The sequence below is a fragment of the Bartonella acomydis genome, assembly GCF_039543025.1.
Lineage (GTDB): Bacteria > Pseudomonadota > Alphaproteobacteria > Rhizobiales > Rhizobiaceae > Bartonella > Bartonella acomydis.
The window spans coordinates 1-57,671 of the sequence record NZ_BAABIY010000020.1 but is presented as its reverse complement, the minus strand read 5'-3'; the positions used below and the strand labels follow the sequence as shown (position 1 = coordinate 57,671).

Genomic DNA, 57,671 nt, shown 5'->3' with positions numbered 1-57,671 from the left:
ATTTGCAATGAAAGCACTACCATAAAACTCATTATGGATATTATAAAAGGAGAAAGATCTATGAATTTGAAATATATTATTACAGCTTTTGCTACTTTTTTTTCAATCTCTGTAGCACAGGGAGCAAGTTTTTTGAGTGCCCAAAAATTGGGACAGGGAATATCTTCCACTGTTTCTTCTGAGAGTTTTTTTTCTAAGAAACAGTTTAGCGATACTTTATCTGAAGTTTTGCAAACGGAATTTTCTTGTGTTGCTGATAGCCAACAAAAAGCAGCTGTTGAATTGGTACCTGTATCATATTTAGGTAAAAGAAGAGGTTATAGGCCTAAACACCCAAGACCACGGCCAAATCTATTTAATAGAGATCCGATGAGTTATAAATAAGTGAAGAGATAATATCTTAAGAGATATATTTGACTAGCTTTAGAAGGGGCTAGGTGAAGTAGTGTTAAAGCAGTTTTTATTATATTTGTCATGATAATGCTGATTTTTAACAGAACAAATCATTGTATGTAGCATCAAGGGAGCTTTTTTAAGAGGAGCGAATTTTTTGTTTTTTTATGAGTGTATCATTTTTACTACAGATATCTAAAATTGGGGCTCTATATGAAACCAAGTGTTCAAATATTCAGCTATGGAGAGAAATTATGAATATGAAATGGTTAATAACAGCTTCTGCTTTCGCTTTTGTTTCAGCTTCAGCAGCGCATGCAGCAGATGTTATTGTTCCCCCTAGTCCTTCACCTGTTGCACCGGTTGTTATTAATCCAACTTTTTCTTGGACTGGTTTTTACATTGGGGGACAGATTGGCGGTTTTTCGAGTAAAACAAAGATGGATATCCTCACGAACGGAAAAAATGTTCCGGTGAATAATGATTATTTACCTAAACTATCCGGTTTCATGGGGGGACTTTATGCAGGTTCTAATATTGATCTTGGCAATGGTCTTATTTTGGGTGTTGATACAGATATCATTTGGACGGATAAAAATGATACGAAAACAACTCCAGCAGACGAGATTGCTCAAAATCATGTGAATTATGTGAGTAAGATGCTAAAAGACGCTGGTATCGGTATTGGTGATAATGGACTTGAAGCTAATAAGTATACACGATCCCATAGTTTCACTTTTAAAGAGAAGTGGGCTGGCGCTACGCGTGTACGGATTGGTTTTGCTGCTGAACGCATCATGCCTTATGTTGCTGGTGGTATTGCCTATACACAGCTTCAAGATATAGCATCGATATCAATAACACAAAAAGATACGGGTAAAGTTATAGCTTCTGGTAACCTATCTGATGAAACAAAGACATTTGTTGGTTACACCCTTGGCGCTGGTGTTGATTTTGCAATGACCAATCATGTTATCGTTCGTGCGGAATATCGTTACTCGGATTTTGGTAAAAAGAAATTCTCAAACGATAAGTATGAAACTTCTTACAAAACCAATGATTTTCGTGTTGGAGTCGCTTACAAATTTTAACCTATTGATAAACTAAATCCTAAAGGATTCCATTTTTGATGATTCTTTAGTGATTTTACTGTGGTTATATTGTCACATTCCACATATTATTATGTATGTGGAATGGTCCTGTATAATAATTTTAGTAAAAAGAAATTCATAAACGACAGATGATAATTTAGTCATCATATCAATGTCTTACATCATATATAGCTGACAATATTTCCTATAAAATGGAGGTATTAAGGGGTTCTATCTCTCAACGGGACCTTTATTTTGTATAGCTGTGTTATTTTTACTACAGATTTTCTTTGTGTAAGTGTTTAGCATTGTCCTATAAATGAATTAGGAGCAAAATTTATGAATATAAAATCTTTAATAACAACTTCTGTTATCGCTTTGATTTCAGCTTCTGGGGTACAGGCTGCTGATATTGTCGTTCCTCATGAAGCTGCGCCTGTTATCAGTGCCTCTAACTTTTCTTGGACAGGTTTCTATGTTGGAGGTCAAATTGGTGGTTTTTCAAGTAAAATTGACCTAAAAGATAAAGATAAAGACACTTCAGTTTTTAAAAACTTATCACCGAAACTTTCAGGTTTGATTGGTGGTTTTTATGCAGGATCTAACTTTGATCTTGGCAATGGTATTATCTTAGGTGTTGAAACAGATATGATCTGGTCTGGCAAAAAGGATATACAAGTAGCTGCTGGAACTGAAACTAACAAACCTGGAACTGAAACTAAAGCTGATGGAAAGAAAGTAAGTGCTAGAAATTCAGATAACCAAGATGTTACTTCTGTAGCAGAAGCTGTTGGTTTTAAACAGAAATGGGCAGGTGCTACGCGAGTACGTGTTGGTTTTGCTGCTGCTGACCGTATTATGCCTTATGTTGCTGGGGGGGTTGCTTATACACAGCTAGAAGCCGCTTATGGACAAGCAAAGATAGGTGATAAATCTTTTAGTTCAACTTCATCTGATGAAACAGCAACGATGGTTGGTTTCACGATTGGTGGCGGTATTGATTTTGCGGTGACTGATAATGTTCTGTTGCGTGCAGAATACCGTTACTCTGATTATGGTAAAAAGAAGTTTTTTGCAAAAGAAAAAGAATATAATTTCAATACCAATGATTTCCGTGTTGGTGTAGCGTACAAATTCTAATTTTGTAAAAACGAAATTATTATTACAAGACTAATTATTAAAAAGCCCCGCCAAAAACGGGGCTTTTGCTGTTTTTCTATTGTTATATTGTCACATATCTGAATATTATTTTAATATTTCAAGATGTTGTGAAACATTCATTTTGGTAAAAATCATAAATAATAAGAGTAATTTAATCTTGATATCAATTTAATTTATCAGTTCTCATACTAGATAGAGTGATTAACAAGCTCTGTCTTTAACAATTTTTCTCTTTTTATCATTGTGTCATTTCTACTACAGATTTTCTTAGTGTAAGTGTTTAACATTATCCTATAAATGAATTAGGAGCAAAATATGAATATAAAATCTTTAATCATCACTTCTGTTATCGCCTTGATGTCAGCTTCTGTGGCACATGCTGCTGATGTGATCGTTCCTCACGAAGGAGCACCAGCTATTGCTGCTCCTACTTTTCTTGGACAGGTTTCTACATAGATGGTCAGATTGGTGTTTTTTCAAGTAAGGTTAAGGGAACAGATCCGGACACAAAAGAGAGGCTTTTCAAAAAAAAATGGAACACCTCAGCTTTCAGGTTTTGTAGGGGGCATTTATATTGGTTTCAATATAAATCTTAGTCATGGTTTTATTCTAGGGATTGAAACCAATGCCATTTGGGCTAATCGAGGAGATAAAAAAGCTTTGTTTCAAAGATTCTTGATGCTGCTGATGCTTTAGAATTTAATGAAGATCTTAAAGATTCCGGTATTCAATTAAAGGAAACGGAAGAATTTGTAGCAGGTGACACGGGAAAGTATGGTGCTACTTTAAAAGAAAAATGGTCCGGTGCTACGCGGGTGCGTATTGGTTTTGCGGTTATTGATCGCATTATGCCTTATATTACTGGTGGTGTTGCTTATGCACAGATGCAGGAGACCGATTGGTTTTCAGGAACAAAAAAACGATAAATAATAATCTAGGTAAAACAATATCTGGTAATACATTTGATAAAACAAAAATGTTTTTTGGTTTTATCCTTGGTGGCGGTATTGATTTTGCAGTGACTGATAATGTTCTGTTGCGTGCGGAATACCGTTACTCTGTTTATAGTAAAAAGAAGTTTAATAGAGATGGAAACGAAGTTAGCTATAAAACCAATGATCTTCGTGTTGGTATAGCTTACAAATTCTAATTGCTCTAAAGAAAAATCTCTCTAGATCAAAATTAAATTGTTAAAAGGCTTCTTCTTTGATGGAGTCTTTATTTTTTTGTGAATGTGATATTTTTACTACAGATCTTTACAAAGAGATACACTATAAACAACCCGTTTTGGATATTTGGAGATATTTTATGAATACAAAATGTTTAATAACGGTATCTATTTTTGCTTTGATTTCAGCTTCTACAGTGCAGGCAGCTGATGTGGTGATGTCTCATCAACCTCTTACATCATCTGCTCCGTCCAATTTTGTAGTACCTACTTTCACATGGACAGGTTTCTACATAGGTGGTCAAACAAGTGGTTTTTCAAGTAAAACCGATATGAGTATTGTTGGTGAACAGCAAAGCGTACCGCTGAGTAAAGATTTATCACCTAAGCTTTCAGGTTTTGAAGGTGGTTTGTATGCAGGCTCTAATATTGATCTTGGTGATAATTTTGTTTTAGGTATCGATACAGATTTTACTTGGTCTGGAAAAAAACACACAAAAAACATTATCATAGGTGCACCTGATGATACTACAGTGGACGCTTTAGTTGCAAGATCTCGCAGATCAGTGCGATCAGCATCGGGGAATGCGGCGACAAGTACTTTAAGCCTAACAGGTTCAGGGATAGAAACTTCGCCTACGACACCTACGACAGCAGCTCCAGCTCCAGCAAAACCAGTGCAATCAATGGGAGCAACGTCAGGAGGGGTTCCGGGAGTAGCCTCAAGGAGGTCAGGAGCAGCAGATCCAGCAGTATCAGCAAAAGCGCCAGCATCAACACCGGCGTCATCAGCAGCGAAGGCGCCATTAACACTGGCTAGATCATTGACACAAGAATCAGCAGTTGCATCGGGAGCGCATCCAACTAGTGGAGCAAGAGGTGCTAGTGGTAGTGGTGCATCCGGTAGCAGTGCACAGGGTAGTGCTGCACGTGGTGTTCATTCGCAGGGTGCTACATCTCGTGGAGTACAGCGCGGCTCTAGTGGGCATCCACATGGTACGGCTTCTTATCCGCATGCTATGGGTAATAGTCCACATGGCTCTCATTCTCATGGTGTTAACTCTCGTGATGCGCAGAGAGCGGTTGGGCATCGTACACGAGGTACACAAGAGGCAGCTGAGAACGGTTCTAATGTATATGGTATAGAAGAAATGGGAATGTTGGCTTCTGCACTTGGTCTTGAGAACGAGGGTGCAGTTGAAACTTTAAGTCATATTTTTAAACAAAATTGGGTGGGAGCCACACGGATACGTATTGGTTTTGCCGCTGATCGCTTTATGCCTTATGTTGCTGGCGGTATTGCTTATGGACAATTCCACGATACTGTGTCAATATCAGTTAAGAGAGAAGATGGGGGAGTTATTGTTTCTAAGAACTTATCCGATGAAACAAAGACGATGGTTGGTTATACTCTTGGTGGTGGCGTTGATTTTGCAATGCTTGACAATGTTATTTTGCGTGCAGAATATCGTTATTCCGATTTTGGTAAAAAGAAATTTGTAGAAGAAAGACTTGAGATTAAATATAAAACCAATGATTTCCGTGTTGGTGTAGCTTACAAATTTTAATTTGTTTTAAGAATAAATTTTATGAGGCTCCACCAAGAATGGGGCCTTTATTTTTTGAAAAGATCATTTTTGGCTTTTCTTTCTTGATAGTTTCATGATAAAGCCCATAGCATATGATGATACATCTTCTTGATCGCTGCTTTATACGAATGATAAGCTCGGCTTTCCCTATAGATAAAAAACCAGAGTTGCAGGGTTCAGGGAAGTTATGCAAAAATAAAATCGTAAAAGTGGACAGGGATATTTCACAATGACTGTGAAAAATGAAACAATAGATTATTCAAAAACGCTTCATCTACCACAAACAAATTTTCCTATGCGTGCGGGGCTGCCGCAAAAGGAGCTTGAATTAATGGGGCGGTGGGAAGATATGAGGCTTTACGCGCAATTGCGCCAACAAGCAAAAGACCGACCACTTTACATTCTCCATGATGGACCACCTTATGCAAATGGTCATATTCATATCGGTCATGCTTTGAATAAAGTATTAAAAGATGTGATTGTTCGTTCATTTCAAATGCGCGGTTTTAACGCAAATTATGTTCCTGGTTGGGATTGTCATGGGCTTCCGATTGAATGGAAAATTGAAGAAAAATATCGTGCACAAGGGAAAAATAAGGATGATGTACCCCTTAATGAATTTCGGCAAGAATGCCGTGAATTTGCACAGCATTGGATAGCTGTTCAAAGTGAAGAATTTAAACGCCTTGGCGTTATTGGAGATTTTAACACACCCTATACCACAATGGCTTTTCGTGCAGAAGCACGTATTGCTGGTGAACTGATGAAATTTGCTTTGTCAGATCAGATTTATCGTGGTTCAAAGCCTGTAATGTGGTCTGTTGTTGAACGTACAGCTTTAGCAGAAGCAGAGATTGAATATCATGATCATGAATCGGAGGTTATCTGGGTTAAGTTTCCTGTTTTTGAAACAGATTCTAGCGATTTATATGACGCTTATGTCGTGATTTGGACAACAACTCCGTGGACAATTCCAGGGAATCGTGCGGTGAGTTATTCTTCGCAGATTTCTTATGGTGTGTATGAAGTTGAAAGTGCAGAAAATGATTTTGGTCCTAAAGTGGGAGAAAAACTTATTTTTGCTGATGCGTTGGCCATAAATTGTGCAGAAAAAGCAAAACTTATTTTAAAGCGTTTGCGTGTTGTTTCTGCTGACGAGCTGAAAACGCTTGTTCTTTCTCATCCATTAAAAGGTTTTGCTGGAGGGTATAACTATAAGATTGCACTGCTTGATGGCTCGCATGTTACAGAGAGTGCTGGTACAGGCTTTGTTCACACAGCACCAAGCCATGGGCGTGAAGACTTTGAAATTTGGAATAATTATAAATCTTTCTTAGAGCAGATGGGTATTGATCCATCTATACCGTTTCCTGTTGATGATGCTGGTTTTTATACGAAGGATGTTCCTGGTTTTGGTCCAGATCGGGAAGGGGGACCAGCACGCGTGATTGATGATAATGGAAAAATGGGGGATGCCAATAAAGAGGTTATTAATGCTTTAATAAAAGGAGATAGGTTGTTTGCACGTGGTCGTTTAAAGCATTCTTATCCCCACAGTTGGCGTTCAAAAAAACCGGTTATTTTCCGTAATACACCACAATGGTTTATTGCAATGGATAAAGATTTGGGAGATGGTTCAACTTTACGCAGTCGTGCTTTGGAAGCTGTTTCGATGACGTGTTTTGTACCTTCTTCTGGTCAAAATCGTTTAGCTTCTATGATAGCAGAGCGTCCTGATTGGGTTCTTTCTCGTCAGCGTTCTTGGGGTGTTCCTATTTGTATTTTTGCTAATGAAGATGGTGTTGTCCTGAAAGATGAGGGCGTGAATGAGCGTATTTTACAGGCTTTTGAAGCAGAAGGGGCGGATGCATGGTTTGCTGAAGGAGCACGTGAGCGTTTTTTAGGTGATCGTGCGTATGAGCCTTGGGTTCAGGTTCATGATATTCTTGATGTTTGGTTTGATTCTGGAGCGAGCCATAGTTTTGTACTAGAAGATCGGGCTGATTTAAAATGGCCTGCTGATGTTTATTTTGAAGGGTCTGATCAACATCGTGGGTGGTTCCAATCTTCTCTTTTAGAAAGCTGTGGTACGCGCGCTTATCCTCCTTATAAGACGGTGATTACACACGGTTTTACTTTGGATGAAAATGGCAAGAAAATGTCTAAGTCTTTAGGCAATACAGTGGTCCCCCAAGAGATTATTAAGACATCTGGTGCTGATATTTTTCGTCTCTGGGTCATGACAACTGATTATTGGGAAGATCAGCGTTTAGGCAAAAAAATCCTTCAAACCAATGTGGATTCCTATCGTAAACTACGCAATGCAATTCGTTGGATGCTTGGAACTTTAGCGCATGATGATGGAGAAGAAATACCTTATTGTGCACTTCCAGATCTTGAGAAACTTATCTTACATCGACTTTTTGAACTTGATCGATTGGTTAATCGAGCCTATGATGCATTTGATTTTAAAAAGATTATGCGCGCATTATTAGATTTTTCAATCATTGAGTTATCAGCATTTTATTTTGATATACGCAAAGATTCTCTTTATTGTGATGCGCCTTCATCACAAAAACGTAAAGCTTCCTTGCAGGTTGTTCGGGAGATTTTTGAACGAATGGTAACATGGCTTGCTCCAATGTTACCTTTTACGATGGAAGAAGCGTGGTTAGAGCGTTACCCAGAAAGCCAGTCGGTGCATTTAGAACAATTTCATCCAGCACAAGAGGAATGGCAGAATGAAGCTTTGGCTGAACGTTGGAAAAAAATTCGGCAGGTTCGTAAAGTTGTGACAGGTGCTTTAGAGCTCGAACGAGCAGATAAACGTATTGGATCATCTTTAGAAGCCGCACCTGTTGTTTTTATTTCTAATCCCACTTTACTGGAGGCATTAGAAAATTTAGATATGGCGGAAATTTGTATTACCAGTGCCCTAACAATTAAACAGGATCCACCACCAGCAGATGCTTTTACTCTGAGTGATGTGGAAGGTGTAGGTGTGTATTCGGAAAAGGCATTAGGAAAAAAATGTGCGAGGTCATGGCGTTATACACAAGATGTTGGGAGTGATCCGGCTTATCCTGATGTATCTGCTCGTGATGCAGCTGTCTTGCGGGAATTACAAATGCTTGGAAAGCTTTGACATTTTACATTAAAAGGGAAAATATAGTTTTATAAGGAGCATTGTTGCGGTTTAAATTCTGTCATTGATGCTTATAATCTTTTATGATAGTGAGGAAGTTTGTTGTTTTCCGTGGGGGTGAGTTTGTGTGTGGAACAGATCTCCAATAAATACAGGAAGATCGATGAGCCATATACTGAGGAAAATGGGATGAGCAATGAAAAGGTGTGAAGTAAAAATATTTCCGGCAAGCATTTTGGGTATATGCTTTATGTTAACAGGATGCGGCATGTCCGCTCCTACCTATGGTACAGATAAATCAGTTTCATTACAGTTTTTTGAAGATGTTGCTAATCTTGCTTCGTTTACATCGACAAATAATAATAGTCAGCTTGTTATGAAACCTCATCCAAAACTTGTGATACCGAAGTCTGGTTCACGCTTAGTTTTGCCATTGCCGCAGCAAGATGTAGCAGCATCAAAGCAACATTCTGATAGTAGCAGGGTTTCTAATTTGCCCAAAAAACAATCATCAGTTAATGCGTATACCAATGCTGATAGTTCAGACAATATTTCACGGTTGCATGCAAAGCAACGGCAGGAATATTTACGTCGCCAGAGTGCACGAGTGGGGAGTGCAAAGTATCGTCGCTATCTTACTGAGCCACCTTTGAGTTACCGTCAACCAGCAAAGATTGCACCTGCCGGTAAGTAAGAAGAAAAACATTAAAAGAATGTTAGAAAAAATGCTCTGAAAACGCGTTTAGATAAAAAGAGGAGCTCTTAATTTTTAAAGGATTTCTCATATTGTTAAAAGATAGGTGTTAGAGGTAAGAAAAGGAATTTTTTAATACCGTTTTTGTGCAAAAAAATCTTTAAGCAATTGGGCTGCTTCTTTTTCTTTAAAACCAGCATAGATTTCAGGTTTGTGATGACAGGTTGATTGCTGATAAAAGCGTGAGCCATATTCAATAGCACCTCCTTTGGGATCGCTTGCTGCATAATAGAGGCGCCGTATACGTGCAAATGAAATCGCTGCGGCACACATTGCACAAGGTTCAAGGGTAACATATAAGTCGCAATCAGGAAGTCTTTCACTTTGAAGTGCCTCGCAAGCTCTACGGATAACACGCATTTCTGCGTGTCCTGTAGGATCATATGCGGCTTTTATATAATTACCAGCGCGCGCAATGATTGTTTTGCCGCGAGTAATAACGGCACCTACAGGGACTTCATCTTTTTCCTTTGCCCATTGTGCTTCTAAGAGGGCTGTTTCCATGGGAGTCAAAATCATAGAATTCTTTCTACTAAAGTGTAGGGGAGGTGACAAGCTTCTCCACACATAGGAGTATTATAAGGGGAGTATTATAAGGAGCATAGTTTTTTTGAATGTTGCAATAACCTTGTAAGGAAACAGGTATATAATTACTGTTAAAGGATAGAAAATGATAAATGATTGTGTTACTCCTCCTTTTCAGGATAAGCGGTATGGTATGGGGTGATGATTTTTTAAAAGTATTGGCAGAGATTGGTGTAAAGAGCAAATGAGTGAAAACAATGAGAGTGAGCGAATTGCTAAAAGATTAGCACGTTCAGGTGTTGCTTCGCGTCGCGATGCAGAAATGATGATTGTTGCAGGTCGGGTTGTGGTTAATAGTAAAGTTGTGACGACACCTGCTTTGAATGTTACTCTCTCTGATGTTATTAAAGTTGATGGCAAACTTTTGCCTCCCATAGAACGAACACGGCTATGGCTTTACCATAAGCCAGCAGGGTTTGTCACCACCAACCGTGATCCTGAAGGTAGACCGACAGTATTTAGCAATTTACCAAAAGGCATGCCTCGTGTTCTTTCTGTAGGCAGACTTGATATGAATACAGAAGGGCTTTTGCTGTTAACCAATGATGGTGGTTTAGCGCGTGTATTAGAGTTGCCTTTAACAGGATGGGTGCGCAAATATCGGGTTCGTGCGCATGGAAAAGTAAAACAGAGTGCACTTGATAACCTTAAAAATGGCATTGCGGTTGATGGTATTTTCTATGGTTCGATTGAAGCATCGATTGAACGTGAGCAGGGAACAAATATGTGGCTTTCTGTCGCTTTACGTGAAGGAAAAAATCGTGAAATAAAGAAGGTTCTTGGAGCATTAGGATTATCAGTTAATCGTTTAATTCGTATTTCTTATGGTCCATTTCAGCTCTCTGATTTAGCAGAAGGAGCTATTCGTGAGATAAAAGGGCGCATGTTACGTGAACAATTAGGGGAGCGTTTAATTATACAAGCCAATGCAAATTTTGATGCTCCTATTCTGAAACCTTTTTCACATTCTACGGTTGTTGTGGAAAAACAAAGTGGTAAAAATTTTGCTATCAATGATGGTTGGTTTTTTTCAAGTGGGAGTGGTGTACAGCGTAGACAGCAAGGCGGATCTGCAAAACGCAATCAATCGCAATTGGGTACAAAGTCTGATGAAAAATTTATGCGTAAAGATAAGAGTGAGGATGGAAAAGCAGAGCGTTTATTGCCGCGTTCACGCCGTTCTAATGTTTGGATGGCTCCTGGTGCCCGTCCACAAAGTGCGCGTAAGAAGTCTGCTTATAGTGAAAAGTTCTCTCATGAACATAAGAGCAATTTAGCAGATCAAAGATCTTTCTATAAAGCGAAGGAAAAGCCTTCAGATGTTCCGTTGCGGCAAGAAAGGGATACTCGTTTTGATCCAAAACGTGGTAAAAAGTCTTTTGCTGAGACGCGTTTTGATGGCAAAAAAGAGCGTTTTTTAAAGAAAGAAGAAAAGGTTATGAAAGATGGTCATGATGAGCGTTCTTTTAAGAATAAAAAAAGAGGGAAATCATTTGATGGGGGTATAAAAAAATCTAAAGCGTATGGTGGTGAGGCAAAAATAGTGAAGAGATTTGGAGGATCGCGTGCGGATCGTCGGCGGTAAATTTGCTGGGCGTGTTTTGTTTGCACCCGTAGGACAGACTATTCGTCCAACGAGTGATCGTACACGCGAGAGCCTTTTCAATATTCTTGCGAGCCGAGAAGAACAATTTTGGACCAATAAACGTGTTCTTGACCTGTTTGCTGGCACTGGTGCTGTAGGTATAGAGGCTCTGTCACGTGGTGCAAAAGCCGCTGTTTTTGTTGAAAACTCTGTTGAGGGACGTGGACTGATACAAAAAAATATTGAAGCTTTTGACTTGCAATCAAGGGGGCGTATTTTGCGTCGCGATGCAACAAAACTTGGCAATATTGGCACAATGCTTCCATTTGATGTTATTTGTGCAGATCCTCCCTATGGCCATTGTTTAGGAGAGCGTGCTTTTGTGGAAGCGTTGCAAGGAGGGTGGGCAAAAGTTGATACACTTTTTGTACTTGAAGAAAAGAAAGGTGCCATGATTCATTTGCCTGAGATATTTTGTCTCGATGATGAGCGTTTTTATGGTGAGACAGCAATCCTTCTTTATAAATTGCGTTCATAACGCCAGGCTTAAGGAAGTTCTTGTTTTTATCTGGGGTAACAGAAATTATCTTATACCAGTTTTTTATAGAATATTTGCTATATTAGTTTATAGTAGTTTCTTACCAATATAGTATTTCTTATCTGTATGTATATTTTTTTACGTAATTCCTCTAATGAGGCATGGAGAATATTTACGACTTATCCTACTGTCCACGCTTGTTATGGTCATGCGGATAAAGCCTGTAGATCTTCTTATGGAGATTCTTTATAAGCATTGCCGAGAAATATCTTCAATTAAATCAGGGGGGGAATGAAATACATCTTAAAACTATTAAGCGAGCTCGTTTTGTTGAACATAGCTTGATGTGGTATTGAAAACATCGATAAGCCTCCTCCAGGGTATATATACATGTGGGAGAAGCCAAGAGCTGATTTTACTGAAGTAGGAAAAGCCCTATTGGAATGTGGAATGCCAACTCCTTATGGTGAAGATTCAGAAAACAGAGAGCTTAGTGTTAATGAGGATGCAACAATTTATGCTTGCATGATTCAATCAGGATTCGACTATAAAGATGAACATGAAGGGGGATGGTGTTATACGTTTAAAGAAGAAAACCTTCCGATTTGTTGTCCAGATGCTGTCATCCCACAGAGAAGTGTCAAGAAGCGCTTAAACAGCCCGTTTTGTAAAAAGTACAAAAATAGCCGTAAATATCAACCTTAAGTCTTGCTGTTGATGGAAAGTACGATCCTCACATTCATGTGTACCCATGTCAGTGCGGGATTGTTCCCTTAATTAACCATCTCAATTTAGTCCTACATGTTGGATAAAATATCAACAGGCTTTTGAGCCTTCTTATAGTCAATAAATCCATTGAGCACCTCCATCTTTACGTTTGTGAAGAAGCAAGCAGGCACCATCATTATATTTACCAGCCTCCAATGTTGCGACAGCTCTAGCATTAAGATAGTTCATAAGAGCCATTTTTAGTTCTTTCTTATATAATTTTACCCACACACTCATCCTGCTTGTTATGTGCAAGCGAGTAATTTTGATTGATTCAAGATAAGCAGACTTGAAATGAGAGAATCTTACGTTATTCGGGGCTCTCATTCAATATGAATAACGATAAATTATCATTATAATCAATATCTTGTTTCTTTGAGAACAATAGCAAAATTACTCATGGAACAGAATATTGTTTGTAAATTTGTATCATTAGGAATACAAGATGAGCCAATCTGTAATGGAAGCCAATAGGATATTTTGGCAAATTATGGAATAAGTCGAGAAAGTATAACGAAAACTATGTTAGCATTGATATAATGTATAAAAAATATGAAACTACCCTCTCATGCGTTTGCCTGTGCAAAATAATCATAACTCATTGACAATGCAAGAGAATAAAGCAGATAAGCATATTAAATTGCGTTATCTTGCTTTTAGTGAAAGCATTTTTTAAAAGATATTATATTGTATTTTTTCATTATTTAAAAATGTATTCTATAAAATATAATATTATATTCCATATAATATATTATTCAATAAAGTTAACATACATCTGTAGCTATTATATGGAATATATTTCGTTTTTTATTATGATTATAGATTAATAATATATCTTGATTATTTAAAATAAAATTAATTATGTACTATATAGATTTTGTATATTGAAGTGGAATTAAATGATAGTTATAAATTTACTTTTTTATTCTAATACGGAAGAAAATTAATTAACGTATTATATTTTAAACGTTTTTATAAATAGGAGGGGAAAATGCTCACAGCATTACTTATATCTATTTTTTCTATATAAACAATTTTTTGCTTTTAATATCAGCGCTTGTTCTTTTTTATCTTTAGAATACGCTTTTAACAAAGTAAATGAAAGCTGTCTGCAGTGTTATTTATGCTCTGTGTTCATGATTATTAAGTTTTTTTCTTTATTATTATTGTAGTTATAGGATATTTTCTATCGTTTTATGGAGAAAAATTTTGGCTTTTTCTATTGAAGGTTAACTGTCAAAATATCTGTGAAATATATAAATATGTATCTCTATAAAAAAGGATTTCTTTTTCTAAAAGCATTATAAAATTTCATTACTTAGAGCCATTTTTATTCACTAAACTTTCGCATGTAATTTCTTTAAGTATCTTGGCACCGGTCAGTGTCATGGCTACCCGCATTTCACTTGCGAAAAGATCAAGCAAGTGAGTAACGCCTTTCTCACCTGCTGCTGCAAGCGCATAAATAAAGGCACGACCAATCATAACAGCATCTGCACCTTGTGCTATCATACGTACAACATCAAGACCAGAACGCACACCAGAATCCCCTATAATAACCAAATCATTCTTTACGGCTTCGGCAATTGCTGGCAATGCCCGTGCCGTTGATAAGACACCATCAAGTTGGCGTCCACCATGATTAGAAACAACAATACCATCAGCACCAAACTGTACTGCTTCTCGTGCATCTTCTGGATCAAGAATGCCTTTCAGAATCATTTTTCCCTTCCAGAAATTTCGAATCCATTGCAAATCACGCCAACTAATTGATGGGTCAAAATTTGCTCCAATCCAACCAACATAATCATCTAATGCAATCTTCTTTTGCAAATAGGTAGAAACATTGCCAAGATCATGTGGACGCCCCATAATACCAACATTCCAAGCCCAATGAGGATGGGTCAAAGCTTGAAAAATACGGCGTAACCCAGCATAAGGCCCAGACATTCCTGAATGCGCATCACGGTAACGTGCACCGAGAATTGGCATGTCAACTGTAAAAACCAATGTGTGTATTCCAGATGCCCAAGCTCGCTCTAATGCATCACGCATGAATCCACGATCTTTGAGAACATAAAGTTGAAACCAAAATGCATCACCAACTGCTTTGTACACTTCTGCAATGGGACAAACTGAAACTGAGGAGAGGGTAAAAGGAATCCTTTTTGCAACGGCTGCACGTGCGGCTTGTACCTCACCACGGCGTGCATACATACCTGTTAGTCCAACAGGTGCAAGTATAATCGGCAAATCGAATTTTTGATCAAAAATCTTGGTTGAAAGATCAACTTCACCAATCTGCATCAGGATTCTTTGACGTAGTGCAAGTGCTTGAAGATCAGTACAATTACGTCGCATTGTTTCTTCAGCATAAGCTCCACCATCGATATAATGAAAAAGGAAAGGAGGAAGCCGATGTTTTGCTGCTTTACGGTAATCAAATGTTGAGGAAATAATCATGAAGTGCACCAAATATTTTTGAATGAAGAGCGGAAACGTCATACAATTTATAAAGAATTAATCACCTTTCTTTTTAGACATTTTCTCAAAATACTTCATTCAATATATGTAGAAAATGAAGATTGCGGCCCAAAAAAATATATTGATAATAGCAATAATTTTATTGTTCTTTTTCAGATTTAAGAACTGATAATTCTTAATTATTAATCAATAATTTACAAACGCATAGGTTATTTGTTATTAATAAAAATATATCTCAGAATAAAGAATTAAGCCGTAAATTTTTTCTGTAACCAACAGTCTTTGAGAGATTATTTAATTATTGTTTCTTATTTTAAAGCAACACCATACTATATAAACTATAAAGATATCTCACATGACACGTTATAAAAATCATAGGGCTAAATCTTGAATATAGCAATGAAAGTTCTCTAACAAGATGAAAAAGCGTATTAATAGAACGAACTCAAGATTGTTATACGTATCTAAAATGCTTTCTTTTGCAGGTTTTTTGCTCATCAAAATCTGCAGTTGCTGATTTACTTAGTTTTTTAAGAATTTTAAATTTGAATATATATGAACAGAAAAATTTCATTTTAACTTAAGCTATTTTCTAATCATAATTTTTATGATACATAAAAAGCATAATTACCATAATTATTGAAATAGCATTTAAATCGAAGATGCAATATATTAAGAAAATAAAGGATAATACTCCATAAGAAAGATATATTACTTTTAACAAAATTTTATATAAAATACAGGGAGATTTTATTTAAATAGGCTGTTTGCAAATATTTTACAAGAATCGCATTATAAATCATTTAAAATGCTTAGACAATTTTAATCCCTGTGCTTGATAATGTGATCCAGCATTCTGTCCATAAAGTGCTGATGGCCTATTGAGCATATGTTCATACATTAAACGACCGATCATTTGACCATGCTCTAAGATAAATGGAACTTCATGACTGCGTACTTCCAAAACCGCTTTTGCTCCTTTTCCATTTGCTTCCATATGCCCAAAACCTGGGTCAAAAAAGCCTGCATAATGCACCCTAAATTCACCAACTAAGGGATCAAAAGGGGTCATTTCAGCGGCATAAAGCGGAGGAACATGGACAGCTTCTCGTGAAACTAAAATATAAAATTCATCAGGATCAAGAATCAGTTCTCTTTGACCACGATCAAAAAGAGGTTCCCAAAAATTGAGAATGTCTGCAACAGCACGTTTATCGATATCAATAACACTTGTATGACGTTTACCACGATAGCCTATAAGCCCGTTTTCATCACCTTTCAAATTAATAGAAAGCCCAATGCCACCAGCACTAATATTAGGTAAATCATCAGATATCAGTGTTTCATTCCTATGGAGAGTATGCAGTTCAATCTCATTTAAATAACTATGCCCCTTGCAAAATCGGAGTTGAGATAAACAAGAACCGGTACGCACCAAAATTGGAAATGTTCGTGGGCTAATTTCAAGATAGAGTGGACCATGATAACCAGCACAAACTTTATCGAATTCCTGGGCATTATCTATAATGACACGGGTAAAAATATCTAATCGTCCAGTAGAGCTTTTAGGATTGGCAACCGCTGATAAAATTTCCGGTAAAACTAAGTTTTCCAAAAGAGGAACAATATAAACACAACCTGTTTCTAGAACGGCTCCGTCTCGCAAATCAAATTCGTGCAATTTTAACCGTTCGAGTTTATCCAAAACTTTGATATCAGCTCCTGGCATAAAGGAAGCGCGTATACGATAAGCTTTTTCCCCTAAACGAAGATCAAGACTTGCGGGTTGTATTTGCGCTACATTAAATGGCTGAAGAGCTTTGAGAATACCATGATCAATTAAAGCTTGTATATCATTATCTGCTAAAATACCACTTATACGCGCCATATATTTTGCCTTCCATTATTACGCCGTTTCTTTTTTTGTCTCAGATGATTGGTAAGTGCAAGATATTTTAGAGTAATAAAAATCATTCACTTGTTAATTTGCAGCTATAGTTAATGAGAGAATGCAACAAACAATGAAACATTATCTTGCTACAATATTTTGTGAAAGTTTACTGAAGAGTTATTTTGAGCATAAGGCCTTACACATATTCTCATTCTTGAATGTTGCACAAATAATGTTATCATAATTCAAATCTAGAATCCTTAGGAATCTTGTTAGAATTTATGATGACCATACGCCATCTTAGCGAGAATATTATTAATCAAATTGCTGCCGGTGAAGTTATTGAGCGGCCAGCGAATGTTGTCAAAGAACTTGTTGAAAATGCCATTGATGCTGGAGCAACACGAATTGAAATTATTACAGCAAATGGTGGGAAAAATTTTATAAAGGTGAGTGATAACGGCTATGGTATTCCAGCAGATCAGTTAATATTAGCTGTTTCTCGCCATTGTACTTCAAAAATTACTGATGATGTGCACAATATCTGCTTCTTAGGCTTTAGAGGAGAAGCTTTGCCTTCTATTGGTTCTGTTGCTAAACTGAAACTCATTTCACGAACGCAGGATGCTGAGAGCGCTGCTGAAATTATTGTTACAGCAGGAAAAATTGTTGGCCCCAAGCCGGCTGCTGCTAATCTTGGGACAATTGTTGAAGTTCGTGACCTTTTTTTTGTCACGCCAGCACGGCTAAAATTTATGAAAACGGATCGTGCTGAGACGAATGCTATTACCGATATGGTTAAGCGAATTGCTATCGCATTTCCGCATATTCGTTTTTCTCTTTCAGGTGCAGACAGAACTTCTATGGAACTTCCTGCTACAGAAAATAATACCCAAGGACAATTGCATCGTATTACACAAATTATAGGGAAAGAATTTGCTGCCAATAGTATCGCACTGAATGCTGAACGCGAATCTGTTCATTTGACTGGATTTACTTGTTTACCATCCTTCAACCGTAGTAATAGCCTTCATCAATTTGCTTATGTGAATGGGCGCCCAGTGCGTGATAAATTTCTCTTTGGAGCAATTCGAGGCGCCTATGCTGATGTTATGACACGGGATCGTTATCCTGTATCTATTCTTTTTATTGATCTGCCTCCCTCTGATGTAGATGTTAATGTCCACCCAACCAAAGCCGATGTACGTTTCCGTGATCAGGGATTAATTCGTGGGCTCATCATTGGAGCAATTCATGAAGCGTTGCATCAAGCTGGTGTTCGTCCTACATTAACGCGTTCTGAAGCAATGTTGGCTGCATTTCAAATACAACAGCCATTGAAAAAATTTAAAAATACAGACCTATCTTCTTCTTACAGTTTACAGCCGCATCATTTTGCTTCTCCATCAATGGTACATCAACCATTGGATATGAACAGCTCTTTTGGTTTAAAAGAAGATACTAATCCTCTTATGGAGGGGTTAAATACACCAAGCGGTGATACTTACATTCAAAGCTCAACATCTTCATCAGAAGAATTATCTTATCCATTAGGTGCTGCCAGAGCACAAATTCATAAGAACTACATTATCGCTCAAACCCAAGACAGTTTAATTATCGTAGATCAGCATGCTGCTCATGAACGCTTAATTTATGAAGCACTCAAGAATGCGCTGTATTCTAAACCACTTCCTTCACAGTTGTTACTTATCCCTGAGATTATTGAACTCTCTGAAGAAGATGCAACATGCCTTTTAGCACATAAAGATTCTTTACAGAAATTTGGTTTGGGAATAGAAGCATTTGGACCCGGCGCAATTGTTGTGCGTGAAACACCCTCTATATTAGGAGAGATCAACGTACAAGCTCTCATTAAAGATCTTGCAGATGAAGCTGCTGAATATGATACGACAGACAATTTAAAAGCAATGCTTGACTATGTTGCAGCGACGATGGCTTGTCATGGTTCAATACGTTCAGGGCGCCTTTTGCATCCTGAAGAAATGAATGCGCTGTTACGACAAATAGAAGCAACACCCAATACAGGAACGTGTAATCATGGGCGTCCCACTTATATTGAACTTAAATTGACGGATATAGAGAGGCTTTTTGGTAGAAAATAAATGACTCTTTAATACTTTAGCAAAAAAAATATTTTTTTAATTCATTCTCGACTTTATAAGGCATTTTATGGCACTTTAACTTGTATAATCTCTCATAAAAATGGAAAGGGAGTATAAAAAATGTTTTCTAGTGATGAACGCGAAGCAAAAATTCATTACACCAATAATGGATATAAAATCGTAGAATATGGGACTTATACTCTTTGTGCTGTCACTGGACAGAAAATCCCGATAGACGATTTAAAATATTGGAATCATCACCGCCAAGAAGCATATGCGAGTTGTGAAATTTCCTATCATCGTGAGCTTGAATGTAACCCATATCTCAGTGAATTGTTAAAAACACAAAAAAAGTAACCGATCAAAAATTATAAATTTGGTTTTTTAAAGAAGATGTTGGCGTTCTTTAAAGCGGGCCATGACTTCTTCAAGCAGCATGTGGCAAAAATCTTTTTGAACAAAATCGACTTTAACATCAAATACAATCAGATTTTTTAAGTCTTTTTGCAGGTGGCTTGTTTGTATACGTGTATAATCCTTAGCAGTTGTAGCGAGCCATAAATTTTGCCTTTCAGCTTTTTGGACAAGATTTTTTAAATCTGTATCGGAAAAAAAATAATGATCAGGATAAGAGTAAGTTTGTACGACATGACCAGAAAGATCTTTAATGGATTTAAAAAATTTATTTGGATTACCAATACCTGCAAATGCCAAAAATGATTTTTCTGCAATCTTATCAGATGCGAATGATTTAAGCTGTGCATGATGCAAAGTCTTTCCAGTATGCGTGATAAGAAAATCAATTTTATCACACGCATCCAGGTGACCAATCAATAAAACACTGTCTGTGAGAGAAAGCTGTGTTTTAAAGGGTGCGCGCAACGGTCCTGCTGGAAAAACAGCTCCATTACCAAGACCATGCATTGCATCCACAACAAGCAATGCATAGTCTATGTAAAGGCGGCGGCTTTGAAATCCGTCATCCATTAAAATCAGATTACATCCTTCTTGTTTAAGCTTTTGTGCTGCAGCATAACGATCAGCTGATATGGCAACAACAGCATGCTGTGCAAGTAAAAGTGCTTCATCTCCAACCTCGCGCGCATGATCATATTTCTCATTGACAATATGCACTTTTTTAATGGATCCGCCATATCCACGTGAGACAACACCAGGCACGAAACCAAGCTCTTTAGCCGTTTGGGCAAAAGCAATGACAACAGGCGTTTTACCAGCACCACCACATGTAAAATTGCCAATGCACAAAACAGGAAGATCAATAATGGGGGGGGGGGTTGTCATGCGGCGATGCGCAAAATAACCATAAACCCACGAAACTGGGGTTAACAGAATACGCAGAAAGCTGTTACTTTTCCACCAAAAATGCGGTGCACTCATGTGCATAGCTATCCTCGCTGCTGATTCAAACCTGTTTGTATGACAAGGGGTTGTAAAAATGGCTCAAGAATTTGTAATGTACGCTCGAGTGCACCCGTCATACTCGTTGCAACTTTATAGGCTTTATGAGTCATTTCTTGTCGTAATACTTCATCTGTTAAAAGCTTATACACCTGAATAGCAAGTTGTTTTGTATCTTGAATCATATATGCTGCTTCATGTGTTAAAAATTGTTCAAACATTTCTTGAAAATTTGAGACATAAGGTCCTGTCAAAATAGCAGAACCAAACAAAGCCAACTCCAATGGATTGTGTCCACCATCGCCACATAATGATTTCCCAATGAAAGAGGCTTTTGATAAGCGAAGAAAAAGCCCCATTTCCCCAATTGTATCGCCCCACAAAATGTCTGTATTTGTATCTGGAACAGCATTGCTGCTTCTACGAACAAAACGCAAATTCTTATTGTTGCACTTTTTGATAAGATCTTCTAAGCGTTCAGGATGACGGGGCACAATGATTGTCAATAAATCTGGCAAATAATCTTTAAGAATTCTATGGACTTCAAAAGCGATTTCTTCTTCTCCGTCATGAGTAGAAATAGCAGCCCAAACTGGACGGTTACCGATAGCATTACGGTAATGTGTAAGTAATGTTTGATCTTCAACTGGTACAACATCGGCTTTAAGATTACCAGAAAGCACAACAGATTTTACTCCAAGAGCATGGTAATAAGTGACATCTCTGTCGTTTTGACCAATAGCCAGATCAATATGCTTAAAAATATAATTGGCAAGAACAGGGTGTTTTTGCCAAGCTTTAAAAGAATGTTTAGACATATGAGCATTAACCAAAATTTGTGGAATATGCATTTTAGCAAGTTCTTTGATACGCAGAGGCCAAATCTCTGATTCACAAATCAATGCTAAGTCAGGTTTCCAATGATTAAGAAAACGGCGTACTGCCAAATCTAAATCCAATGGAGCATATTGATGAATTAACCGATTACCAAATTTTTTTCTCACAAGAGAAGAGGATGTTACAGTACAGGTTGTCAACAATACACTGATTTTCAAAGATAAAATGTAATCAATAAGCGGAATAAGAGCAAGTGTTTCTCCAACACTGGCTGCATGCAACCAAATGAGCGGTTTTTTAGGTCGTGCTATACGGCTCTTACCCAAACGTTCTTTTTGGCGTCCACGCTCTTCTTTTCCACGAATAGTACGAAAAAACAAATAAAAAGGTACAACAGGACGTAAACAAAAACCAATCATCCTATAGATTAAAAAAGCTGTTTGTGCCTTTAGTTCCATTATAAAACTACTCCATTCATCTATTGTGAGATGTTTGTAAACTTTTTCTATTAAATAATTCACCACCTCTGTTTATTGTATAGATTGTTTTTTATCGAATAAGTGAGATATCTCTCATATTTTATGGAATAAAAAGTGCCTCATTTATAGAGAATGATTTGGTAAGCAGAAACGCAGTTCTATATCATGTTTTTTCAAGAAGCTTCTCCGATGAAAATGCATGTATACAAAATATGATAGAGCAGATAAATAATTTGGCTAATAAAATAATTATTTCTCATTTTATACGCTTTTATATCCACAATGATAATATTTTAAAATCGCGTGCATTATGTGCTTTAAAAGCTCTCATATTCCATAGGGAAAGTATTTCACAAATCATAAACAAATTTAATTTTTAGCTTTTTTGCCAAAAAGCACGTCCATTTCTGAATGAATAAACAAAAAATAACGCAATAACCCTTTCATTTTGAGAATGAAGAAAGAATTTTATAGTATATCATTCCTATAAAAAAGTGACAAAAAAGAGATTATAAACGCTTTATTCCTTTAAACATTATTTAAGATTATCAATTGCCCCTTTATCTTATCAGCAAAATATAAATAAGCTATAAAAGCCATGTTTTTATGAGTGAATATTGATTTCTTCCCTAAACGCACATGAAAATACATATTTTTTTGCGAATATTTTCACTTAATTTTTACTATTGAAGTTAAAAAAATCAATCTTTCTATATATTTATCTGATTAAAAAAAATAATGATCGAATATTCAAATTTTATTACGCATTTTCAGAATCAAGAAGGCGATGCAAGTCTAAGATGTAGTAACGTTGTAATGCATTGTCTACACTGCTTTGTGCTTTTGCTTGCCATACTTCTTGAGCAGATTGGTAATCTGGAAAAATACCGACAACATCTAAATCATCAATATTTTTAAAATGGTTGCTATTGAGATTTTTTAATTCTCCACCAAATACAAGATACAAGCATTGTTTCTTCTCACTGTTTTCAATCATAGGGCCTCCATATTATTCAGAGATTTTAGTGTATTTTTTATGTGATTAAACGAACTTTGCTTGACGAACAATATCTATCATATCTTGGCAGCAATTATTTTTACCAGCAACTAAAATCCCATATTGATAAGTTTCACTTCCGTAAGAGGGTGAAGCTGTATCAAGCGATAAAAAACATCCTCCGCATTCCTGTAAAATAAGATCAGCAGCGGCAATATCCCATGCATGACAATTCGGACGAACCAATACGATATCGATCTCATTTTGAGCGACAAGAACAATACGATAAGCAAGGGAAGGAATGTAGCGATAAAAATTGACTTTATTACAAAAGTTTTTCGGCAATTTTTGTGCTAATGATTTATCAATTGAGATTTTATACTTATCATTAATATGAGATTCTAAAAGAGGAAGTTTTGTAGCATTTAATGTTGCACCTCTCCCAGTAACAGCTGCATAAACATTTCTATGAGCTGGACATTGTACAACACCTACAATAGGGCGCCCATTCTCAATAATAGCAATTGAAATACACCAATAATTGCTACCAGAAAGAAAACCACGCGTTCCATCAATAGGGTCAACAACAAAATAGCGTTCATAGATATCTTTTCCTCTATCATCTTTTGTTTCTTCTGAAATCCATCCATAATTGGGGCGTGCTTTAAGAAGCTTTTCCTTTAAGAAGTGATCAACTGCAAAATCTACTTCACTGACTGGTGAATTGCCTTCTTTAATCCAAACGTTCATTGCGCATCCAAAATACCTCATTGCTAGATTGCCTGCTTCTCGACAAACATTAAGCAAGAGATTTAAGTCAGAAGAGTGATGCATGTTATTTTCCTGCAAGTGTCATCCCTTCAATTAATAATGTTGGAGCTGTTATACCATAACGTCGATCAATATCATTAGCGGGTGTTAAATGCGCTAACATATGAAGCAAATTGGAACCTAGCGTCACTTCGCTTACTGGATAAGCGATTTCACCATTTTCGATCCAAAAACCAGAAGCACCACGACTATACTGCCCCGTAACAAAATCAATACCATGTCCAAATAACTCTGTGACATAAAATCCATTTTGCAAATCTCTTATCATATCATGAGGCGAAACTAAACCTGGTTCAATAGCAAAATTGGTACTGGATGGTTGTACTAACGATGCTGAACGTACACCGTGTCCATTGGTTTTAAGTCCCAATTCACGTGCTGAAGAGGATGAAAGAAGCCAGTTTTTTAAAATACCATTTTCAATGATATTTAATGCTTGTCCCTCTACTCCCTCTCCATCGAAAGGACGCGAAGCATTTCCACGCAATCGCAAAGGCTGATCTGTCACATTAACGTCTGGTTTCATTACTGCTTTTCCCAAAAGATTTTGTAAAAGACTTGTTTTGCGGGCCACAGAAGCTCCATTGACCATAGATGCAATATGTCCAGCGATTCCACGAGCCGTACGCGGGTCAAAAATAACATCTACAGTTCCTGTCGCTGCACGAACTGCTCCCAAACGTCGAACTGCTCCAACACCTGCGTTTCTTCCCACAGTTTCTGCTGCTTCCAAGTCAGAAAAATGTAAGGCAGTTGTATAATCATAATCCCGCTCCATAGCAGTGCCCTCACCAGCAAGGGCACTACAAGAGCGCGAAAAACCACTAGAGTGATAGGTACCACAAAAACCATCGCTGGTTACAAGAACAAATCCGCTACGACCGTAAGCCATTGCGGCACCACCAGAATTGCTCACTCCTTTAACATCAAGGGCTGCTGCTTCTATTTTTAAAGCATCTTCTGTTAGAAAGTGATTGTGCGGAACAAAATCATCAAAAAGATCAAGATCTTTGGGATGTTTAACCAAAAATTCTTTATCTGCTAAACCTTCAAATAAACTGTCAGGAGAAGCCTTTGCCATTGCAACAGCACGTTCTGCAAGTTCTTGCGGATAAGCTGCTAAATTAGCAGAAACACTTGCTACTTTTTTGCCAACAAAAACCCTTAATGTAAAATCATTGCTCTCTGAAGCTTCGGTCGATTCGACTTTTCCAAAACGCACCGATACACTCGTAGAATGGGTGTGAATAATAATAGCATCAGCAGCATTTGCCCCAGAACGCTTTGCCGATTCGACCAATGAAGCGGCTTTATCAATCTGGTTTTTGTTAGTCATTATGGACTCCCTTAAATATTAACCAATAAATTATGGGTAAGCAATTTGGCAAATTTATACAAAATGTAACTTTTAAATTGACGTATCAATGAAAAAATCTGCATCATAAACACCTCTTTTTCCCTTTGATAAATTTTTTGCTTCTTTTCAACAAGGTGCAATATGTTATTAATTTTTTGGACTTCAATCATTTCAATCCACTACATATCATTATACAAGTTAAACTTGCATTGTTTGTCAAACCAATGAAACATTACGCAATGACACTTGGTTTAACCTCAAATGTTCTAATAATTTTACTCCAATAAACACTTATAAATTCCTTTGACTCTATATGCAGGATGTTAGCACATATTTTTTGTGCATATTTATCGAAAATAAGTTTTCATCATGATATTTTTCTCAGGACTACAGAATATAAAGGAAAAGCACCTTTTTGGTATATCATAGTGTCTGCTACTTATGAGGCAAAAAAGCTTGATTGAATTCCTCTCTTTTCACTTTTTGGTCTAGTAGCTAGATTAGAAATCAGTACAATGAATTCTGGAAAAGTCATGGTTTATAATCTTTTTAACAGATTTTTCATGCGATAGGCATAACTATGATATAGTTTTATTTTCAGTAAGAGCATGCCGGCTCATTTCAAGCATCGCATCACGAATGTGCTGCTTAATTTTTGTACCAATAATCATCCCAAATAAGGCCAAGTTGTTACATCTTCCCACATAGCCCAAATTTGCTCAGCACTTGCTTCTGTTTAATTTCTTCGCTATGTGTCCATTTAAACATGAGGGGTTTCTTTATTTTAAACACATTTCATTTGAATGATTAAATATATAAATATTTAGATTAAAAGGAATTCTTAAATTTACAAGACTTTTTTCTTTTGCCATTTTGAGAGACTTGATCAAAAATACATGAGAAAATAAAATTTGGGGGGCAGTCTTCCTATGATTAAGGTGAAGCGATTAATAATTTTTACATTGTACAATAAGCTTCAATCATATATCAAAAGATAGATAATTGAGTATTTTAACTAAAGGATAACAACTTGTTATTTAACTGACTTTAATAATTAAACGGTGCCGCATGCCGGACTCGAACCAGCGACCCCATCATTACGAATGATGTGCTCTACCAACTGAGCTAATGCGGCATAGGCTTATATTTAATTAAACAAAAGTTAGTTTGAAGGTAATAGCCAAAAGTACGCACAAAAGCAAGTATACATTTTTTTCAATAATTTATAAGATGTGCTCATTATTAAGGAAGGAGGAGGGGTGAGCAAAGGTTAAGAGCAGAACAGTATTTTTGATCTTGATTTATAAAATACATTCCAATTTATCATCGCGTTCAAATTTAAAAGCTCGCATGATAAAGTACACTTTAGGGGGAAAGCGGCGCTAGGATATCTTTATCAAATAAAAATATCAGCTCCTTTTGTAGAAAAGAAGAAACTTATTTGGACGAGAAAGTGTAAGAATGAAAGAGATCATCAACTTTTATGATGTGCAGATAATATTTGGAGCATTAATAGAAAAGTTAGTTATCATTTTTATAAGAATGATTATAAATGAAGTGGCTTATAAATTTAAATAAGTCTTTTTATTTCAGAAGGCATAAGAACTATGTTGGATGAAAAACGGCTAATAGAACTCGAAGATAGCTTACCAAGAAAAGTTTATTGATGAACTTTTTTGTGAGGGAACTGATCAATAGAAAAATTTAAATGAGATATCTAAAAAGTTAGATATTTTAACGAAACGATTTTCGGATTTAGAAAAACGAGGAAGCTAGAACAACGATTTTAACAGCTCTCATTGGCATAGCCTTGCTCAAACCAATAAAAACCAAAATAAATAAATTGTTATGAACATATAGGATATAATAGAAAATATTCCACAGCAAGCAATTGAAAAGAAATATATCATAGCTGCGTTGAAGGTGCTAAAAAACATCTGCAATGGCTAGAAACTTTCTAAAAGCGCTTAATGGGCTGTTTAATTGGGCAATGAACAAAGTCTTTTGGAAGATAATCTGACTTTAGAGGTAAAGAGATTTCTTTTGAAAAACCAAGGAAGCCTTTCGTTTGTACAAAGAGGATACTGAGAAGTATTATCACCAATGGCCTCATAGTACGCATGAACAGATCTGAATTGATATTCTTCTGTATACGAGCTTGCGTTGTGGTGATGCCTTTCGTATTGGTTGGACAGATGATACTATGGCATCTCTCTATACAAAGAGCGCAGATCGTAAAAGATGAGTATTAGAAGCGATAAAACACTTCAAAAAAGTTAAAAATAAAAGAAAAAGCGTAAGAGAATTAGGATTCATAAATTCCCTTGTTGATACAATAATTTATTGTTTTTTTATGAGTCATGATAGATAATCATAGCGATTATATATATGCTCATAAATAAAGGACTTTTTAACGGTTTCTATGAAAAAATAGCTTTTAGCTATCTTAAAAAATACTGTTTTCTCAAGTGTATCGATTGTATATCGTAGAATAGATTTTAGAAAAATCTTCCCAAGATTAATATCAAATCTATCCTTCTTTTAAGTATATAATATTTTGTGAAAAGGTTTTTGTTTTTCGTGATTTAAGATACAAAATGTTATTGCTAAAGCGCCGAAAATAGACCACACTGGTAAACAAATAAGAGTAATGAGAACTGAAACAAAAAAAGCCGGTATAGTATTACTGATAGACTGTTTCAGGCCATAGATATCTGTTTGTAGAAGATTAGCTAATATTTTATTTAAGGGGGTTGTCGTCCAGTGTGATGTGCTTATAGAGTGTGCACTATCAATAACAAATGCTATAATTGTTAGTGTAACGAAAATGAAAGCCATGAATTTAAATAAAGGGCGCAGCATATTTCTTCCTGTAATTTTTATGGAACACTCGCATAATGCACAGAAAGACAAGGAGTTGCATTATGACAAAAAAAATAGATTTATGTTCTCTTTTATAATTTCTGTTGAAAAAAATATGCCGAAGATATTATCAGCCTTTCGTATAAAGATTAAAATCAATATCAAGGGGGGAGGAGTGACGAATAATGCTTAAGGATGCGGAAAATGAATTGAAGCGTAACCTCCAAAGTCGCCACATTCAAATGATTGCTTTGGGTGGTGTTATAGGGACAGGACTTTTTTATGGCTCAACAGAAGCAATTCAATTGGCTGGTCCTTCTGTTATTTTAGCTTATCTTTTTGGGGGGGGTATTATTTATTTCATTATGCGAATGCTTGGTGAAATGTCTGTAGAAGAACCATCTTCAGGAGCTTTTAGTTTTTTTGCTTATAAATATTGGGGGAGGTTGGCTGGCTTCATAACAGGTTGGAATTATTGGTTTTTATATATTCTTGTGAGCATGACTGAACTTACAGTGATTGGATTTTACCTCGATCATTGGATTTTTATTGATCATTGGAAGTCATCCTTCATTGTGCTTTTGTTTGTTACATTAGTTAATTTATCTCATGTTCGTCTTTATGGAGAGTTTGAATTTGGTTGTGCTTTAATCAAAGTTTCTGCTGTTATTGGTATGATTATTTTTGGGATTTTTCTCATTTTCACTGGAATAGGAGAAAATCCAGCAAGTGTTCATTATCTTTGGGATCACGGCGGTTTTTTTCCTTATGGAGCGATAGGGGTTATTTTGGCAACTTCTGTAGTCATATTTTCTTTTGGAGGGACTGAACTTATTGGTATTGCTGCTGGAGAGGCATCTAGTCCACAAAAAACAATCCCAGTGGCTATTCGTCAAGTTATGTGGAGAATTATAATTTTTTATGTTGGTTCTATCAGCGTTATTATGATAATCAGTCCGTGGAATATGATTGGGAAAAATGGTAGTCCTTTTGTAACAATTTTTGAAACTGTAGGAATTCCTGCTGCTGGTCATATTTTGAATTTTGTGGTCATTATGGCGGCTATTTCTGTTTACAATAGTGGCATTTATTCTAATGGTCGTATGCTTTATAACTTAGCTATACAAAAAAATGCACCACATATTTTCAGTAAACTGAATACTACGCGTATTCCTTATGTTGCTATCCTCTTTTCGTCGTTTTGTACGGCGATAATCGTTGTTATTAATGCTCTGGCTCCTGATAATAGTTTTATGCGAATTATGGCTCTTGCAACTGCAGCGGCGCTTATTACTTGGGCTATTATTATTATTGTTCATTTGAAATTTCGAAAAGCACATAAGAACAGGAAAGGCAACTTTATTTATGCGTTTGCTTTATATCCTTATGCTAACTATTTTTGCCTTTGTTTTCTTGTTTTCTTGTTTTGTATTATGTTTTTAAGTGGCTTTGGAAAAAATGGATTAATGATCGGACTTTTAGATATGCTAGGAATAAGATTTCCTTTTTTTGAAAAATATATCCCTGTACAGATGCCTGATATGAGTTTGGCAGTGGTTATTATTCCTCTATGGTGCTTATTTTTATTTTTAGCTTATAAGCTTAAGCGATAACAATAGAAGTATAATATTAAAAGGCTTGATTGGAATAAACCTTGGGAATTATAAAATTTGATAAGGTGACACAAATCTTCGGTGATTTGTGTGTTTTGAAAAATATTAATGTACAGCTTACCGAAAGGCGGATTGCCGTTATTGGTGCTAATGGTTCTGGAAAAAGTACATTTGTTCGTCTTATCAATGGACTACAATTGCCATCTCATGGTTTTGTAAGTGTTGATGAGCTTGATACAAAACGGGATGCAAAAGCGGTAAAGCGTAAAGTAGGATTTGTTTTTCAAAATCCTGATAATCAAATTGTTTTACCATTAGTGGAAGAAGATTTATCTTTTGGTCTTAAAAACCTAAAACTGAGTAAAGATGAAATTAAGGAGCGTGTAGATGAGATTTTACAGCGCTATGATCTTCAGGCTTTTAGAAATCATGCAGTTCATTTATTAAGTGGTGGGCAAAAACAGCTCGTTGCCATTTCCAGTGTAGTGGCAATGAAACCAGACTATATTATTTTTGATGAGCCGACAACATTACTTGATTTGCGAAACAAACGTCGTGTAACACAGGTTATAGAAGAATTGTCACAAACAGCGATTGTTGTATCACACGATTTGGAGTTTCTCAAAAAGTTTGATAGAATACTGTTTTTTGATAAGGGAGAGATAGCAATTGATGATATACCTTTTGTTGCTATCAAGGAGTATATAAGAAGGATGTCATGATCGGTTTATATATTCCAAGGGATACATTTATTCATAGGCTTAGCTCTGAGATTAAATTATTGTTCCTTACTGTATGTACAACCACGCTTTTTATAGTTTCATCAGTTCCCATTTTTGTATTCTTTTTATTGTTTGTAGTCTTATTGTATAGAGTAGCTAAAATTCCCTGTATTATTGTAATAAAGCAGTTTAAATCGATGGGATTTCTTTTAGTTCTTCTATTTGTATTTCAAACTCTTTTTGATAGTTGGCTTTCGGGGGTAGAGGTCATACTACGTCTTGTTATTCTTTTTTCTTTATCATCACTGATTTCCTTTACAACAAAAGTTTCAGATATGGTAGATACAATTGAAGCAGGACTTCAGCTTTTTCGTTGTTTTGGTATAAATCCATCAAAAGTAAGTATGGTTATCTCTATGGCAATTAGGTTTATTCCTCTTTTGAGTGAAAAGTTTAATGAAGTACGTGAAGCGCAACAAGCACGTGGACTTAATACCAACATTGTTGCTCTTGCAATACCTTTAATTATACGAACCATAAGAATGGCTTCAGAAGTGGCTGAAGCATTGGAAGCGCGTTCTTATGATGCTGATATTATTGATTAAAGTATCTCATAATGAAAGAATAAGCAAATGAATACAAAAGATCTATCCTATATTGCTCTGTTTGCTGCTATTTACGCTGTTTTGAGTCTTTTCCCACCTATTTATCTTCCTTTTTTTCTCGGAATACCTATTACGGCTCAATCTATGGCTCCAATGTTAGCAGGATCTATACTTGGAGCAAAGAGAGGAGCTTTAGCATCACTCCTTTTCCTTATTCTTATTGCAATTGGTTTGCCTCTATTGCCTGGTGGTCGTGGTGGAATCGGTGTTTTTTCAGGAGTTACGAGTGGTTATTTAATCAGTTTTCCCATTGCTGCATTTTTTATTGGTTTTATGGTTGAATTATTTTGGAAACGGTTAAATTTTATAATATTATTTTTGATAAATACTATAGGTGGTATTGGGATTGTCTATTCTTTTGGGATACCATGGGTGGCTTATATAACTCAAGTGCCTTTACTAACTGTTTTAATAAGTTCATTAGGTTTTTTAGTTGGTGGTTTTCTGAAAGTTCTAATTGCATCCTTTGTAGCGCTTATCATTAAAAAAACTGCTCCTCTTATTGCATCAAAGTAAAGGTGATTTATTTTAAGTGAGTTTTTTATTGTGCTGTGTACTAGGATAAAAAAAAGAATGAGTATGATAAAGTGTTCTGTTTATTTATTTCTGCTTTCATAAGAGAGAATTTATAGAAAAGAGAAAACTTATTTAGGTTATCTAAGCAATTAAAATCCATAATAAATTATTATTTAAAAGATATAAAAATATCGTTATATAAATAATATGAATTATTTTTTGACATGCCATTTAGTATCAATTTAGCTATATCTTTACATTATAATAGTATAGTTTACAAGGATATTTTATTCTTTTTTGTATTTATATTATTTTTTATGTATACATAAAATGAATATTATGATATAATCAATATGTATTTTTTAAAAACATAAGGATTAAAAATAAAGTTATGAATATGAAATATTGCTTTGTTGTATGCGCTGTTATTTTAATTTCTTCACCTGTTGTCAAAGCATCGGAGTATGTAGTTTTTCAAAAAGAAACATCTGTTACTATTGCTCCTACTGTTTTGGAAAAAAGTATATTTTTTAGTAAGAAGATTAATTCTTTGTCTTTATTAAATAAAGTTTTTATAACTACTCATCCAGGTGATCAGAAGGTTTTTGGGGAAATTGTAGTATCGGTCTTTCAGAAAGTGAAACGTGTATATACTGATTTATGGTCATATTTATATGCGTCTATATTTTCTATATTCAATTGGTAGAGTTTAAAAGAATATCCATGTATTTTTAGCTTAATTTATAAAATAAAATCATGAATTATGCTTAAAAAATATTTAAATTTTACTTAGAAAAGCACCTCATTTTCATTACTAAGGTAAGAGATTATAGATTGTATATGCATGATATATTGTTTATATTAGCAATGCATTGAATGATGATTTCCAGCGTAACTAATTTAAATGGAATGCTGCAGTTTTTTCTAATACATTGAGATTATTGAGATGGTTTTGTAAAAATAGAGTGCTTTTCTTCACAAAAATTTGTGACTTATGTATGTTGGTTTATAAGCTTGTCCAAGAGTGAAAAATAGCGCATTTTTTATGGTAAAAAGATTATAAATTTTTTTACGTTGGCAGAAAAAACTGTTCATTTTAATTCAGACAAACGTTCAGCCAGAATAAAACTCATTAAAGTAAAGTATTCTTAATGCGTCTATTTTAAGTTGTTTAGGAATGCATTATTGCGCTTTTTGTGTTTCAAGGAGTTTGTTTTTTGAATCACCATTATTTTATAGAAAAAGAACGTTGTAGCTCTGGTAATTTTGTTGAAAAAAACTATTATTTAAATAATAGTTCTTCTAAAAGATATTCAAGGCAAGTTTAAAAATCTTATTTTCTCAAAGGAATAGAGCCACTCTAACTAACCAATCCTTTTTTCCGTCTTTTATAGTTTACAGTGAGTATTTGCAGTACAAAAAATTGGAAATGCTCATTATTGCAATATTATTCTTAATTATAATTTTCAAACACATGAATGTGTATTATTTATAGTTTTAAAAACAAGTAGCAAGTTTTTCATTTTAGGAGATGGTTTAGAAAAATAATAAATTTTCTTGTAACATTTCTCAATAATTGAGCTTCATTTTTAGCTAATAATATTATCTAATATATTAATTGAGTTCAGGGTATTAATAATTTGCATTACTTGTAGATTGAATTTGCAACTCTTTAACAATCACTGTTTCCAGATGTGCAAAGACATTCTTTATTGTATCCACGAGACGGGCAAGATTAATAATGACTAAGAATAGAGTAAAGATCCCCTACTTTATAAAGCGAGATATTGATTATAATGATAATAAATTGTTTTGCATATTGAACTGCGATGCTCATAATATCATATGATTCATTTCAACTCTGTTTATATTGAATCAATCAAAACCATTTACTTACATATTATAAACAAGTTTAGGGTGTAGATAAAGCTGCACAAGAAAGGACTAAATTGCCTATAATAAACTGTTTTAGAAGCCAAGGGCTTTAATAGCTTAGGAGTTGACAAATATAATAATGGTGCTGGCTTGCTCCTTGATAAACATAAAGATGGTGCTAATCATTTATCATTATATTATTCACGGTAAGCACTATGCAATGGTTTATGGGGCGCTTTAAGAAGTATCTCTTTAAAACGAGCATATGAATTAGTAACACAAGGGTGTTCTGTATTAAAGGAGATATTATTCACACAGTTTTTAGGCAATAGTCCTTTCTAAAAGCATTGGCTTTTCTGTTCATGATGCTTTAGAATATTTTTACCCAATTTAGGTGAATTATATTGATATCTTGTTGACTTAAATAAACAGGTACTTATTAATGGCAATCTTTATTAAATTGCGCAATCATTCAGAGAGTTTAGTATATAGATTAGTTATCAATTTTCACATTGCTTTTATTTTCTATCTCAAGCTATATAGTTGTCATTTTAAAAGCTTCCTTTGTTTTCGTTTGCTAGATAGGCTTTTTTAGAAAGTTTAAATAAAGTCATAAAAAAGGCGACTAAAGCTGCTTTTTTGAGCAATAAATTTTTTCATTCATAAAATCAAAGACGCTGTTCATAAAAGCGTTTAACAATATACATTATAGCTGTAAAAGCAGCCAAAACCATAATAGCTGCAAATGCCCATTGAACAGGGCCATTGCCCACGAAAAGTCCTCCAAGTCCTGAAAAAGAGCCTATGATTGGTGCAAAAGCTTCTATTTTGCAAATATCGGTTACACCTTTTGATTCTACTTTTTGATAATTTGGAGACATATATGAGCCTTGAGCCCATAATCCTACCTCGGCAGCGCGACGGTTGACAAGTCCTTGAAGACGTTTTCCTCCTACTCTTGTCCATTTTAATAATTCAGCTGGCACAGCTTCATAATTTCCTTTATTGAGTTTTTTTAGGAGAGTAGAGTGGCAAAAAGCCTCTGTTCCAATATTATAGGAAAATGATACCAGTGCAGCAAATTGTTCATTGCTTAGAGAAACGGTAACAGTTTTTTCAACAACGTGTTCAAATTGCTTCAAATCTTGACGAAGAATTTTTTCTGCTTCCACTTCTGTAATTTTCATGTCCTTATGAATCTCTGGAGCACCATAAGCATTTGTATGCCCATAACCAATTATCCATTCACCAGTGGGATTTTTGTAGGCACTTAAATGCAACTCTTCCCATTTTTTAATCAATGCAAATCCTTCTTTTGATATTTTCCGCATTATCCTCATTCCATAATAATTCCCACAAAAGTAGGCATGAATTAAAAGCTCAAAACTTACATCTGTTTATTCTAAAAAACAGAACAGTAAAATGATTGAGTAAAATTAAAAAGCTTTCATAATAAGACTTACTAAGATTTAATTCACTTTGTTTACTGGCAAAAAAGATTCTACTAATTACGATCCATTCAATGTAGCAACCAGCCTCCTCCACCTTAAAAAACAATAATTTCCATGCAGTCTAAGTCGTCATTAGACAGAATTATTCCAATTTTTTATAACTGACCACTTGTGTAGTTTACTTCATACATTCCATGGATAAATATCATTATGAATTTTTATTGTTTGAAAGAGAAATCATTCTGATAGCGATACACCACATAATACAAACCATACCTCTAAATTGAATGTAGTTTATATAATTCTCTAAAGAACAATCTTAAAAAATATCCAATAAATGAGAATTTATTGATGATATTAGTACATGAACCATTGATCTTATAGCTAATCACGAATCCGCTTTTTGCAAACTTTTTACAAAAACTTGAGAAACGAAATCTACTAGACATAGTAACATTGCTCATTATTGTAAAATAATAACCCACAAAAATAATCAATTATTATTTTTACTCCATCTTCTTTAACTAAGTTATATTACATCTTCACCAACATTCAGAATAAAACCAAAACTCACATTTTTTTCCTGTATTAGCATTTCTAAAATAGTTTCAAGTGGCTTTAATTCAAAATCTTTAATCAACCCAACAACCAATTTAGAAAAAAGTAAGAATTACAATGATCTAAAAAAATAATAGAAACTTATTCTTGAAAAATTGCAACACTCACTATATGCCTTAAATAAACACCAAAAACACACAATGCATTATACTATTATACAGATCTAATTTTAAAAAGCTACAGCTAATTTGATAATTCTTTATTCTGCTCTCTTTAAATATTCATTAAAAAGGCAAATCGCTATAAGCCAATTAAATAAGAAAACATAATGGACAGAATCTATCTATTACAATTTAATGTAGCTACATGTTGGTGTATATACTATTTGATAACAATCAACAAAACACTTGATATAAACTGGGCTCCAATGTGTCAAACATAGAATGTTTAAAAAAGAAATTGAGTATTTATACATCATTATTTGATCTCATTATAAAGCGTGATAAAAAAACATTAAAAAGAGTATTTCAGAGCTATAAGAAGAGACTCTAATGAAGGTGTATTTTTAAACTGTAACAATAAATGAACTGTTCATGCGTTTTGTTCACACGTATTGTATGTATCAAAAGGAAATTTACATTTTATAAAAATCTCTAAATTAAAACAAATTTTTCTTTTTTAGATAGATAAAACTAGAAAGTTTTGTTAATATGGCCTATCATCTCACAGATTACAATTAAACGGGTTTTAAGCCTATTCGTTTCAAATTTTTACCAAAAAAACTTCTATAAATACTCAATTACTTATGAAGGTCTTAAAAGAAGAAGGGAAAAATCAAGCTATCTCTTACACACGCTATGTTAGGCAATCTGATTGAATAAGATTTACAAAAAAGCTCCTGTGATGAATTAAGTTTTCGCTACAGAAGATCTTAAAAGAGGTGCGATAAAGTATGCGTATTCATCATTATTTATATTGTGTTAAGTCATACAAAGATTACGAATATATTGGTTAGAATATATTAAAATTGCTGATAATGCTGATGTTGGTTATATTAGCAGAAACCAACTTATTTTTCTGGTACAAGAAATACCTATCACGGGTTTTATCAAAGGAACAGAAGTTCATTTATTGACTACTCTTTTGAATACTTTCCCAAACACATCATTTGAAAAAGGTGGAGTTCCTATTTTTTTATCAAAGATAATAAACGGCTGAGTTTTGAAATTAAACATAGTGAATGGCGTGTTAGTTTTTTTACTTTCACGCCTTTGTGACCATGGTCTTGTTATAAAACGAGGTAGTGGATTAACTATAGGAGCTCCTGATCTTAATTTATGGGTTAAGGCTAGCAGTTGTAATAGAACATTATCTTTACAAGCTCTTGAAAAGAGACTTGATCCTTAGATACTAAGCTAATTATACAGAAGCGATATGTACCAATTTTACGTAGAAAAATAGTAAAACTAAGACACTGTTATATTCTCGATATGAGGAACAAAAAAATGCAAGCAATTTAGAAAGACAAGAGAAGTATCAAATATTACGGACGCAAAAATCTGCTTTTATAATCAACTATTTATTTGGTACAAACAACAAAGTTCTTTATTGCGACTTATTTAAAAGTTCACGTGCGGGATTACGAAATACGTTAAAATTACAAACATTATTATGTTAACAAGAATTAAGAAAAAAGCAGGCGATAGCTAAAAGAAAATTAGCAGAAACTAGATTTTCAAATTGGTTCGATTGGTTACATCAACAAGCAAATATTGGTGACAAGGATGCTATGGACGTTTTGCATTCAATGAATGAACGTTGTGCTATTTTGTCTGGTAATTTATTAACAGCTAAAACAGCTAGAAAAATAGGTGTACTTTTACGCAGGAATTAAAAACCTTCTTTTTTGAAGAATGGAAATATTTTGTATAAAAGCATTGATGGTGGAGTCATATTGATACTGGTGAAAAATTCATGCACAAAAATTTACTATGGAATCTGCGTATCTTGCTTTAAGTCTTGTTGTTGAAAAATTTAAAGATCAGCTGCTTGTATTAAAAGGCACAGAAGAATTTAAAAAAGAAGTTGCTCAATTGGCCAGTATTCACGATATGAATGTTGACTTTGATGATCCTATTTTAAACACTTTAAAGAATGAAGTGAAGCAATACAACAGAGATAACATTGATAATTCATTTCAAGAGTAGATAGAAGAGCGAAATAAATATACTGGAAATCTATCTCATGTTGTATGGAACGGTGAAGAATCCGTATTTAATTATGTGGGGCGTAGAAAAATTAGAAAAAAGAATTTTCTTCTTTTTGAAGAAAATCAGAGAGTTTTTGTCAAGGAAACTACAAAGAGAGGCTTTATTCAAGCTGGGTATTGGAAAAAAGGCACAAAAATCAAGATTACAAAAAATAGTGTAAAAAATATTTCAGATAAAGAAAGAGAGACTTAAAGTGTGTTTTTTTAGTTTAAAATTATATTTTTTTTGATTTGGGATAATTATTTTATGTATAAGTCAAAATTGTGTTCTTCACATTCAACAAAAAATGTTTCATAAGGAAGTTAATTTATCTTTTAGAAGAGCTGTTTAGTTTTACAATTAAGGGGGGGACTGTGAAGAGAAGCGAAGATTCTGTAAAAGACAAACTTTCTAATCCATATATTTTAGCGCGCAAAGAATGGATGGAAAGGTATGGAGATTATATTAAGTCAGCTAATAGTTGGCGCTTAGCAGCTTTTGGAATGATTATCATTACTGCAATGTCAGTAGGAGCATTCATCTGGAAAGTAAATGAACAAACCGTTGTTCCTTATATAGTGCAAACCAATTCAGTTGGTGAGGTAACACATTTGTCAAAGGCAAATGTGGCTGCTAAACCAAATGCAACTCATATTCGGGCGGCATTACGTAATTGGTTGATTGGGGCGCGTACGGTTTATGTTGATATGAGAGCAGAAGAAAATCTCGTAAATCAGACATATTCAATGACCTTACCTCAATCACCAGCATATGCCATGCTTGTTGAATATCATAAACAAAATGATCCTTATTTTCGTGCTGCAACTGAGACAGTAGAAATTCAAGTTAACGCAATTGTTCCTGTTTCTGAAGACACTTGGCAGATTGAATGGACTGAAAGGAAAAGAGCACGATCAGGCGCTGTTATTGATACTAAACTTTGGCAAGCTACAGCTACAATCATTATAGCCATACCAAAAACTGAAAAGCAAATGATGCTAAATCCCATTGGATTATATGTTAAACAATTTGCTTGGACGCCAAGACTTTAAAAACAATCATGGTAAATGCGTAAAGCGGGGATTTTATGTTTAAGAAATTTATTTTTTTTAGTACAGTTATTTTTGTAACATCAAAAGCTCTAGCAACAGACATATCACACGATGTTAATTTTGTTTCTTCTCAAAGAATACTTCTTACTGATAAGGAAGCATGGGGAATTAAATTAGCAAATCAATGGAAGAATAATCCAAAAAGACCTATATATTCTGGTGATGGCAGTGTTAGATATCTTTATGGAGCTACTTTACCTACATTGGTGTGTACACCATTAGAGGTTTGTACGATTCAGTTACAAGCAGGTGAGACTATAAATTCTCTCCATGCTGGAGATACTGTAAGATGGAAGATTAGTCCCACTGTAAGTGGTGTTGATGCAGCAGCAACAACTTATGTTGTTGTAAAGCCTATAGATGCTGGTTTAACAACAAATCTTTTTATTACGACGGATCGCCGTACTTATATGATAAAGCTTGCTAGTACGCAAAGTTCTTCTATTCCTGTTCTTTCTTTTGTTTATCCAGATGATACAGATCAAGATTGGGCTGCATATAAAGCAGCTACAGATCAAAGTCGTACCACATTATCAACAGGTCAAAACTTAGCTGCTCTTGATTTTAACTTTCGTATTACTATCAGTGATCGAAGAATTAAATGGTATCCAAGACGCGTTTATACAGATGGCTTTAAAACTTACATTGAGTTACCTGGAGATGGAGTTAGAGGAACAGCACCAGCTTTGATTGCTATTGGTGATGATGGTGGTCCTTTTAAAAAATCTAGTGAAAGATTAATAAATTATCGCATGATTGGAAATAGATATGTTGTTGATGCTGTCATTAGCAAAGTGGCTCTGATTTCTGGTGTAGGAAGTACTCAGCAGAGAGTAACAATTATTAGGGGGCGTTAAAATGTTAAAATATTTATTGCTGTTGCCTCTTGTTTTGACAGTTGGTTGCACGTCTATAAGTCACCGTTCATCTTTGTTGGTTAATTATGTTGATCAAAATGTTACGGAGAATGATGCAAGTTTAATTACTGGTGATTTGGTTCGCTATCTTAGAGATCCTTTACCACCTGCAACTACAACATTTATTGTAAAAACAAATGATACAGAAGATAAGTTTACATCTTTATTGGTCAATCTTCTACAAAAGAATGGCTATGGTGTAATTTATACAGATCAACCAGAAAAACATAAAAATAAGGGTATAAATTTAACCTACAAAGTGATGCCAATGGATAAAGGTATAGTATTAGTGGCACAATATGGTTTAACTGAAATAACACGTTATTATGTTCGTTTAAAAACTGGAAATATGGTCCCGGCCGCTCCTTTTATTGCTCGTGTAGATGATGAGGGTAAAGGATGAAAAACAATCAAAAAATTAGTCCTTCTGAAGCTCCTGATTTTTTTTCTGTAAAACCAAAAGGACGTGGTGTACGACGATTAAATAATATACCTTTAATAGGCGCTATAGGTGTCATTTTATTTGCTTTGGTTGGTATTAGCTATACCTTTATGTTGCGGCAGCAATCTAATAATGCTGTCTCAGAAGAAAAAAAAAGTTTATTCGTGGATGAAACACCTTTGCTAATTCGCCCAGAGGGAGACGATTATGTTCAAGCGAAGTTACCAGAGATTTTACCATCAGAGTCAACTAAACAATTGGTAAAAACAACTCCAGAACAAAAGCAACTTGATAAAACTGAAAATGAAAAAGATGAAGTACAAGAGAGATTATTAACACGTATCTTAGAGAGGCGTTTAGCTAGAATGGAGGCTGCTTTAGATTCTGATCCTATGATTTCTTTTACGATCAATTCCAAAGTGCAAGATAATTCCCAAATTCAGGATACATATCCGCAAAAAGCAACTCTTGAAAATTTATTTGGTCGAGCTGGGATATCCGCTAACTCATCATTGTATAATGGTGATGGAGTCCATGATCCTAATATGCAAGCACAAAAAATTGCTTTTTTATCACAGTCTCAAGAAGCGGCAGCTTATTTAAAAAATACACGTCAAGAAGCTGTCAAAGCAAGTCTTGAAATTAAGGCTGGAACTATTATTCCTAGTGTTATAATAAGTGGCGTCAATAGTGATTTGCCTGGACAAATTATAGCTCAAGTAAGAGAAAGCGTTTATGATTCCGCTACTGGTCAAAATGTTTTAATTCCTATGGGGGCGAGGCTTATTGGAACATATGATAGTAGGGTAGCTACTGGTCAAAAACGAGTGCTTATTGCTTGGTCGAGAGTTATTTATCCTGATGGTTCTTCTTTATCTCTTGGAAATATGCCGGGGACAGATCAGTCTGGTTATGCTGGATTTCAGGATAAAGTAAATAATCATTATTTTAAAATTTTTGGGAATGCTTTTCTACTTTCTATCATTTCAGGAGCTTCACAATTATCTCAAAAAACACATAATAAAGGTAACGATGATGGTAAAATGGAAACAGCAAAAGAAACGTTAGCTGCAGAGCTTGGTAGACAATGGGGTGAAGTCGGGATTGAAATGACACGTAAAAGTCTAGGTATTCAGCCAACAATTATTATTCGTCCTGGTTATAATTTCAATGTCATGGTAACAAAAGATATTATTTTACCTGCTTGGCAAGGTCATCCAATGGCTGCACTTCCTTAATTTCTTTTTTGAACTAAAATATCAAATCTGTCATTACCATGCAAAAAGAGTAAAGATATATTTTAGTACCTTATCGTATAATAAGGTATAATATTATATCTTATAGTGTAAATACTTAATCCTAAGTGGATGTACAGTATGGAAAAAAATAAAAAATCAATTGAATTTATAATTTGGGGCAGGGATTTTTAAATAACTTATTCTAGATGAATATGTCTCAAAACTTATAATATTTGAGCCACTCAAAAATATCTCCTCCTATTACTGATCGCTTGCATCAAAGAAATGAAATCAAAAAAGTTCAAGAAGGCTTTGTTCTCTCATGAAACGAGTTATGTCCATAATCACTTTATGTTCTCTTACTATTGGTTGTTTGATTTTATTTGCTCTCTCTCAAGGATTTAGAATTAATTATTCGCATTCCGCTCCTATCGGAATTTGGAAAGTAAATTACTTTAAAAAAGAAATGCGAAGGGGAAAATTTATGGAGGTTTGTCCTCCAGATGTACCTATTGTCAAAGTGTTTGTTGAGAAAGGGTATCTTCAATCAGGAGCTTGTTCTAGTGGAGCTATACCTTTTTTGAAACCATTGGTAGCTGTTTCAGGTGATGTGGTTCAAGTAACTGAAAGAGGTATTAGTATTAATGGTCATTTATTAAAAAATAGCCAAAGAAATGGTGGGGTAGCTGGTGTGCCTAATGGAGAATATCACGTTGCAGAAGGATATGCTTGGTTTATTTCAAGTTTTGATCCTGTAAGTTTTGATAGCCGCTATTTTGGGGCTGTTCCTATTACGAATATAATGGGTTCTGCTAAACCCATTTTAACTTTTCAGAATTGAGATTTTAATAATGAAAAAAATAAGAGTAAAAGTAGTTCCTATACTTTCTTCAGCTGTAAATGATACTTTTATACCCGAGGTACAGATTCCATTGAGTTTAGAAGAAGTAGAAAGTTATGTTTTTTTTCAGAAACAGCACTTTCAGAAGAAGACGTTTGGGATTTGTGTGCTACAGATTTTTCTTAAATTGAAAATTCTAATAACGTATAATAGGGGGAGAGATGAGTTTTGAATATGTTAAAACCGTAACAGATTATTTCATCACACAACTTCAACAAGGAATAGCACCATACCAACAAGCATTGCCTCCTGGATGTGCGAGATCTCCTTATAATCCACAAACAGGTAAAAAATATAGCGGTATTAATAGCTTGTGGCTTGCAAGCCCAAAATATACTGATCCACGTTGGCTTACATATCAGCAAGCGAATGAAATGGGTTGTAGAATTAAAAAAGGTATGAAAAGTACAAATATTATTTATTGGAAACAGGATGAGAAGATTTCTTTTTATGATGAAGATGGGAACAAACACGAAAAAAGCTTTCTGAACCTCATATTTTCCTAGTAAAAGTGTTTAATGCTGAACAAATTGATGGATTACCTAATTAGAACCACGTCCTATTTTATCAGAGGAAATAAGATATGCACGAGCAGAAGCAATTTTAGCTGCATAAGGTGCAAAAATTGATAGTGGTGATAGAAAGCACGCTTTTTATCGTGGTGGTGATATTGATACTCTTTTTTTACCAGAAACAAAACAATTTGATTCAAAAGACTCTTTTTATGCCACAGCATTATATGAACTTGGACATACTTCAAGACTTAATCGTGATATGACTTATCCTATAGGCTCTTTAGGATATGCCAAAGAAAAGCTACTATTGCTTCTTTTCTGATTGGGGAAGAATTAAGTATAGATTATGATCCGGTAAATAATATTTCATATGTTTCTTCATGGATTGAAGTTATGCAAAATAATCCAAAAGAAATTTTTAGAGCCGCTTTTGAAGCAGAGAAAATTAAAAATTTTATCATGGGATTAGAAAATATTAAAGTTATTAATGTTGAAAAAGAGCCATCTGTATATGTTAATTATGATCATAAAGCAGATAACACAGAAAAGATTTTTTTAGATGTTCCTTATTCCTAAAAAGAAGAAGTAAAAAAATTAGAGGCTAAGTGGGATAAAGACGCAAAATCTTGATATGTTCCTGCTAGTACAAATTTAGTTGAAAAAGGTTTGGATCGTTTTTCTCATGATAATTCAAAATCAAACACAGTTTTATCAGTGGAACAACAATTTAAGGAGGCACTTCATTCTGCTGATTTAATTATTGAAAGTCCACTTATGGATGAGAAATGGCATCGTGTTGCTGTTGAAAATGAAAAAAATATCAAAAAAGTGTTGCTTATATTGGTTATCATTCACTAGGAGGAGGCTATATTCAAAATTTTCGTCGTGGTGAAAAAATTTACTGGAAACCAGAAAAAGTTATTTCTTCTTTATCTTTAGAAGAAAAAAAAGATTGGCGCAGAAGTTAAAGAGCGGCAAGAAATTTTACAAAAAGAGATTGCTAAAAAACAAAATAACACAGCAATACTAGCTTCTCAAATATGGAAAGCCAGTAAAATAGCAACTCAAGATAATGCATATTGTAAGCTTAAAGGTATAAATCAGACGAGTGATTTAAAAGAGGTTCCAGGTGATTTTCCAGAGGACATTAAAAAGCAAGGTGTTAGAGTTGCAAAATCTGTTAAGGAAACAAAAATAATAAAGAAAAGCAATCCTAATATACGCACATTTTTGGCAGGAGATTTAATTATTCCACTATGGGATAAAGATAATAATTTAAGTACGCTTCAGATGGTTAATCTTACCTTCAAGTCTTTTATGAAAGATGGGAAAAAACATGAGAGTTTTACGATTGTCGGTTCTAATAATGTAGGAATATCCGCTCTTAATAATGATTTAGAAAATCCTATCCTTATTGCAGAAGGATATGCAACAGCTTCTGCTGTAGCACAAATTACTCATATGCCAGTTGTAACGGCTTTTGATTCTGGAAATTTAGAAAATGTAGGTAGAGTAATGCGTGATAAATATCCAGATTGAGTAATTTTGTTTGTTACAGATAATGATCATGCTACACAGGAAATATTACTTTCTAATGGAAAAAAGGAACTAATGTTGGAATTACGGCAGCTTATAGGCAGCAGATAGTTGGAGGAGGGGTAGTTTATCGGGAATTTAAGAAAGAAGAGAAAGATTTTTCTGATTGGGACGATTACAAGAGAATACATAGTAGTGATAAAGCCAGAAATGATTTTACATCTAAAATGAAAATTTCCGAAATAGAAGTAAGAGTGATGGCTGAGAGACTCCAAACACTTGCAAATATGCAAGACCAATTTGTATTGATGACTCAACAACAGCACTTGATGATCAATATGTTTATAAAGAGCGCGATGCCGCTAATCAACTTTGCCAAAGAGCAACTACTCTCAATGATCGTAATATTAATTCAAGTGATAAGGCTATGATTTCTCATGTAAGGTCTCATAATTTTGCAGGATAGGGAATAAAAACTTTCTCAAAATCCTAACACGGCTTCATATAGAGAAAAGAAAGAATCAAGAAAGTGAGATATAATAGAATGTATTTTTATTACTCAAATTCAGCCTTTAAATTAGTATGTAGACATACTCTAAGATAAGGAGTTTTCTATGGAAAAGAAATTACCAAAAAGTTATATGACTGATGCTGAATGTGAAGAATTGCGGGCAGGTGGTCTTTCTCAAAACAGTATTTATATAGTTGAGGCAGAAGCAGCTTCCAAGGCGAATGATAACAAAGCAACTTGGAAATGGTTAGCGATGGCTGAATATCCAGCACATGCACTTCTACTTCTTAAATATCAACGTGGAGCGCAATTTATACGAGATATGGGATTTTCTATCAAAAGTGCTAATGAAAAATATGGTCCGGACTGGTTAGATAAAGGTGTTGTAATAGGAGGTCATCATTTCTAATAAATTAGAAGAGCTTTTTTTACAACAAAGTATACTAGTACAGATCTTGAAAAAACATTAGGATCTCAAAAATTACACAATGTGCAAAGTAATCTATGTGATCATATTCGTAAAGTTGGAAAGAGTGGGGATTTATCATCGCTTCTTGATACGGAGAGGTGACCTTATAAATGATGATTTGCTTCGGTATGCTAATAGTATAGCTATGGCCAGTAGCCTTGAAATAGCATTAACGGAAATAGATGTTTTTAAAGATCACATAAAATTGGTTTCTAATCCTGAGAAATATGATGCGATAAATAGGGGACATAGTCTACCAAAGCATCGTAAAGGAGGATTGCCTTATGATGAAGCGCGGAAAGCAATGTCATCTCATTATACACGGCTAGGAAATCTCGACAAAGCTCATTTAACATCAGTTGAAAAATCAATCATTGATGTACGAAGAGATAATATGAATGTGATACGAAAACTCTATGAAAAAGTGCAAGCTAAAGCTATTGATATAGATTTTTCGCATTATAAAGGTCATTCTATTTAATAAAAAACTGTAGATTTTAAGTAACAGGAATGTGGATAATTAGTACTAGGCGAATGTTTTTTGTTGTTTAAATTCAATATTTAAATTAGCATACGAATGCTATTGAAATGGGGCTTTAAGTTTTACATTCTTCTCATTTTTTAGAGTGAATAGGGGTATATTCTTAAGGTTGGGGATTGGAGAATGGCTGTTACAGCATTTAAAAGTGGACGAAATTCAGAGCAAAATAGACGTCTCATTGAAAAGTTGCGTTTTGAATTTGGACAGCAGGTATGGGATTACTTAAATGATCCTACAATCATAGAAATTATGTTAAATCCCGATGGAACCTTGTGGGTTGAACATCTTGGTGAACCTAAAAAAGCTGTAGGTGTAATGGATACACAGAGGGCAGAAGCTGCTATGGGAACAGTAGCTACAGCCCTTGGAACACAAATTACCAAAGAAAATCCTATTCTTGAATGTGAATTACCAATGAATGGAAGCCGTTTTGAAGCGGTTATTCCACCTATTGTTTCTGCTCCAACATTTACAATTCGGAAAAAAGCAACACAAATTTTTACTTTGGATGATTATGTTGCAAAAAATATCATCACTCCACATCAAAAGTCACTTTTAAGTGATGCTGTGAAAAATCACAAAAATATTCTCGTTGTTGGCGGAACAGGGACAGGAAAAACTACCTTAACGAATGCAATCTTAAAAGAAATGACAGATATATGTCCAGAGGAGCGCTTTGTAATTATTGAAGATACAGCTGAACTTCAATGCGCTGCTCCTAATACTGTGGCATTTCGAGCTGTGGAATATATTGATATGACGCGGTTGTTAAAGGTGACTATGCGTATGGCGCCAGATCGCATTATTGTTGGAGAGGTGAGAGATGGTGCAGCTTTAGCTTTATTAAAAAGCTGGAATACTGGACATCCAGGTGGAATAGCAACAGTTCATGCTAATGATGCAACAGCAGGATTAACAAGAATCCAACAATTAATATCAGAAGCAACCATTGCTCCTATGCAATCACTGATAGCAGAAACAATTGATGTCGTTCTGAGTATTGAAAAAAACTTGTCAGGTCGCAGAGTCAAAGAAATTATTGAAGTTTGTGGATACGACCACGCAATCAACAAGTATATAACAAATCTCATTCATTAAAGGAGCAAAATATGAAATTATCTTCAACGCAAACAAAAAATAATTTTCACAATCATGTTATGATGTTTTTTCTTATTGTGGGGGTGGCAATTTTTCTTTGTCTTATTTTAGGTGATATTGCACATGCTTCTGATGCAACAGAGGGTGGCGGAGCATCTCTTCCATGGGAGGGGCCTCTTCAAAAGTTGAAAAAATCAATTTCTGGTCCTGTTGCTTTTGTCGTTTCTTTATTGGGGCTTGTTGCTGGAGGAGCTACACTGATTTTTGGTGGTGAAATTAGCGAATTTACAAAGCGTATTATTTATCTTGTTTTGGTTATTAGTGTCATTGTTTTTGCAAATACTCTTCTTACAGGCGCTCTCTTTTCCGGTGCTGTTGTACCTTCTAATGTTTTGGTTGGAGGAGTTTAATGGGAGAAAAACGGTATACACAATTGTTTCGCTCTCTTCATAGACCTCAACAAATCATGGGTGGAGAACGAGAGCTTATGTTGCTATCAATGCTTTTAACTGGTATTCTTATTATTTCAGCAATGAACATTGTCGCAGCAACAATTGGTATTTGTATCTGGTTTATTTCTCTTTATGTTCTACGGAGAATGGCAAAGTTTGATCCTACTTTGTCTCGAATTTACATTCGTCAATTGAAATATCGTAGTTATTATGCTCCCTTTTCACGTCCCTTTCGTGTTGCAAAATCAATAAGGACGTATTGATGTTTAAATTAAAACCCTTTCGCACTACTGTTGCCGGTCTTCCTGATCTTTTAAATTTTGCTGCTTTAATTGATGACGGCATTATCTTGGGAAAAGATGGTTCTTTATTAGCTGGTTTTTTCATTCGTGGGGATGATCCTATGTCGGCAACGGATGCAGAAAGAAATTATATAACAGGTTTAGTTAATACATACCTTTCTCGGTTTCATTCGGGATGGGCTATATGGGTTGATGCCATACGCATAGAGTCACCAAGTTATTCAGATCCAGAATTATCTCATTTTCCCGACCCTATTACAGCGTTGATTGATGCAGAAAAACGGTTTTATTTTCAGCAAAGTGAAGTTCACTATGAAACTGAATATGCTTTATTAATACAATATTTACCACCTACTCGAAAATCATCAAAATTGGGAGAAATCGTTTATGAAGATGATACTGTTGAGTTAACTACACCTGCTGAACGTTTGCTTGATGAATTCAAAAAGAAAATAGATGATTTTTATATTGGGCTTGGTGATCTACTTAAAATGCAGAGGATGAAAGCAATCACTATTAAAAATGGTGATGATGTTTATGACAGTGACCAACTTGTTAATTATTTACATTATGCGCTTAATGGTGAAGCTGTTGCCCTGCGAATACCAGATTGTCCAATGTATTTGGATTCATGGCTTGGTTATACTGATTTGTGGCCTGGAGATATTCCACGACTTGGAGATAAATTTATTGCATGTATTTCAATTGATGGTTTTCCAGCAGCCAGTTACCCTGGAATATTAGACATTCTTGATGGTTTGCCTTTACATTATAGGTGGTCTAGTCGTTTTATATTTATGGACCAGCATGAAGCTGTTGCCGCATTAAATAAATATAGATTGAAATGGCAACAAAAAGTAAGGGGATTTTTTTCTCAGGTTTTTAAGACCAATAAAGGAACTATCAATACTGATGCTTGGTTTATGGCACAACAAGCTGAGGCAGCAATGAACGAAGCTCGTTCGGGTCTTGTTGCTTACGGTTATTATTCACCAACAATTGTTTTGATGCATGAAAATCGTGAGGTTCTAGCAGAAAATGCTAGGTTAGTTAAACGCGAAATTGAACATAAAGGTTTTGCAGCTCGTATTGAAACAGTCAATACAATGGAAGCATGGTTAGGGACGATCGCTGGTCAAACTTATCCAAACATTAGACGTCCATTAATTAATACTCAAAATCTTGCCGATATGTTACCTCTCTCAAGTGTATGGCCAGGTTTACAATTTAATCCTTGTCCACTTTATCCTGATAATTCCCCTGCTTTATCTCAAGTAGTAACAACAGGTGCAACACCATTTCGGATTAATTTACATGTTGATGATGTTGGCCACACACTTGTATTTGGTCCAACCGGATCTGGAAAATCAACGCTTTTAGCGTTTTTATTAGCGCAAGCGCGTAGATATTGGTCAAGAGCAACAGATAAAAATGGTAAGCATTTACCTGCTAATATTACTGCTTTTGATAAAGGTCGTTCGTTATATACATTGTGTTATGCTATAAATGGACGTCATTATGATATTGGTGACAGTGATAGTACTATCGGTGCTCTTATGCCGCTTGCAGACATTGATACAGAAGCCGATAATCTTTGGGCGCAAGAATGGATTGCTATTTGCTATGAATTGCAGACGGGACAAGCGCTGTCTCCTCAGCAAAAAATGGAAATTCATCGTGCAATGAGGCAGATGAGTAAAACACCTAAAAATATGCGTTCACTCAGTAATTTTGTTACGACCATTCAAAACCAAGAAATCCGTGATGCACTTACACATTATACGATTTCTGGTGCTATGGGATATTTGTTAGATGGTCAAGAACAGTTAGAAGATCATAATGATTTTATTGTTTATGAAATTGATGAACTTATGAAACTAGGCGATAAAAACGGTTTGCCGGTTTTGTTATATCTATTTAGACGTTTTGAAAGAAGCTTGAAAGGACAACCATCTATTCTTTCACTGGATGAAGCATGGATTATGCTTGGACATCCTGTTTTTCGTGAGAAAATTCGTGAATGGTTAAAAGAATTAAGAAAAAAGAATTGCCTTGTAATCATGGCAACACAAAGTCTGTCTGATGCAGTTCGTTCTGGTATTCTTGATGTTTTGTTGGAACAGTGTCCTACCAAGATATTACTTCCTAATGAAGAAGCAGAAACAAAGGGTGCTGAAGGAGCGCCTGGAGCGGTTGATCTATATAGAATGATTGGTTTGAATGATAAAGAAATTCAAATTATCAAAACAGCAAAAAAGAAAAGGCAATATTATTATAAGTCTATTCTTGGCCACCGTCTCTTTGAATTAGGATTAGGTGATATTGCTCTTTCTTTTGTAGCAATTTCTAGCAAGGAAGATCTTGCCGAAATTAAAAAACTCATCAGTGAAGATGCAAAGAATTGGCCTTTTAAATGGCTTGAAATGAGGAGAGTTAATTATGAAAAATACCTTAAAGAGCATTAAATTCATTTTTGTAGTAACTATATTTTTTATAGCAAACTTTGTTGTACTGATTATTCCAGAACAAGCTGTCGCGCAAATGACTTGCATCAATTGTTCTAATTTTATGACTCAAGCGTTGGAGTATGCAAAAGATGTAGAAATTGCATTAAATACTGCACAGCAGCTCGCAGAAGAGGTTAAGCAATATAAAGATATGGTAGAACAGGCTAAAAAGCTTGATTCTATAAGCGTTGAAAGATTCGAGAATGATTTGAAATTATTGAACAGAACTTATCAAGACGCTAAAATCATTGCCTATAATATGCAGAACCTGCATAATAAATTTAAAGAACGTTATCCTGGTTATGAAAATTTTTTAAAAAAGATTGGGAAAAACAATCCGATAAAAGATTTTAGAAAATGGGCAGAAAATGGTTTTGCTAATGCACGTGTAGCTATTCAGGCAGCTGGAATTAACATAAGTAATTTTGTTAAAGAAGATAATTTTATGCGGCAGCTCATCAGTCGTTCAGCAACTGCAAAGGGGCGTATGCAAGCCATTCAAGCTGGAAATGAAATTGCTACCCAACAAGTTAAGCAACTGCAAATGCTTCGTGAATTGGTGGCTAATAATATTACTTTGCAAGCAAATTACACAGCTGATGAAGTAGAACGTACAGCAAAAAATGAAGCTAATGTTGAGAAGTTTTTTGAAACAAAATCGCCAGATACAGATCGGAAACATGCATTTTAAAAAATGGAAAATTACAAAGTGTTGAGAAATAAAAAACGCGTTTTTTTAATATTTTTTTTGATTGTGCTTGGGTATATATTTTTTACAGATATTGCTTTTGCAAATGGTTTGGACAAAACTAAATCATTTAGTGGTTTATTGGATTTAATACAAGATCAATCTCATCGCTGGTACTCAAAACTACATTATTATGGTTTTCGTCTTTTTTGGTTATTGGCTACGCTTCAATTGATTATTAGTTTTATTCCTCTTTTGTTTAAACAATCTGATATTGCTGATTTTTTGGGAGAATTGGTTAAGTTCATTCTTGTGATAGGTTTTTTTGCTGCTCTTTTAGAATATTCTCAAGAATGGGGAACAGCTATTGTTGAGAGTTTTCGTACAGCAGCAGCTGATGCAAGCGGAAGAGACAGAAATCTTTTTCCTTCAGATATTTTGGGTGAAGCTTCTGATATTATGGAAGTTATGGCAAATGTTAGCACTTGGAATCCTATAAATTCTATGTTGATTACTATTCAATCTGTTATTGTTTTTCTTTGCTTTAGTTTTATAGCTGTTTTACTAGCTGTTACACTTATTGAATCATATATTGTAATCAATGCATCTGTTATATTTATGGGGTTTGGAGCGTCTCAATGGACACGAGAAATAAGTATAACAATATTTCGTTATACTGTCTCTGTTGGTGCAAAATTATTTGTAATGACACTCTTAGTGACTTTAATTTCCGATTCTATGAAGGCATGGAAAGATGCATATGTTTATTCTGCTGCGTCAAATTGGACATTACTAGGACTTTCTTTGTTATGTGCGTATTTAACAAAGACTATTCCAGAAATTATTAGTGGTTTAATTTCTGGAACAAGTGGTGGAAGTGGTGCAACTATTGGAGCAATGGTTAGTGCTGCTGTAGGAGCAGCTGTTGTCGCCGCAACTGCTGGAGCAGGAGCACCAGCTGTTGCTGGTGGAGCAGCTGCTGCTGGTGGCACAGGTAGTGCTTTAGGAGGAGGAGAAAGTGGTGGAATAGAAACTGCTGGAATGAGTGGAGGTGGAGTTATGACAGGGGCAGTTAACAATATAAATGCTTCTCAAATGACAGGAAACTTTTTTAAAGATAGTGGTAATAAACCTCAATCGGTAGGAAATCCACGTGTAGCTGGAGGGGAAAATCGTTTCACTAGCACTAGTCAGTCTCAAGCTAAATCGATTTCTCCAGAACAATCTGAGTCAGTTTTTCCAAAAACGAGAGATATTGCTGATTTTCCAAAAACGAGAGATATTGCTGATTTTTCAAAAACGAGAGATATTGCTGATATGACTTTAAAAGGTGCTGAACATATGGCTACTTTTTGTATTCCAGGAATGGAAAATGCAGCAAATCTTAGTCTTAATGCTCCACCTACATCACCAGAATATAACGATATCCAAATTTTTAATTATAATACACCTCAATCTGATGAAGTTAGAGCAGGTGACATGATTGTAAAAACAATCTCTGGAGTAAAATCTACATTTGGAGTAAAATCTACAATAGATAAGAACTTAAAGAAACTATAGCTTTATTTTTGAGAAATAGATAGTAGTCTCTTTAATTTTGAGTTTGATAACTCACATTTTATTGTCGTAGGGGACTTATTTAAAATGCATGTCCACGATCTGTATCTGGCGATTTTGTTTCAAAAAACTTTTTAGCTTGTTCTTCTTGTTTAGCTTGACGTTTTTCCTGTTCAGTTTTACCACAACCGGTAATACTAAATCCTATAGCTAATATAACTATGCATAATAAAATACCATAATAAAATGTTTTTTTTCATTTTTATCCCTTTTTAAACATTATCATTACACCAAGGTATGAGATAATTTATTGTATTGGAATACAGATTTAATTATCGCGATTGTAGTTTGACACTAGGTTTTATACTAAGTGGGAAAAGGTGGGATTAGTTAGGAATACGTGATAATTTGTTGTTTTTATAGTTATTTTTTACCATTAAATGCGCGTTTTGTCAAAATAGATTTTGACACCTAAAATTGCAAAAAATGGTAAAAAAGAGCGAAAATCGGAATTTAAGCGTAAAAATGAGAAAAGGCTTTGAAGGTCTTTGAAAACCCTTTGAAAAATTTTTAAAAGTCTGTGAAAGCCTAGAAAACCGCCTTTGAAGACCCTTTGAAAAAAATCCGATAAAGTGTGAAGCACATTACAAAATCAGCCAAAAATAACCAAAAAAGCAAAAAAGATTTTCACCTATAGGTGATTATCTATTTTTAGAGATAATTTATATTTATAAATCAAATTGTTACGTAACATTTTCTAATGTAAAAAGATTTCCACTTTCATTTTAAAGGAGCATTAAGCCGTATCTTGTGTAGTTTTGGAATGTTCTTTTTCAGCTTCGATTTGGCGCTTTAAATGCAATTTTAGAAGAGGCAAGGTAAGCTCAACTTCTTCCGTGTCGTTGATGTCTTGAACCAACTCTTGCAACTTTATACAAAGTTCCGCCGCGAGTTCCGCTATATCTTCAGGGGGGAGTTTAATATTTTCATCACGATAGGTTGTATAAGCTATGCGACCAAGTTTTTTCATCAGTCCAGCAGGGATAGTTTGTGGTTTAAAACCTGCTGCTTTCGCTTTTGCCATGTCACTAAACATTTCACCTTCACCCGTAACGAGCCAATGGGGGTTAATGTTATAGACTCTATGATAGGCGTTAATTGCTGAGGATGTTGGCTCGTGTACTCCGATTTCATAATTGGCAAGAGTAGTGCGTTGTAAATTAAGGCGTTGTGCAAAAATACCCCGTTCCTCGTTTCCGAGCATTCGTCGTACTTCACGTAGGCGTTTTGCAAGTTCTGTTTGTGGTTCTTTTTCAGGGCGTGCCAAAAAAATCACTCCAAATGACAAAAAACTGTTTACAAAGACAGATATTTGGCATGTACCTATTATTACCGTCCGATATAGAGGGCAGTTATTACACAATTAACCCGACAAAAGACGGATAGTTGGAGTATCCGTTTTAAGCAGGAGCGAAAGTTTATGACTATCACACAAACATGGGATCGCCATAGTATTTTAGCTGAGCTACGCCGCCGGAACATGACCTTGGCGGAGCTCGCGAAAGCGTATCAAATACCCTCGTCCAGTGTTAAAAACATTTGGACACGGTCTAACGAGAAAGCCGAGCGCGCAATTGCAGACTTTATTGGCTTACCCGTTGAGCAGGTTTTTAGCGACCGTTATCCTAAAAGTCGCAGTCGTATTTTCAAGGCAGCAAAACACGCCAATACGGATTGTGTTGTTTCTTCCCTCTCACGCGGTAATGCTGCTTGAGCTTTAGGCTCTGCGTGTTAGCGCATTTGCCATGTATTTAGATACCATAAGATAAAAAGGTTTATCAATGTCTAAAGATCAATACAAAATAGACAAGAAAAATTGCACACTGTTACCTTATCAAGCAGCCGATTGGATGGGTTGTTTTTTAAGGTTAGGTGGTCAAGTTTTCTTTATCGGGGGTGGTTATGGTTGCGGCTTATAATTTATGGACCCCAGATGTCAGACGCGATATCGTTAATCCTTATTCAGAAGTTGAACGATTACAAATTATGCTTTCCTGTTCTTTTAAGGCAGTGAGTGGTGGATTTCGGCATTTGCCAATCCGGTATATTATTGACCCCCCGCATGGCTTATTTGATGCGGCGTTAGCACGACAGATTGCTATTCATATTTTGCATTATCAGTTTGAGGTTCCACGGCGGCGTATTGTCGCTATACAAGAACGGCAACGGACTTCTATTTCTCTGTCCCTTCAAGTGATTAATCGGCGATTAATGGAACCTGTTTTTGCTAAGGCTTATCGAAGATGGGCGGGGCGTGCGATGGATTTGTTTTTTAAAGAAATGGCAAAGGCGGTTGGATAATGGCACGGTTTCAAGAGATTGCTTTAGATTTGATTGTTGTGCCAGAGCGTATACGCCTTGTTGATGATGAGCATGCCAAGGCGCTTGCCCAATCGATGGCACGAGAAGGGTTAATGAATCCGATTACCGTGCGCCATACACCCAATGCGAAAGAGGGCATTATACGTTGATTGCGGGGGCGCATCGGTTACGGGCGGCGGAGCTTTTAGGGTATGGCGCCATTGAAGCGGTTGTGGTGCAGGCAGATAAAGAGAATGCCGCGCTTTTAGAGGTTGCAGAGAATTTGTTTCGTAATGAATTGTCAGTGATTGACCGCGCTTTGTTTGTGCAGACGTACCGCGAATTGTGGGAAAAGAAGTATGGGGAAATTAAGGTTGGTGGAGATGGCAGTAATCAACATAAAGCCAAAAAAGAGCAATTGGGTAAAGTTTACCCTATTGCTCAAATCAGTGATAATGCCTCTTCAAATGATAATGAAACTGGGGGTGAAGGGGACAAAGTGGCAAAGGGTAATATTTACCCTTTGCCAAATGATGGTGATTTAAATGGCAAAATGTAAAGTTTGCACTTTGCCACACATGTTGCCGATAGGATTGGTTTATCGAAGGAGTCAGTGAAACTTCTCAACCGTATTGCACAGCATTTACAGCCGGAGTTGCGGTCTGTTTTGTGAGGGACTGCTTTGGCGGATAACCAAGCGTAGTTGTTGAAGTTGGCGAAGATGGAGCCGGTTGCGCAGCGGCGGGTGGCGATTGCTTTGCAACAGGTTGAGGGGGATTTACGGCGGGCTGTTGATTTGGTCAATGGGATTAATATACCCCCGAAAGTTAATGAACAAGAACGGGTTTTTGCTCAATTGTTGGGGGTATGGCAGAGAGCGGATGCACAGACACGGGCGCGGTTTTACGATTATTTGAATAAGCAATCGGGGGAGGAGCAGGCATGAAGACGCGTGGTTCTCATCAACTTGATTTTTTTCAACGTCCGGTTTTTCCCTGTCGTGAGCCTGTTGCGCAGATTGATTTAGAGCGGTTTCGCTCTCGCATTAAGCGGGCTATGGCACGGGCTTTGCGTGAATGCCGCTATGAGCGCAGTGAGATTGCAGAGCGTATGGCGCATTATTTAGGCATTGGTTGTTTAAGTAAGGCGAGTTTGGATGCTTATGTTGCTGAAAGTAAGCAGGTGGATATTTCCTTGCCGCGCTTTAAAGCTTTTGTGCGGGCGACGGGCGCCTTTTAGCTTTGGGATGAGGTGGTGAGTGAGGATGGTTTGCTGTTGTTGCAAGGGGATGAAGCGCGTTTGGCAGAAATTGCACGATTGCAGCAGGAACAGCGTGAGATTGCCGCACAATTAAAAGCGATGCGTGCGGTTCCAGTGCGCATTAGACGGGGGCAGCCATGAAAGAGTGGTTTAGTATTGCTGAGTTGGCTGAAGCGGCTTTGCCAGGATTGCCGCAGACAAAAATTAGTCTCAATAATCTTGCGCTTAAGAAAAATCTTGCGCTTAAGAAATGGCGTTTAAATACACAATTGTTTCGTCAAATAGTAGGTAAGACCAAGCCGGTTTGGGAGTATCACATCTCTTTATTGCCGGAGGGGGCGCGGGTGGCGTTGTTGTTGCGGGAGGGGAGTGTTGATGTTTTGCGAAAGGCAGAGCTGACGAGACAAAAAGAAGCGCTTTGGCGCGTTATGAAGGGCTTTCAAAGGTGCATAAAAGCCGTTGTGAACAGCGTTTGAAGGCACTTTGTTTTTGGGAAGATTTACTTCATGCCGGTATGGGGGTGCATGATGCAGCAAGTTTGTGCGCGGTGCAGTTTGGGGTGAGCCGGATGTCGCTTTTTAATTGGTGTCAGATGGTTGAAGGTGCCCCTCGTTGTGATTGGTTGGCAGCGCTGGCGCCTTGTTATGGCGAGGAGACTGTTTCGCAGTTTGCGCCCTGCCATGAGGAAGCTTTTGAGGTTTTATGTTCGGATTATTTGCGCCCTTCTCGCCCTGCATTTTCGGCATGTTATCGGCGGATGGTTGGGGTTGCGCGGGAGAAAGGTTGGGTGCCTATTCCTTCAGAGCGAGCGTTACGCCGTCGTTTTAAGGCGCAAGTTTCCAAAGCGGTTGTAGCGCTAGCGCGAGAGGGCGAAGAGAAGGCAAACATGCAAAAGGTTGCACTGACAGCGGGTGGCATGCTTACAACGGGTGAGGAAAGCACAGTATTGGGGCATGATGTGCTTTTGAGCGCTGATCGTTTAAGCCAAGCGGGGACTGTGGAAGCACAAGGTGGTGCGCTTAGCTTAAACAGCTCTGGTCTTGTAAGCAATCAAGGCATCATGGTGGGTGTTGTTGTTGATGCAAAGCTTGGTTCATTAGTAAATTCAGGTCAATTTTTATCTCAAGGGGCTTTTACACTTGTCGCAGCAAATCATGATCCACTATTGGGGCAAACGGCTTTGGTTTTAAATGCTGAAGGTGGGGTTCTCAAAAGTGGTGGCGCTTTTGTTTTGACGACAGATGCGTTGAACAATGCTGGCATCCTTGGTTCTGGTGGTGATGGGGTTGCCCTCAATGTGAGTGGAGATCTGAGCAATAGCGGGCTGATTTATGCCAAGAAATCTGCCATGCTCTCCTTAGATGGGGATTTTATTAATCAGTTTGGCGATGTCATTGCCGAAGATAATTTAATTATCCATGGCTTAAAGGAAGAGCGGGCTGGTCATGTGATCAACAGTTCGGGTCTTTTAGAAGCTGTCTCAGGCGATATGCGTTTTGATGTCTCAGCTCTCACCAACATGCGTGAAGGTGGGGTTGAAGTGAGCGATAAAGTGGTC

General features: G+C 35.8%; 50 protein-coding genes, 1 tRNA gene and 5 pseudogenes. 43 read left to right on the top strand and 13 right to left on the bottom strand.

Features of this window, described 5'->3' with window-relative positions; all coding sequences use genetic code 11:
- The first annotated feature begins 60 nt into the window (after window positions 1-60).
- From ABD909_RS04550 to ABD909_RS04520, 7 genes and pseudogenes are all read left to right on the top strand, one after another.
- The gene (locus ABD909_RS04550) at window positions 61-384 is read left to right on the top strand and encodes a hypothetical protein (RefSeq protein ID WP_345096778.1); all 324 of its coding nucleotides are present in this window, start codon (window positions 61-63) and stop codon (window positions 382-384) included.
- 263 nt (window positions 385-647) lie between these two features.
- Complete coding sequence (locus tag ABD909_RS04545) at window positions 648-1,484, top strand: outer membrane protein (protein WP_345096777.1); 837 nt, start codon at window positions 648-650, stop codon at window positions 1,482-1,484.
- A 339-nt stretch (window positions 1,485-1,823) separates the two neighbouring features.
- Entirely contained in the window at window positions 1,824-2,624 is an 801-nt protein-coding gene (locus ABD909_RS04540; protein ID WP_345096776.1) for an outer membrane protein, read from the top strand.
- Between the two features lie 336 nt (window positions 2,625-2,960).
- A pseudogene (locus tag ABD909_RS04535) lies at window positions 2,961-3,795 on the top strand (outer membrane protein).
- 158 nt (window positions 3,796-3,953) lie between these two features.
- Window positions 3,954-5,381 (top strand): outer membrane protein, encoded by a 1,428-nt coding sequence (locus ABD909_RS04530; RefSeq protein ID WP_345096775.1) that lies wholly within the window; start codon window positions 3,954-3,956, stop codon window positions 5,379-5,381.
- Window positions 5,382-5,631: 250 nt separating this feature from the next.
- Window positions 5,632-8,547, top strand: a complete 2,916-nt coding sequence (gene ileS, locus ABD909_RS04525; RefSeq protein WP_345096774.1) for an isoleucine--tRNA ligase — start codon at window positions 5,632-5,634, stop codon at window positions 8,545-8,547.
- Window positions 8,548-8,743: 196 nt separating this feature from the next.
- Window positions 8,744-9,241 (top strand): hypothetical protein, encoded by a 498-nt coding sequence (locus tag ABD909_RS04520; RefSeq protein ID WP_345096773.1) that lies wholly within the window; start codon window positions 8,744-8,746, stop codon window positions 9,239-9,241.
- A 132-nt stretch (window positions 9,242-9,373) separates the two neighbouring features.
- On the opposite strand, the gene ABD909_RS04515 is transcribed toward ABD909_RS04520, so the two are convergent.
- Window positions 9,374-9,820: a nucleoside deaminase gene (locus ABD909_RS04515; RefSeq protein WP_345096772.1), complete on the bottom strand. Its 447-nt coding sequence runs from the start codon at window positions 9,818-9,820 to the stop codon at window positions 9,374-9,376.
- Between the two features lie 250 nt (window positions 9,821-10,070).
- Between ABD909_RS04515 and ABD909_RS04510 the strand changes: the two genes are divergently transcribed.
- The 3 genes from ABD909_RS04510 (at window position 10,071) to ABD909_RS04500 (ending at window position 12,714) form a co-directional block, all read left to right on the top strand.
- Window positions 10,071-11,471 carry a pseudouridine synthase gene (locus tag ABD909_RS04510; protein ID WP_345096771.1) on the top strand — a complete coding sequence of 467 codons (1,401 nt, stop codon included), beginning with the start codon at window positions 10,071-10,073 and terminating at the stop codon, window positions 11,469-11,471.
- On the top strand, window positions 11,452-12,009 hold the full coding sequence (rsmD, locus tag ABD909_RS04505; protein ID WP_345096770.1) for a 16S rRNA (guanine(966)-N(2))-methyltransferase RsmD: 558 nt from the start codon (window positions 11,452-11,454) through the stop codon (window positions 12,007-12,009). The genes ABD909_RS04510 and rsmD overlap by 20 nt, the downstream gene beginning before the upstream one ends.
- Before the next feature lie 351 nt (window positions 12,010-12,360).
- Window positions 12,361-12,714, top strand: a complete 354-nt coding sequence (locus ABD909_RS04500) for a hypothetical protein (RefSeq protein ID WP_345096880.1) — start codon at window positions 12,361-12,363, stop codon at window positions 12,712-12,714.
- 141 nt (window positions 12,715-12,855) lie between these two features.
- Here the strand turns inward: ABD909_RS04500 and ABD909_RS04495 are convergent.
- The 3 genes and pseudogenes from ABD909_RS04495 to ABD909_RS04485 form a co-directional block, all read right to left on the bottom strand.
- Window positions 12,856-12,975: pseudogene (locus tag ABD909_RS04495) on the bottom strand (DUF4102 domain-containing protein); the annotation flags it as partial.
- Between the two features lie 1,116 nt (window positions 12,976-14,091).
- Window positions 14,092-15,240 carry an FMN-dependent L-lactate dehydrogenase LldD gene (gene lldD, locus ABD909_RS04490; protein ID WP_345096769.1) on the bottom strand — a complete coding sequence of 383 codons (1,149 nt, stop codon included), beginning with the start codon at window positions 15,238-15,240 and terminating at the stop codon, window positions 14,092-14,094.
- Between the two features lie 820 nt (window positions 15,241-16,060).
- Window positions 16,061-17,149, bottom strand: a complete 1,089-nt coding sequence (locus tag ABD909_RS04485) for a 2'-deoxycytidine 5'-triphosphate deaminase (RefSeq protein ID WP_345096768.1) — start codon at window positions 17,147-17,149, stop codon at window positions 16,061-16,063.
- A gap of 287 nt (window positions 17,150-17,436) precedes the next feature.
- On the opposite strand from ABD909_RS04485, the gene mutL reads away from it, so the two are divergent.
- Window positions 17,437-19,275 carry a DNA mismatch repair endonuclease MutL gene (gene mutL, locus ABD909_RS04480; RefSeq protein ID WP_345096879.1) on the top strand — a complete coding sequence of 613 codons (1,839 nt, stop codon included), beginning with the start codon at window positions 17,437-17,439 and terminating at the stop codon, window positions 19,273-19,275.
- 120 nt (window positions 19,276-19,395) lie between these two features.
- Complete coding sequence (locus tag ABD909_RS04475; protein WP_345096767.1) at window positions 19,396-19,632, top strand: DUF2093 domain-containing protein; 237 nt, start codon at window positions 19,396-19,398, stop codon at window positions 19,630-19,632.
- A 27-nt stretch (window positions 19,633-19,659) separates the two neighbouring features.
- Here ABD909_RS04475 and lpxK read toward each other — a convergent pair whose 3' ends face one another.
- From lpxK to ABD909_RS04435, 7 genes are all read right to left on the bottom strand, one after another.
- Window positions 19,660-20,679 carry a tetraacyldisaccharide 4'-kinase gene (lpxK, locus tag ABD909_RS04470; protein WP_345096766.1) on the bottom strand — a complete coding sequence of 340 codons (1,020 nt, stop codon included), beginning with the start codon at window positions 20,677-20,679 and terminating at the stop codon, window positions 19,660-19,662.
- Between the two features lie 2 nt (window positions 20,680-20,681).
- Entirely contained in the window at window positions 20,682-21,992 is a 1,311-nt protein-coding gene (gene waaA, locus ABD909_RS04465) for a lipid IV(A) 3-deoxy-D-manno-octulosonic acid transferase (RefSeq protein ID WP_345096878.1), read from the bottom strand.
- A 778-nt stretch (window positions 21,993-22,770) separates the two neighbouring features.
- A complete protein-coding gene (locus ABD909_RS04460; protein WP_345096765.1) occupies window positions 22,771-23,007 on the bottom strand; it encodes a DUF4170 domain-containing protein in 237 nt (78 codons plus the stop codon).
- A gap of 45 nt (window positions 23,008-23,052) precedes the next feature.
- Window positions 23,053-23,856 carry a 3'(2'),5'-bisphosphate nucleotidase CysQ gene (locus ABD909_RS04455; RefSeq protein ID WP_345096764.1) on the bottom strand — a complete coding sequence of 268 codons (804 nt, stop codon included), beginning with the start codon at window positions 23,854-23,856 and terminating at the stop codon, window positions 23,053-23,055.
- Window positions 23,843-25,174: a TldD/PmbA family protein gene (locus ABD909_RS04450; protein ID WP_345096763.1), complete on the bottom strand. Its 1,332-nt coding sequence runs from the start codon at window positions 25,172-25,174 to the stop codon at window positions 23,843-23,845. The genes ABD909_RS04455 and ABD909_RS04450 overlap by 14 nt, the downstream gene beginning before the upstream one ends.
- A gap of 1,083 nt (window positions 25,175-26,257) precedes the next feature.
- Window positions 26,258-26,330: transfer RNA gene (locus ABD909_RS04440), tRNA-Thr, on the bottom strand.
- 1,406 nt (window positions 26,331-27,736) lie between these two features.
- Window positions 27,737-28,057, bottom strand: coding sequence for a hypothetical protein (locus ABD909_RS04435; protein WP_345096762.1), 321 nt, complete (start codon window positions 28,055-28,057; stop codon window positions 27,737-27,739).
- 185 nt (window positions 28,058-28,242) lie between these two features.
- Between ABD909_RS04435 and ABD909_RS04430 the strand changes: the two genes are divergently transcribed.
- Genes ABD909_RS04430 through ABD909_RS04415 form a run of 4 tightly spaced genes read left to right on the top strand, consistent with a single transcriptional unit; the run spans window position 28,243 to window position 31,573 of the window.
- The gene (locus ABD909_RS04430; protein ID WP_345096761.1) at window positions 28,243-29,670 is read left to right on the top strand and encodes an amino acid permease; all 1,428 of its coding nucleotides are present in this window, start codon (window positions 28,243-28,245) and stop codon (window positions 29,668-29,670) included.
- Between the two features lie 41 nt (window positions 29,671-29,711).
- Entirely contained in the window at window positions 29,712-30,392 is a 681-nt protein-coding gene (locus tag ABD909_RS04425; RefSeq protein ID WP_345096760.1) for an energy-coupling factor ABC transporter ATP-binding protein, read from the top strand.
- Window positions 30,389-30,997: an energy-coupling factor transporter transmembrane component T family protein gene (locus ABD909_RS04420; protein WP_345096759.1), complete on the top strand. Its 609-nt coding sequence runs from the start codon at window positions 30,389-30,391 to the stop codon at window positions 30,995-30,997. The genes ABD909_RS04425 and ABD909_RS04420 overlap by 4 nt, the downstream gene beginning before the upstream one ends.
- A gap of 27 nt (window positions 30,998-31,024) precedes the next feature.
- Window positions 31,025-31,573 (top strand): biotin transporter BioY, encoded by a 549-nt coding sequence (locus tag ABD909_RS04415; protein WP_345096758.1) that lies wholly within the window; start codon window positions 31,025-31,027, stop codon window positions 31,571-31,573.
- 2,543 nt (window positions 31,574-34,116) lie between these two features.
- Here ABD909_RS04415 and ABD909_RS04410 read toward each other — a convergent pair.
- Complete coding sequence (locus ABD909_RS04410) at window positions 34,117-34,779, bottom strand: lysozyme (RefSeq protein ID WP_345096757.1); 663 nt, start codon at window positions 34,777-34,779, stop codon at window positions 34,117-34,119.
- 1,899 nt (window positions 34,780-36,678) lie between these two features.
- On the opposite strand from ABD909_RS04410, the gene ABD909_RS04405 reads away from it, so the two are divergent.
- From ABD909_RS04405 to trbL, 20 genes and pseudogenes are all read left to right on the top strand, one after another.
- Window positions 36,679-36,864, top strand: a complete 186-nt coding sequence (locus tag ABD909_RS04405; RefSeq protein WP_345096756.1) for a hypothetical protein — start codon at window positions 36,679-36,681, stop codon at window positions 36,862-36,864.
- Window positions 36,865-37,448: 584 nt separating this feature from the next.
- A complete protein-coding gene (locus ABD909_RS04400) occupies window positions 37,449-37,664 on the top strand; it encodes an LPD7 domain-containing protein (protein ID WP_345096755.1) in 216 nt (71 codons plus the stop codon).
- Between the two features lie 416 nt (window positions 37,665-38,080).
- The gene (locus tag ABD909_RS04395) at window positions 38,081-38,758 is read left to right on the top strand and encodes a VirB8/TrbF family protein (RefSeq protein ID WP_345096754.1); all 678 of its coding nucleotides are present in this window, start codon (window positions 38,081-38,083) and stop codon (window positions 38,756-38,758) included.
- Between the two features lie 35 nt (window positions 38,759-38,793).
- Complete coding sequence (gene trbG, locus ABD909_RS04390; protein WP_345096752.1) at window positions 38,794-39,675, top strand: P-type conjugative transfer protein TrbG; 882 nt, start codon at window positions 38,794-38,796, stop codon at window positions 39,673-39,675.
- Window position 39,676: 1 nt separating this feature from the next.
- Entirely contained in the window at window positions 39,677-40,138 is a 462-nt protein-coding gene (locus ABD909_RS04385) for a hypothetical protein (RefSeq protein ID WP_345096751.1), read from the top strand.
- Window positions 40,135-41,415: a TrbI/VirB10 family protein gene (locus ABD909_RS04380; RefSeq protein WP_345096750.1), complete on the top strand. Its 1,281-nt coding sequence runs from the start codon at window positions 40,135-40,137 to the stop codon at window positions 41,413-41,415. The genes ABD909_RS04385 and ABD909_RS04380 overlap by 4 nt, the downstream gene beginning before the upstream one ends.
- Before the next feature lie 322 nt (window positions 41,416-41,737).
- Window positions 41,738-42,256, top strand: coding sequence for a conjugative transfer signal peptidase TraF (gene traF / locus ABD909_RS04375; protein ID WP_345096749.1), 519 nt, complete (start codon window positions 41,738-41,740; stop codon window positions 42,254-42,256).
- Between the two features lie 221 nt (window positions 42,257-42,477).
- A complete protein-coding gene (locus ABD909_RS04370) occupies window positions 42,478-42,822 on the top strand; it encodes an ArdC-like ssDNA-binding domain-containing protein (protein WP_345096748.1) in 345 nt (114 codons plus the stop codon).
- Between the two features lie 118 nt (window positions 42,823-42,940).
- Window positions 42,941-43,200: pseudogene (locus ABD909_RS04365) on the top strand (zincin-like metallopeptidase domain-containing protein); the annotation flags it as partial.
- Between the two features lie 24 nt (window positions 43,201-43,224).
- A complete protein-coding gene (locus ABD909_RS04360) occupies window positions 43,225-43,407 on the top strand; it encodes a hypothetical protein (RefSeq protein WP_345096885.1) in 183 nt (60 codons plus the stop codon).
- Between the two features lie 90 nt (window positions 43,408-43,497).
- Complete coding sequence (locus ABD909_RS04355; RefSeq protein WP_345096747.1) at window positions 43,498-43,689, top strand: hypothetical protein; 192 nt, start codon at window positions 43,498-43,500, stop codon at window positions 43,687-43,689.
- A 432-nt stretch (window positions 43,690-44,121) separates the two neighbouring features.
- Entirely contained in the window at window positions 44,122-44,370 is a 249-nt protein-coding gene (locus ABD909_RS04350) for a hypothetical protein (RefSeq protein WP_345096746.1), read from the top strand.
- A gap of 611 nt (window positions 44,371-44,981) precedes the next feature.
- Window positions 44,982-45,287 (top strand): hypothetical protein, encoded by a 306-nt coding sequence (locus ABD909_RS04345; RefSeq protein WP_345096745.1) that lies wholly within the window; start codon window positions 44,982-44,984, stop codon window positions 45,285-45,287.
- Between the two features lie 145 nt (window positions 45,288-45,432).
- On the top strand, window positions 45,433-45,828 hold the full coding sequence (locus ABD909_RS04340; protein WP_345096744.1) for a hypothetical protein: 396 nt from the start codon (window positions 45,433-45,435) through the stop codon (window positions 45,826-45,828).
- Between the two features lie 183 nt (window positions 45,829-46,011).
- The gene (gene trbB / locus ABD909_RS04335) at window positions 46,012-46,986 is read left to right on the top strand and encodes a P-type conjugative transfer ATPase TrbB (RefSeq protein ID WP_345096743.1); all 975 of its coding nucleotides are present in this window, start codon (window positions 46,012-46,014) and stop codon (window positions 46,984-46,986) included.
- Between the two features lie 11 nt (window positions 46,987-46,997).
- Window positions 46,998-47,396: a TrbC/VirB2 family protein gene (locus ABD909_RS04330; RefSeq protein ID WP_345096742.1), complete on the top strand. Its 399-nt coding sequence runs from the start codon at window positions 46,998-47,000 to the stop codon at window positions 47,394-47,396.
- On the top strand, window positions 47,396-47,701 hold the full coding sequence (gene trbD / locus ABD909_RS04325) for a conjugal transfer protein TrbD (RefSeq protein ID WP_345096741.1): 306 nt from the start codon (window positions 47,396-47,398) through the stop codon (window positions 47,699-47,701). Before ABD909_RS04330 ends, trbD begins: the two co-directional genes overlap by 1 nt.
- Complete coding sequence (locus tag ABD909_RS04320; protein ID WP_345096740.1) at window positions 47,701-50,205, top strand: VirB4 family type IV secretion/conjugal transfer ATPase; 2,505 nt, start codon at window positions 47,701-47,703, stop codon at window positions 50,203-50,205. Before trbD ends, ABD909_RS04320 begins: the two co-directional genes overlap by 1 nt.
- Entirely contained in the window at window positions 50,180-50,938 is a 759-nt protein-coding gene (trbJ, locus tag ABD909_RS04315) for a P-type conjugative transfer protein TrbJ (protein ID WP_345096739.1), read from the top strand. Before ABD909_RS04320 ends, trbJ begins: the two co-directional genes overlap by 26 nt.
- A 108-nt stretch (window positions 50,939-51,046) precedes the next feature.
- Window positions 51,047-52,495: a P-type conjugative transfer protein TrbL gene (trbL, locus tag ABD909_RS04310; protein WP_345096737.1), complete on the top strand. Its 1,449-nt coding sequence runs from the start codon at window positions 51,047-51,049 to the stop codon at window positions 52,493-52,495.
- A gap of 793 nt (window positions 52,496-53,288) precedes the next feature.
- Here the strand turns inward: trbL and ABD909_RS04305 are convergent.
- Complete coding sequence (locus tag ABD909_RS04305) at window positions 53,289-53,819, bottom strand: helix-turn-helix domain-containing protein (protein WP_345096736.1); 531 nt, start codon at window positions 53,817-53,819, stop codon at window positions 53,289-53,291.
- A gap of 153 nt (window positions 53,820-53,972) precedes the next feature.
- Between ABD909_RS04305 and ABD909_RS04300 the strand changes: the two genes are divergently transcribed.
- From ABD909_RS04300 to ABD909_RS04270, 7 genes and pseudogenes are all read left to right on the top strand, one after another.
- Window positions 53,973-54,266: a helix-turn-helix domain-containing protein gene (locus ABD909_RS04300; protein WP_345096735.1), complete on the top strand. Its 294-nt coding sequence runs from the start codon at window positions 53,973-53,975 to the stop codon at window positions 54,264-54,266.
- A gap of 67 nt (window positions 54,267-54,333) precedes the next feature.
- Window positions 54,334-54,471, top strand: a complete 138-nt coding sequence (locus ABD909_RS04295) for a hypothetical protein (protein ID WP_345096734.1) — start codon at window positions 54,334-54,336, stop codon at window positions 54,469-54,471.
- The gene (locus ABD909_RS04290; protein WP_345096733.1) at window positions 54,455-54,853 is read left to right on the top strand and encodes a hypothetical protein; all 399 of its coding nucleotides are present in this window, start codon (window positions 54,455-54,457) and stop codon (window positions 54,851-54,853) included. Before ABD909_RS04295 ends, ABD909_RS04290 begins: the two co-directional genes overlap by 17 nt.
- Window positions 54,853-55,799, top strand: a pseudogene (locus tag ABD909_RS04285) (ParB/RepB/Spo0J family partition protein). Before ABD909_RS04290 ends, ABD909_RS04285 begins: the two are co-directional and overlap by 1 nt.
- A pseudogene (locus ABD909_RS04280) lies at window positions 55,796-56,254 on the top strand (hypothetical protein). The pseudogenes ABD909_RS04285 and ABD909_RS04280 overlap by 4 nt, the downstream one beginning before the upstream one ends.
- A complete protein-coding gene (locus ABD909_RS04275; protein ID WP_345096732.1) occupies window positions 56,251-56,589 on the top strand; it encodes a MerR family transcriptional regulator in 339 nt (112 codons plus the stop codon). Before ABD909_RS04280 ends, ABD909_RS04275 begins: the two are co-directional and overlap by 4 nt.
- On the top strand, window positions 56,532-57,671 hold a 1,140-nt coding region (locus ABD909_RS04270), incomplete at its 3' end, for a DNA-binding domain-containing protein (protein ID WP_345096731.1). The genes ABD909_RS04275 and ABD909_RS04270, both read left to right, overlap by 58 nt.

Excerpts from the sequence above, each read along its gene's own strand:
- ABD909_RS04550 (WP_345096778.1), top strand. The coding sequence starts at position 61 with ATGAATTTGAAATATATTATTACAGCTTTTGCTACTTTTTTTTCAATC.
- ABD909_RS04545 (WP_345096777.1), top strand. The coding sequence starts at position 648 with ATGAATATGAAATGGTTAATAACAGCTTCTGCTTTCGCTTTTGTTTCA.
- ABD909_RS04540 (WP_345096776.1), top strand. The coding sequence starts at position 1,824 with ATGAATATAAAATCTTTAATAACAACTTCTGTTATCGCTTTGATTTCA.
- ABD909_RS04530 (WP_345096775.1), top strand. The coding sequence starts at position 3,954 with ATGAATACAAAATGTTTAATAACGGTATCTATTTTTGCTTTGATTTCA.
- ileS (WP_345096774.1), top strand. The coding sequence starts at position 5,632 with ATGACTGTGAAAAATGAAACAATAGATTATTCAAAAACGCTTCATCTA.
- ABD909_RS04520 (WP_345096773.1), top strand. The coding sequence starts at position 8,744 with ATGAAAAGGTGTGAAGTAAAAATATTTCCGGCAAGCATTTTGGGTATA.
- ABD909_RS04515 (WP_345096772.1), bottom strand. The coding sequence starts at position 9,820 with ATGATTTTGACTCCCATGGAAACAGCCCTCTTAGAAGCACAATGGGCA.
- ABD909_RS04510 (WP_345096771.1), top strand. The coding sequence starts at position 10,071 with ATGAGTGAAAACAATGAGAGTGAGCGAATTGCTAAAAGATTAGCACGT.
- lldD (WP_345096769.1), bottom strand. The coding sequence starts at position 15,240 with ATGATTATTTCCTCAACATTTGATTACCGTAAAGCAGCAAAACATCGG.
- ABD909_RS04485 (WP_345096768.1), bottom strand. The coding sequence starts at position 17,149 with ATGGCGCGTATAAGTGGTATTTTAGCAGATAATGATATACAAGCTTTA.
- mutL (WP_345096879.1), top strand. The coding sequence starts at position 17,437 with ATGACCATACGCCATCTTAGCGAGAATATTATTAATCAAATTGCTGCC.
- ABD909_RS04475 (WP_345096767.1), top strand. The coding sequence starts at position 19,396 with ATGTTTTCTAGTGATGAACGCGAAGCAAAAATTCATTACACCAATAAT.
- lpxK (WP_345096766.1), bottom strand. The coding sequence starts at position 20,679 with ATGCACATGAGTGCACCGCATTTTTGGTGGAAAAGTAACAGCTTTCTG.
- ABD909_RS04460 (WP_345096765.1), bottom strand. The coding sequence starts at position 23,007 with ATGATTGAAAACAGTGAGAAGAAACAATGCTTGTATCTTGTATTTGGT.
- ABD909_RS04450 (WP_345096763.1), bottom strand. The coding sequence starts at position 25,174 with ATGACTAACAAAAACCAGATTGATAAAGCCGCTTCATTGGTCGAATCG.
- ABD909_RS04435 (WP_345096762.1), bottom strand. The coding sequence starts at position 28,057 with ATGCTGCGCCCTTTATTTAAATTCATGGCTTTCATTTTCGTTACACTA.
- ABD909_RS04430 (WP_345096761.1), top strand. The coding sequence starts at position 28,243 with ATGCTTAAGGATGCGGAAAATGAATTGAAGCGTAACCTCCAAAGTCGC.
- ABD909_RS04420 (WP_345096759.1), top strand. The coding sequence starts at position 30,389 with ATGATCGGTTTATATATTCCAAGGGATACATTTATTCATAGGCTTAGC.
- ABD909_RS04415 (WP_345096758.1), top strand. The coding sequence starts at position 31,025 with ATGAATACAAAAGATCTATCCTATATTGCTCTGTTTGCTGCTATTTAC.
- ABD909_RS04410 (WP_345096757.1), bottom strand. The coding sequence starts at position 34,779 with ATGCGGAAAATATCAAAAGAAGGATTTGCATTGATTAAAAAATGGGAA.
- ABD909_RS04400 (WP_345096755.1), top strand. The coding sequence starts at position 37,449 with ATGGAATCTGCGTATCTTGCTTTAAGTCTTGTTGTTGAAAAATTTAAA.
- trbG (WP_345096752.1), top strand. The coding sequence starts at position 38,794 with ATGTTTAAGAAATTTATTTTTTTTAGTACAGTTATTTTTGTAACATCA.
- ABD909_RS04385 (WP_345096751.1), top strand. The coding sequence starts at position 39,677 with ATGTTAAAATATTTATTGCTGTTGCCTCTTGTTTTGACAGTTGGTTGC.
- ABD909_RS04380 (WP_345096750.1), top strand. The coding sequence starts at position 40,135 with ATGAAAAACAATCAAAAAATTAGTCCTTCTGAAGCTCCTGATTTTTTT.
- traF (WP_345096749.1), top strand. The coding sequence starts at position 41,738 with ATGAAACGAGTTATGTCCATAATCACTTTATGTTCTCTTACTATTGGT.
- ABD909_RS04370 (WP_345096748.1), top strand. The coding sequence starts at position 42,478 with ATGAGTTTTGAATATGTTAAAACCGTAACAGATTATTTCATCACACAA.
- ABD909_RS04360 (WP_345096885.1), top strand. The coding sequence starts at position 43,225 with ATGCAAAATAATCCAAAAGAAATTTTTAGAGCCGCTTTTGAAGCAGAG.
- ABD909_RS04350 (WP_345096746.1), top strand. The coding sequence starts at position 44,122 with ATGGTTAATCTTACCTTCAAGTCTTTTATGAAAGATGGGAAAAAACAT.
- ABD909_RS04345 (WP_345096745.1), top strand. The coding sequence starts at position 44,982 with ATGGAAAAGAAATTACCAAAAAGTTATATGACTGATGCTGAATGTGAA.
- trbB (WP_345096743.1), top strand. The coding sequence starts at position 46,012 with ATGGCTGTTACAGCATTTAAAAGTGGACGAAATTCAGAGCAAAATAGA.
- ABD909_RS04330 (WP_345096742.1), top strand. The coding sequence starts at position 46,998 with ATGAAATTATCTTCAACGCAAACAAAAAATAATTTTCACAATCATGTT.
- trbD (WP_345096741.1), top strand. The coding sequence starts at position 47,396 with ATGGGAGAAAAACGGTATACACAATTGTTTCGCTCTCTTCATAGACCT.
- ABD909_RS04320 (WP_345096740.1), top strand. The coding sequence starts at position 47,701 with ATGTTTAAATTAAAACCCTTTCGCACTACTGTTGCCGGTCTTCCTGAT.
- trbJ (WP_345096739.1), top strand. The coding sequence starts at position 50,180 with ATGAAAAATACCTTAAAGAGCATTAAATTCATTTTTGTAGTAACTATA.
- ABD909_RS04300 (WP_345096735.1), top strand. The coding sequence starts at position 53,973 with ATGACTATCACACAAACATGGGATCGCCATAGTATTTTAGCTGAGCTA.
- ABD909_RS04295 (WP_345096734.1), top strand. The coding sequence starts at position 54,334 with ATGTCTAAAGATCAATACAAAATAGACAAGAAAAATTGCACACTGTTA.
- ABD909_RS04290 (WP_345096733.1), top strand. The coding sequence starts at position 54,455 with ATGGTTGCGGCTTATAATTTATGGACCCCAGATGTCAGACGCGATATC.
- ABD909_RS04275 (WP_345096732.1), top strand. The coding sequence starts at position 56,251 with ATGAAAGAGTGGTTTAGTATTGCTGAGTTGGCTGAAGCGGCTTTGCCA.